Origin of the sequence: Pararhodonellum marinum (assembly GCF_015354735.1) — a bacterium.
Lineage (GTDB): Bacteria > Bacteroidota > Bacteroidia > Cytophagales > Cyclobacteriaceae > Pararhodonellum > Pararhodonellum marinum.
This window is the reverse complement of sequence record NZ_JACEFJ010000014.1, coordinates 57,672-115,342: the sequence shown is the minus strand read 5'-3', so window position 1 is coordinate 115,342 and position 57,671 is coordinate 57,672. Positions and strand designations below refer to the sequence as shown.

52 protein-coding genes (2 of these 52 cut by a window edge) are annotated in these 57,671 nt (G+C 41.6%); 25 read left to right on the top strand and 27 right to left on the bottom strand.

Going from position 1 to position 57,671, the window contains the following annotated elements; genetic code table 11:
• From H1A14_RS19960 to trxA, 8 genes are all read right to left on the bottom strand, one after another.
• A protein-coding gene (locus tag H1A14_RS19960) for a DUF4304 domain-containing protein (protein ID WP_194778072.1) crosses the window boundary here: on the bottom strand, positions 1–330 show its 5' portion. 363 nt of this gene lie to the left of the window's left edge; only the first 330 of its 693 coding nucleotides appear in the window; the start codon lies at positions 328–330; its stop codon lies off the left edge, out of view.
• 296 nt (positions 331–626) lie between these two features.
• Positions 627–1,376 (bottom strand): DUF2490 domain-containing protein, encoded by a 750-nt coding sequence (locus tag H1A14_RS19955; RefSeq protein WP_194778071.1) that lies wholly within the window; start codon positions 1,374–1,376, stop codon positions 627–629.
• 129 nt (positions 1,377–1,505) lie between these two features.
• A complete protein-coding gene (locus tag H1A14_RS19950; RefSeq protein ID WP_194778070.1) occupies positions 1,506–2,291 on the bottom strand; it encodes a hypothetical protein in 786 nt (261 codons plus the stop codon).
• Between the two features lie 382 nt (positions 2,292–2,673).
• The gene (locus H1A14_RS19945) at positions 2,674–3,168 is read right to left on the bottom strand and encodes a DUF6691 family protein (RefSeq protein WP_194778069.1); all 495 of its coding nucleotides are present in this window, start codon (positions 3,166–3,168) and stop codon (positions 2,674–2,676) included.
• 22 nt (positions 3,169–3,190) lie between these two features.
• A complete protein-coding gene (locus H1A14_RS19940; RefSeq protein WP_194778068.1) occupies positions 3,191–3,772 on the bottom strand; it encodes a YeeE/YedE family protein in 582 nt (193 codons plus the stop codon).
• Between the two features lie 30 nt (positions 3,773–3,802).
• Entirely contained in the window at positions 3,803–5,170 is a 1,368-nt protein-coding gene (locus H1A14_RS19935) for an OprD family outer membrane porin (protein ID WP_228527890.1), read from the bottom strand.
• Positions 5,171–5,315: 145 nt separating this feature from the next.
• Positions 5,316–6,734 (bottom strand): MBL fold metallo-hydrolase, encoded by a 1,419-nt coding sequence (locus H1A14_RS19930; protein ID WP_194778066.1) that lies wholly within the window; start codon positions 6,732–6,734, stop codon positions 5,316–5,318.
• A gap of 83 nt (positions 6,735–6,817) precedes the next feature.
• On the bottom strand, positions 6,818–7,138 hold the full coding sequence (gene trxA, locus H1A14_RS19925; RefSeq protein WP_194778065.1) for a thioredoxin: 321 nt from the start codon (positions 7,136–7,138) through the stop codon (positions 6,818–6,820).
• Positions 7,139–7,995: 857 nt separating this feature from the next.
• Between trxA and H1A14_RS19920 the strand changes: the two genes are divergently transcribed.
• From H1A14_RS19920 to H1A14_RS19910, 3 genes are all read left to right on the top strand, one after another.
• Positions 7,996–8,757 carry a hypothetical protein gene (locus tag H1A14_RS19920; RefSeq protein WP_194778064.1) on the top strand — a complete coding sequence of 254 codons (762 nt, stop codon included), beginning with the start codon at positions 7,996–7,998 and terminating at the stop codon, positions 8,755–8,757.
• Between the two features lie 180 nt (positions 8,758–8,937).
• Positions 8,938–10,002: a hypothetical protein gene (locus tag H1A14_RS19915; RefSeq protein ID WP_194778063.1), complete on the top strand. Its 1,065-nt coding sequence runs from the start codon at positions 8,938–8,940 to the stop codon at positions 10,000–10,002.
• A gap of 157 nt (positions 10,003–10,159) precedes the next feature.
• On the top strand, positions 10,160–12,148 hold the full coding sequence (locus tag H1A14_RS19910; protein WP_194778062.1) for a WD40/YVTN/BNR-like repeat-containing protein: 1,989 nt from the start codon (positions 10,160–10,162) through the stop codon (positions 12,146–12,148).
• A 180-nt stretch (positions 12,149–12,328) separates the two neighbouring features.
• On the opposite strand, the gene H1A14_RS19905 is transcribed toward H1A14_RS19910, so the two are convergent.
• From H1A14_RS19905 to H1A14_RS19875, 7 genes are all read right to left on the bottom strand, one after another.
• Entirely contained in the window at positions 12,329–12,520 is a 192-nt protein-coding gene (locus tag H1A14_RS19905) for a group II intron maturase-specific domain-containing protein (RefSeq protein WP_228527889.1), read from the bottom strand.
• Positions 12,463–12,627, bottom strand: a complete 165-nt coding sequence (locus H1A14_RS19900; protein ID WP_194778075.1) for a hypothetical protein — start codon at positions 12,625–12,627, stop codon at positions 12,463–12,465. Before H1A14_RS19900 ends, H1A14_RS19905 begins: the two co-directional genes overlap by 58 nt.
• A 340-nt stretch (positions 12,628–12,967) precedes the next feature.
• The gene (locus H1A14_RS19895) at positions 12,968–13,303 is read right to left on the bottom strand and encodes a rhodanese-like domain-containing protein (RefSeq protein ID WP_194778061.1); all 336 of its coding nucleotides are present in this window, start codon (positions 13,301–13,303) and stop codon (positions 12,968–12,970) included.
• A 187-nt stretch (positions 13,304–13,490) separates the two neighbouring features.
• Positions 13,491–13,760 (bottom strand): hypothetical protein, encoded by a 270-nt coding sequence (locus H1A14_RS19890; RefSeq protein WP_194778060.1) that lies wholly within the window; start codon positions 13,758–13,760, stop codon positions 13,491–13,493.
• The gene (locus tag H1A14_RS19885) at positions 13,757–14,632 is read right to left on the bottom strand and encodes a sterol desaturase family protein (RefSeq protein ID WP_194778059.1); all 876 of its coding nucleotides are present in this window, start codon (positions 14,630–14,632) and stop codon (positions 13,757–13,759) included. Before H1A14_RS19885 ends, H1A14_RS19890 begins: the two co-directional genes overlap by 4 nt.
• Positions 14,633–14,720: 88 nt before the next feature.
• On the bottom strand, positions 14,721–16,064 hold the full coding sequence (locus H1A14_RS19880; protein ID WP_317174912.1) for an MBL fold metallo-hydrolase: 1,344 nt from the start codon (positions 16,062–16,064) through the stop codon (positions 14,721–14,723).
• Positions 16,036–16,251, bottom strand: a complete 216-nt coding sequence (locus H1A14_RS19875) for a hypothetical protein (RefSeq protein ID WP_194778058.1) — start codon at positions 16,249–16,251, stop codon at positions 16,036–16,038. The genes H1A14_RS19880 and H1A14_RS19875 overlap by 29 nt, the downstream gene beginning before the upstream one ends.
• A gap of 211 nt (positions 16,252–16,462) precedes the next feature.
• Here H1A14_RS19875 and H1A14_RS19870 point away from each other — a divergent pair, with 211 nt between their 5' ends.
• The 4 genes from H1A14_RS19870 to H1A14_RS19855 all read left to right on the top strand — a co-directional run bounded on the left by H1A14_RS19870 (position 16,463) and on the right by H1A14_RS19855 (position 21,425).
• On the top strand, positions 16,463–17,689 hold the full coding sequence (locus H1A14_RS19870; RefSeq protein ID WP_194778057.1) for a 50S ribosomal protein L11 methyltransferase: 1,227 nt from the start codon (positions 16,463–16,465) through the stop codon (positions 17,687–17,689).
• A 247-nt stretch (positions 17,690–17,936) separates the two neighbouring features.
• Positions 17,937–18,740: a universal stress protein gene (locus tag H1A14_RS19865; protein WP_194778056.1), complete on the top strand. Its 804-nt coding sequence runs from the start codon at positions 17,937–17,939 to the stop codon at positions 18,738–18,740.
• A gap of 25 nt (positions 18,741–18,765) precedes the next feature.
• On the top strand, positions 18,766–20,697 hold the full coding sequence (locus H1A14_RS19860; protein ID WP_194778055.1) for a fumarate reductase/succinate dehydrogenase flavoprotein subunit: 1,932 nt from the start codon (positions 18,766–18,768) through the stop codon (positions 20,695–20,697).
• On the top strand, positions 20,697–21,425 hold the full coding sequence (locus tag H1A14_RS19855; protein WP_194778054.1) for a succinate dehydrogenase/fumarate reductase iron-sulfur subunit: 729 nt from the start codon (positions 20,697–20,699) through the stop codon (positions 21,423–21,425). The genes H1A14_RS19860 and H1A14_RS19855 overlap by 1 nt, the downstream gene beginning before the upstream one ends.
• Before the next feature lie 65 nt (positions 21,426–21,490).
• On the opposite strand, the gene H1A14_RS19850 is transcribed toward H1A14_RS19855, so the two are convergent.
• Positions 21,491–24,241: a M16 family metallopeptidase gene (locus H1A14_RS19850; RefSeq protein WP_194778053.1), complete on the bottom strand. Its 2,751-nt coding sequence runs from the start codon at positions 24,239–24,241 to the stop codon at positions 21,491–21,493.
• Positions 24,242–24,525: 284 nt separating this feature from the next.
• Here H1A14_RS19850 and H1A14_RS19845 point away from each other — a divergent pair, with 284 nt between their 5' ends.
• Together H1A14_RS19845 and H1A14_RS19840 are read left to right on the top strand one after the other, a co-directional pair.
• Positions 24,526–26,271 carry a SulP family inorganic anion transporter gene (locus tag H1A14_RS19845; RefSeq protein WP_194778052.1) on the top strand — a complete coding sequence of 582 codons (1,746 nt, stop codon included), beginning with the start codon at positions 24,526–24,528 and terminating at the stop codon, positions 26,269–26,271.
• A gap of 122 nt (positions 26,272–26,393) precedes the next feature.
• On the top strand, positions 26,394–26,999 hold the full coding sequence (locus tag H1A14_RS19840; RefSeq protein WP_194778051.1) for a carbonic anhydrase: 606 nt from the start codon (positions 26,394–26,396) through the stop codon (positions 26,997–26,999).
• Between the two features lie 18 nt (positions 27,000–27,017).
• On the opposite strand, the gene H1A14_RS19835 is transcribed toward H1A14_RS19840, so the two are convergent.
• A complete protein-coding gene (locus H1A14_RS19835) occupies positions 27,018–27,674 on the bottom strand; it encodes a Crp/Fnr family transcriptional regulator (protein WP_194778050.1) in 657 nt (218 codons plus the stop codon).
• 642 nt (positions 27,675–28,316) lie between these two features.
• On the opposite strand from H1A14_RS19835, the gene H1A14_RS19830 reads away from it, so the two are divergent.
• Positions 28,317–29,384 carry a hypothetical protein gene (locus tag H1A14_RS19830; RefSeq protein ID WP_194778049.1) on the top strand — a complete coding sequence of 356 codons (1,068 nt, stop codon included), beginning with the start codon at positions 28,317–28,319 and terminating at the stop codon, positions 29,382–29,384.
• Between the two features lie 127 nt (positions 29,385–29,511).
• Here the strand turns inward: H1A14_RS19830 and H1A14_RS19825 are convergent, their stop codons facing one another.
• On the bottom strand, positions 29,512–30,276 hold the full coding sequence (locus H1A14_RS19825; protein ID WP_194778048.1) for an SDR family NAD(P)-dependent oxidoreductase: 765 nt from the start codon (positions 30,274–30,276) through the stop codon (positions 29,512–29,514).
• A 140-nt stretch (positions 30,277–30,416) separates the two neighbouring features.
• Here H1A14_RS19825 and H1A14_RS19820 point away from each other — a divergent pair, with 140 nt between their 5' ends.
• A complete protein-coding gene (locus tag H1A14_RS19820) occupies positions 30,417–31,247 on the top strand; it encodes a universal stress protein (protein WP_194778047.1) in 831 nt (276 codons plus the stop codon).
• Positions 31,248–31,307: 60 nt separating this feature from the next.
• On the opposite strand, the gene H1A14_RS19815 is transcribed toward H1A14_RS19820, so the two are convergent.
• Positions 31,308–32,978, bottom strand: coding sequence for a Na/Pi cotransporter family protein (locus H1A14_RS19815; protein WP_194778046.1), 1,671 nt, complete (start codon positions 32,976–32,978; stop codon positions 31,308–31,310).
• A 432-nt stretch (positions 32,979–33,410) separates the two neighbouring features.
• Between H1A14_RS19815 and H1A14_RS19810 the strand changes: the two genes are divergently transcribed.
• Entirely contained in the window at positions 33,411–34,310 is a 900-nt protein-coding gene (locus tag H1A14_RS19810) for a cation diffusion facilitator family transporter (RefSeq protein WP_194778045.1), read from the top strand.
• A 35-nt stretch (positions 34,311–34,345) separates the two neighbouring features.
• Here the strand turns inward: H1A14_RS19810 and H1A14_RS19805 are convergent, their stop codons facing one another.
• Both H1A14_RS19805 and H1A14_RS19800 read right to left on the bottom strand, forming a co-directional pair.
• The gene (locus tag H1A14_RS19805; protein WP_194778044.1) at positions 34,346–35,257 is read right to left on the bottom strand and encodes an AEC family transporter; all 912 of its coding nucleotides are present in this window, start codon (positions 35,255–35,257) and stop codon (positions 34,346–34,348) included.
• On the bottom strand, positions 35,241–36,752 hold the full coding sequence (locus H1A14_RS19800) for an FAD/NAD(P)-binding protein (RefSeq protein ID WP_194778043.1): 1,512 nt from the start codon (positions 36,750–36,752) through the stop codon (positions 35,241–35,243). Before H1A14_RS19800 ends, H1A14_RS19805 begins: the two co-directional genes overlap by 17 nt.
• Positions 36,753–37,106: 354 nt before the next feature.
• Between H1A14_RS19800 and H1A14_RS19795 the strand changes: the two genes are divergently transcribed.
• The 9 genes from H1A14_RS19795 to H1A14_RS19755 all read left to right on the top strand — a co-directional run bounded on the left by H1A14_RS19795 (position 37,107) and on the right by H1A14_RS19755 (position 44,654).
• On the top strand, positions 37,107–37,631 hold the full coding sequence (locus tag H1A14_RS19795; protein ID WP_194778042.1) for a GNAT family N-acetyltransferase: 525 nt from the start codon (positions 37,107–37,109) through the stop codon (positions 37,629–37,631).
• A gap of 75 nt (positions 37,632–37,706) precedes the next feature.
• Positions 37,707–39,032, top strand: coding sequence for a DEAD/DEAH box helicase (locus H1A14_RS19790; RefSeq protein ID WP_194778041.1), 1,326 nt, complete (start codon positions 37,707–37,709; stop codon positions 39,030–39,032).
• Between the two features lie 268 nt (positions 39,033–39,300).
• On the top strand, positions 39,301–39,885 hold the full coding sequence (locus tag H1A14_RS19785) for a helix-turn-helix domain-containing protein (RefSeq protein WP_194778040.1): 585 nt from the start codon (positions 39,301–39,303) through the stop codon (positions 39,883–39,885).
• A gap of 5 nt (positions 39,886–39,890) precedes the next feature.
• The gene (locus tag H1A14_RS19780) at positions 39,891–40,337 is read left to right on the top strand and encodes a response regulator (RefSeq protein ID WP_194778039.1); all 447 of its coding nucleotides are present in this window, start codon (positions 39,891–39,893) and stop codon (positions 40,335–40,337) included.
• Positions 40,338–40,356: 19 nt separating this feature from the next.
• A complete protein-coding gene (locus H1A14_RS19775) occupies positions 40,357–41,184 on the top strand; it encodes a sensor histidine kinase (RefSeq protein ID WP_194778038.1) in 828 nt (275 codons plus the stop codon).
• Positions 41,185–41,931: 747 nt separating this feature from the next.
• Positions 41,932–42,396: a hypothetical protein gene (locus H1A14_RS19770; protein WP_194778037.1), complete on the top strand. Its 465-nt coding sequence runs from the start codon at positions 41,932–41,934 to the stop codon at positions 42,394–42,396.
• A gap of 90 nt (positions 42,397–42,486) precedes the next feature.
• On the top strand, positions 42,487–42,633 hold the full coding sequence (locus tag H1A14_RS19765; RefSeq protein WP_194778036.1) for a lmo0937 family membrane protein: 147 nt from the start codon (positions 42,487–42,489) through the stop codon (positions 42,631–42,633).
• 200 nt (positions 42,634–42,833) lie between these two features.
• Complete coding sequence (locus H1A14_RS19760; RefSeq protein WP_194778035.1) at positions 42,834–43,412, top strand: O-methyltransferase; 579 nt, start codon at positions 42,834–42,836, stop codon at positions 43,410–43,412.
• Positions 43,413–43,586: 174 nt separating this feature from the next.
• Positions 43,587–44,654, top strand: coding sequence for a zinc-binding metallopeptidase family protein (locus tag H1A14_RS19755; RefSeq protein WP_194778034.1), 1,068 nt, complete (start codon positions 43,587–43,589; stop codon positions 44,652–44,654).
• A gap of 435 nt (positions 44,655–45,089) precedes the next feature.
• Here the strand turns inward: H1A14_RS19755 and H1A14_RS19750 are convergent, their stop codons facing one another.
• The 3 genes from H1A14_RS19750 to H1A14_RS19740 all read right to left on the bottom strand — a co-directional run bounded on the left by H1A14_RS19750 (position 45,090) and on the right by H1A14_RS19740 (position 50,187).
• A complete protein-coding gene (locus tag H1A14_RS19750; RefSeq protein ID WP_194778033.1) occupies positions 45,090–46,223 on the bottom strand; it encodes a DEAD/DEAH box helicase in 1,134 nt (377 codons plus the stop codon).
• Between the two features lie 124 nt (positions 46,224–46,347).
• Complete coding sequence (locus H1A14_RS19745) at positions 46,348–49,404, bottom strand: PVC-type heme-binding CxxCH protein (RefSeq protein WP_194778032.1); 3,057 nt, start codon at positions 49,402–49,404, stop codon at positions 46,348–46,350.
• Positions 49,405–49,545: 141 nt separating this feature from the next.
• On the bottom strand, positions 49,546–50,187 hold the full coding sequence (locus H1A14_RS19740) for a 3-keto-disaccharide hydrolase (RefSeq protein ID WP_194778031.1): 642 nt from the start codon (positions 50,185–50,187) through the stop codon (positions 49,546–49,548).
• A gap of 240 nt (positions 50,188–50,427) precedes the next feature.
• Between H1A14_RS19740 and H1A14_RS19735 the strand changes: the two genes are divergently transcribed.
• Positions 50,428–51,348 carry a class I SAM-dependent methyltransferase gene (locus H1A14_RS19735; protein ID WP_194778030.1) on the top strand — a complete coding sequence of 307 codons (921 nt, stop codon included), beginning with the start codon at positions 50,428–50,430 and terminating at the stop codon, positions 51,346–51,348.
• 182 nt (positions 51,349–51,530) lie between these two features.
• Positions 51,531–52,613, top strand: a complete 1,083-nt coding sequence (locus H1A14_RS19730) for a 3-oxoacyl-ACP synthase III family protein (protein ID WP_194778029.1) — start codon at positions 51,531–51,533, stop codon at positions 52,611–52,613.
• 22 nt (positions 52,614–52,635) lie between these two features.
• On the opposite strand, the gene H1A14_RS19725 is transcribed toward H1A14_RS19730, so the two are convergent.
• Together H1A14_RS19725 and H1A14_RS19720 are read right to left on the bottom strand one after the other, a co-directional pair.
• Complete coding sequence (locus H1A14_RS19725) at positions 52,636–53,634, bottom strand: zinc-binding dehydrogenase (RefSeq protein WP_194778028.1); 999 nt, start codon at positions 53,632–53,634, stop codon at positions 52,636–52,638.
• A gap of 225 nt (positions 53,635–53,859) precedes the next feature.
• The gene (locus H1A14_RS19720; RefSeq protein ID WP_194778027.1) at positions 53,860–54,237 is read right to left on the bottom strand and encodes a VOC family protein; all 378 of its coding nucleotides are present in this window, start codon (positions 54,235–54,237) and stop codon (positions 53,860–53,862) included.
• A gap of 644 nt (positions 54,238–54,881) precedes the next feature.
• On the opposite strand from H1A14_RS19720, the gene H1A14_RS19715 reads away from it, so the two are divergent.
• Together H1A14_RS19715 and H1A14_RS19710 are read left to right on the top strand one after the other, a co-directional pair.
• Entirely contained in the window at positions 54,882–55,709 is an 828-nt protein-coding gene (locus H1A14_RS19715; protein ID WP_194778026.1) for a ZIP family metal transporter, read from the top strand.
• Between the two features lie 57 nt (positions 55,710–55,766).
• Positions 55,767–57,545 (top strand): SLC13 family permease, encoded by a 1,779-nt coding sequence (locus H1A14_RS19710; protein WP_194778025.1) that lies wholly within the window; start codon positions 55,767–55,769, stop codon positions 57,543–57,545.
• A 21-nt stretch (positions 57,546–57,566) separates the two neighbouring features.
• Here H1A14_RS19710 and H1A14_RS19705 read toward each other — a convergent pair whose 3' ends face one another.
• A protein-coding gene (locus H1A14_RS19705) for an HdeD family acid-resistance protein (protein WP_194778024.1) crosses the window boundary here: on the bottom strand, positions 57,567–57,671 show its end. It continues 504 nt past the right edge of the window; the window shows 105 of its 609 coding nt (coding positions 505–609); its start codon lies beyond the right edge, outside the window; the stop codon is at positions 57,567–57,569.

Here is a 57,671-nt window from a genome sequence, read left to right as displayed (position 1 = left end):
TAGTTCATACCAGTTATCATGTTTATGAGAATAGGTTCCAAGTCTGTCTTGTATGAAGCAGTCAGTAGTTTTGGGAAAGTCAGTTGGTATTTCTTGTCCCCAGGAAAGAGTTCTGATTGCTTCATTATAAAAACCCAGATTAAATGTAAAACTCAAACTGTCGTGGTATGAGTTCCACTGACTTTTCTGAACATTACAACACTGAGTAATGTCGTTTGTCTGTCGAGCAAAGTGTTGTGTCTTACGTTTAAAACCTAATTCCTTAAAGAAGGGAATGATTACTCCTTTAAATATTTCGTCAAAGTCAGTCTTTAAGTTTTCTGGTGTCATTTTTAGTCTGTGTCGTTATGCTTGCCGGTAACTTGTTTATACCCCTGACCTGGTCAGGCTTATCACCCCAAATTGAGAGGGATAAGCCTGATAAGTGGGGATTTTTATCAGGGTTTAATTATACCGATTTTTTCTTTAAAGATCATCAAATGGGGATTTGATCTCTTTGATCTTTTCTTCACTCGCAAAGGTGTATATCTCCGTAGTCTTGCTGGAGTGGTGTCCAAGTAATTCCTGAATGTACCTCTGATCAGTTTAAATTTCCAAACAACCCGGGTATAAGGTCAATCTCCCCATCAAATATGGTCTCCTGGAAACTCTTTGAGTGTGTGTCTTTTGAAATTTTTGAATTGGTAATTTATGGTGACCCAAAGAAAAAAACCATGGTTGATCCTCAGGACTTCCGGATTGGGAGTAGCCATACGGATATGGTATCCCGGTGATACAGTGACAGTCCTTTTTTGAAAACTGAACAACATGAAAATCCTGTGTTCAAAGGGGTTATCCACTGCTGAGGGCCCTATGGTTACCAAGGATTCATTGAAAAGGGTATTGGAAAAATTGAAATGCGGACTCAGCGCATTTTTCCAGTTGTACCGTAGGCTGTTGTTGAACCGCATGCGGTGGTTGAGGGAAAAACTATCCATCACTTCACTTACACCCAAGTCCGCTCTGTAACGCATGTCATGACGGTATCGAAAACTTACTGAAAAATCGGATTTGCTGGGCAATCGGTAAACCAACTGACCCCAAGGCCTGTGCTCCGGCCTCACCAAGCTTCCATCAGAAAATGGGGCAGTCAAATCCAATTGGGCATAGCCAAGGGTTATGGCCAGCTTTTGGTCTTCGGTATGAAAAGTCAATCCCGATCGGAAAATCAAAAAAAGTTCGGGTACATGGTGCGCATCCAACCACAGGGACCAATTCGGGGCAATCTGACCAGAAGTCATGAGACCATACCATACCTCTGTATTGAGATCGGTTTGCCGCTGAGCCCGAAGGGATATACATGTACAAAAAACCAAAAAAAATAGAATTGCTTTCATATTGAGGTATTTTGCCTAAACGGAAATGCTACCTGCAATTTATCTGAAAAATAAGGTTAAGCCTAGAATTCGGTCATTTTTAAGGCTCAAATAGGGAAGGCTAAAACAACGAAAACTGCGTATTCAAGCTTATTGGTTCTGCATATAGCGTTTGGAAATCAGTATGTGGATTCCAATTGAAAAAAAATCCTGTTGCACAGTTCCATTTTCTAGATTTTTTGGTTGGAAAGTGGTGTAGGCGTATTGAAGCTGTAATTTGAGGTTTTCATACCCTGCCCTTATGGTTATTCCAGGTTCAAAAACTACCGAATTATTGCTTTGGTCAAAAAAACGCCTGGCACTTAAACTGTAACTTTCATCCTGAAACAAAAAGGATTGTTCACGGAGACTCAACATGGCCAATCTCGGGGTAAACAAAATATCAAAATACCTTGAGAGAAAACCGACCGAGGGCTGTACAAAAGGCTTAATGAAGGTCAAATCCATGTGTTCCTTGTTGTCCAGTTTGTTTTTGATTGAACCCGTGCCCATGCCACCATAAATTTCATATCCAAACTTCTTGGAAGGTCCAGTTCCATATAGGCCAAACCCAATCTCACCATAATTGCCTTGACTTGACCATTCGTCTTTATCCCTTGTTCCTGTGTTGCCCATCGAGTAAAAACTTCCGATTGCCGCCAACTTGTTACTTATGGAATAGGCCGCTTGCAAGGCAATCCCCTTTCCAGTATCACCACCGCCTGAAATCGCCGGGCCAACGTCAACTGAAGCATGGCTAGCATTGAAAACCACCTCACCTTTTTCGGTAAACATAGGAGAATTATGGCCAACGGATGAATATATAGTAGGACTACAGGCTGAAAACATCGAAAGCACCACCAAAGAGGAAAGCAAAACATTCATGGACTTTTTCATAGGGTAAACGGGTTTGTTATACCCAAATTTACCTCATTCCTACCTTCAAAGGTGTTTTATAACCTATTGATTTTAAGGCTTTTCAATTATTAAAAGTACCAAAATTTGCATGGATCAATAATCCGTGAATCCATCTATCCGTTAAAATGAAAATACAGAAAAACAAGGAACGGCTTTAGTTCTGAATACATTTTCAGCGTCCAGTCAGGATCCTTTCATCCTCATTGGAATCTGATTTCTAAAACAAAAAACAGAGGCAGATCGATTTGCGAACCACCTCTATTTTTCTGGTAAAATCTATAGCTTTAAAAACTACCATCCTTTTTAAAGCAGGTTGATGCTTTTTGCCTTACATAAATTCCATATTGTTTTTTAAAACAAATCAATTGGGAAGCTTATCCATAAATCGGCCATAAACCCAGGTTCCGGCTACCGCACTCAGCAGTGTTACCGCCACGACGGTAAATCCACTACCTATCTGTGCAAACAAAGGTCCGGGACATGCACCGGTCAATGCCCAGCCCAATCCAAAGATAAAACCACCTATGATCTGGCCTTTCCGGAATTCTTTCTTCGGAATATGGATAGCCTCACCATTGATGGTTTTTAGGTTGAAACGCTTGATTAACTGTATTGAAACCAATCCTACCAGAATGGCTGAACCGATCACTCCATACATGTAGAAGGATTGCAACCGAAACATTTCCTGAATCCTAAACCAAGAGATGATCTCGGCTTTGACAAAAACGATTCCGAATAGAATACCCACGACAAGGTACTTCAACAAAGCTAGGCCCTGTTCCCCTTTTGCCTGCATGTTGGGTGCTTCACAATCGATGGGTTGCTGATTTTTTGTATTTTTTTCTACTAATTCCATAGCTAAAATTGAGTTTAATTGCTTAAAGGCCTACCCATGTAATGAGCAAAGGCAAAATAAGATGGGTCATCACAAATCCTCCTACCATAAAGAATATGGTGGCAACCAAAGAAGGCCACTGAAGGTTGCTGATACCCATGATGGCATGTCCTGAGGTACATCCTCCGGCATATCGGGTTCCAAAGCCAACCATAAATCCACCCAACACAAAAAAGACCAGCCCCTTTAGCGTAAATAGGTTTTCCCAATTGAAAATATCAACGGGTAACAAATTGTGAAAATCAGTGATTCCCAAAGCTTTCAAGTCCTCTTGGGTACGCTCTGCTACTACGATACTGTCAGGATTGGACAGCAATACTGCCGCTACAAATCCTCCGATCATGATACCAAGTACAAATACAAGGTTCCAGTTTTCTTTTTTCCAATTGTAGGTGAAGAAGGGGATTTTAGCTGGGAAACAGGCTGCACACATGTGTCTTAAAGAAGAGGAGATTCCAAAACTTTTGTTTCCCAAAAGCAATAAGGCAGGTACCGTCAAGCCGATAATTGGCCCGGCTACGTACCATGGCCAGGGTTGTTTGATCCAAATGAGTAATTGTTCCATAGAAATGGTTAATTGTAAAGTTTATTTTATTTAAAATCGATAATCCAGAATTAAGTTCAAATTCCACATGTCTACCCGATTGATCCTGAAGGCATCGGGAATGGTTTCAGCATGTCTGGCAGTTTTGTTCACCACCAGAAATTTTAGGTCCAAGCCCTCCAGTTCACCGGTTAATGGATAATCCACCATCCCGACGAAGTGATAGTAAGAAGGCACCCCGTATTTGTTGAGTCCAAAGTCGTTGATATCTGGATTTTTGACCGAGCTTGCCGCCAAGGTGCCATTCAATCCTTTGGAGACCAGCCTCCAGTCATATTTTGCTGAAATGGCCATCACACCTCCATTGCCTTCAAAACGCTCTCTGGGAAGACTGGCATAAAATCCCTCTCGGCCCCATTCTCTGGGAAAGAGAAATCTACCACTATCCGAAATGCCCAAAACATTGAGTGAAAATGCCTGTTTGTCATCATGAAGCCCTATTTTAGCCCCAAAACCATAGGATTTTTCTCCAGGCATGATGTAGGATTTGAGTGGATCAGGGTTTCCTCCAGTCCTTATGGTAGTTTGGTAAAATCCCTGCGTACCGAAATCCCAACTGATTTTGGGCCCATCGATCACCCAGTCTCCCTGTAACCAGGTCATGTTGAAAACATTTTCTGCCAGATAATTCCATGCCTGTATGCGTCGATTGGAATCCTTTTGCCACTTCAAACCAATTAAGCCTATTCCTTTGCTGTTAATGTTTCCTTTGTACTGGGATGAAGTCCCAAATACATTTCTACCAAATGGATACACCCCAAATGATTCTGAAATGCTATACCAATCCACTGTACCCCTCATGCTGACATGTTGGTACCAAGCGGTCAATAGTTCCCAATTTTTCCATTTTTGCTGCCAGGTAATCCCGCTGAATATATTGGGTCGCATCCTGTTGTCCTGCTCATTGAGCAAAGGGGTGTTGATCCGCTGCCTGCCAAAGGTGATTTTGGTGCCCTCCTTTTTGTAGGCGAGAAACAGGTTGTCCAACCGATCCAAATCACGGCTATTCGAAAGGTCGTTCATGTCATATAGCAGAATTTCATAACGATTGGTACTTCCGGTAATGGGGTCTGGTATCCTGAGATTGTTTTCAAAGAGTTGAAATACAAAGAAACCACTGAATCCACCATAAAAACCCTTGTAGGATGGGCTGGTATATCCTATTCCTGCCCCAACCCCCAACGTACTGTAATTCAGAAGCTCACCCTTGTTGGAAGTAGCCATGTAAAAGCTCCTGAAATGAAAATCCAACTCCCCCTCCCTCATCACCTCTGCAAAAGTCTTTTTTTTGTCGGCCATCCCAAGACTGTCCTGAGGCACCAAAGCTGCCTGTGCAGAAAAGCCTGCAATCCCCAACATTACCAAAAGGACTTTTACACACCTGAACATACCTACAAAGGAACCAGAAATTGGATTGGGAGACAGTGATGAAAATCACACAGGATGTAAAACAAAAAAGGCAAGAACTGCGTCTTGCCTTTTTTTGTATTTGATGATTGGCATGCTACAACATGGTGGTAGGACAAACATATTCAGAAATCCTGAATTTTTCGGAATCTTTGATGTCCTTGAAGCCCCCTGCTACATCAACCAGGTTATCGTATCCTCTAGCCCGAAGAATCGAGTTGAAAATCATGGATCGGTAACCTCCCGCACAGTGGACATAATATTGCTTTTCTTTGTTGATCTTCAACATGCTTTCATTGATAAAATCCAACGGGGCATTTTCTGCACCGATGACATGCTCGCTTTTGAATTCACTTTCCTTTCTGACATCCAAAATATTGACTTCTTGCATACCCTGCAGAAAGGCAAGTTCTTCAGCCTTGATGGAAATAATGGAATCCGTTTCTTTGCCGGCTTTTACCCAAGCTTGAAATCCGCCCTTCAGATAGCCTATGGCATGGTCATACCCTACCCTTGCGAGTCTGGTAATGACTTCTTCTTCCCGGCCAGGTTCGGCAACGATCAACATTTCCTGTTTCAAATCCGGCACTAAAGTTCCTACCCAAACCGCAAAACTGCCGTCAATTCCTACATTGATTGAGTTGGGGATAAAACCCTGGGCAAAAACCTGTGGCCCTCTGGTATCCAGAATAAGCGCACCGGTTTCATTGGCAGCGACTTCAAATTCCAGCGGAGAAAGTGCTCTGGTCCCTCTTTCCAAAACTTCGTCAATGCTGTCATAACCCTGGATGTTTAGCATCACATTTTCCGGAAAATAAGCCGGAGGAGGTGTCAAACCGCTTGTTACTTCTTTAATAAACGCTTCTTTGGTCATTTCCTGCAGCGCATAGTTGGTTCGCTTCTGATTGCCAAGGGTATCACTGGTTTCTTTGCTCATGTTTTTGCCACAGGCACTTCCTGCGCCATGGGCGGGATAGACCACAAGATCATCTGCAAGTGGCATGATTTTATTCCTCAATGAATCATAAAGGTGAGCGGCAAGTTTGTCTTGGGTCAATTCCTTGATCACCTTTTGCGCCAAATCAGGTCTACCGACATCTCCAATAAATAAGGTGTCTCCAGTGAAAATAGCTTCTTCCTTGCCTTTCTCATTGATCAGCAGAAAGCAAGAACTTTCCATGGTATGCCCTGGTGTATGGAGCACTTTGATTTTTGCCTTTCCAATCTCAAATTCTTGTCCGTCTTTGGCAATGACCGCATCAAAACCAAGCTTCATTTCTGTAGGTCCAAAGACAATTTCTGCACCGGTTTTCTCGGCGAGGTCTTTGTGTCCGGAGACAAAGTCTGCATGAAAATGGGTTTCGAAAACATATTTTATCTTGGCTCCCCTTCTTTCCGCTTTTTCTATGTACGGTTGTACTTCTCTGAGCGGGTCAATGATTGCCGCCTCTCCATTGGATTCGATGTAATAAGCCCCTTGGGCCAAACATCCGGTGTAGATTTGTTCTATGATCATAATTATCGTGCGTTTGGGTTTAGTTTCTGAAATAAATTTACTGATTTTGAGTGAAAATAAATATGACAAAAGTCACCATGGGCTTACACTTTCTGACTCAAATGCTCCTGAATCACTTTGACCAGCTGATGGGTAGGTACCACCCCCGACTGTCTCCAAAGCGGTTTCCCGTTTTGAAACAAAATTAGCGTGGGCACTCCCCTTACCTGAAACTTGCTGGCGGCAAGAGGATTTTTGTCTACATCTACTTTGATGATCTTCACTTTATCGCCCACTTGGGAGGCAGTATCCTGAAGAATGGGTTGCATCATCTGACAGGGACCACACCAGGTGGCAAAGAAATCCACCAAGACGGGTTGTTCACCGTTGATCAGGTCGTTAAATGATTTTGGTTTGCTTTCCATAAGATTGTTTTTGCTTGAATCTTGAAACAAAGGTAAGGGGTTAAAGAAAACTTAACGGTAATTTTTGTCACATTGAAGGAGTTAATTCTTGCTTGACTCCTCGACAGTTAGTGATGAAATCCGTTTTTCTTTACCAACAAAAGCCAGCAGGGTCTTGGTTTCAGCTAAAACAAAAAAACAACCCTGTTTATGGTTGCTTTTCTATTAAGGGGTAAAAAGTTGATCCTCTGCAAATCGGGGCAGCTCAACCTGTTCATTGTGTTGAGTCAATTAATGGTTCCAACATTGCCATTCAAACAAACCGCACTTTTAGGGCCGGAGATGGTAAACAAACCGAGGTCATGATGAAGATGATGGAAAGGATGATGCAGATGAATGAGGCGATCAAGCGGATTTTGGAGCGTAAGTTATATTGAAAATGTATTGGATTTTGATTGGTTTTTGATTTAAGCCCCTTGGTTGGGGCTTTTTTATTGGGGGAAAATACCGTGATCGGAAATATGATGCTTGGTGGGGAATGGGTAGGTTAAAAACATAAAGAGGCCAAAGGTTTGTATCTAAGCAAATTAGTCGAAATCCAAAATCAAGACCCAATTTTACAGCATAGCTTCAGATTTTGGGGTTTTTAGGCCCTATTTTAGTGAAAATACTATGAAATGGGTATTTTTTGCTAAATAAATAAGCGTTTATTTTAGGGGGGTGTTCCTCGGAATCAGAAATCTGGCCCTTATTTATACCGTCCCAGATAATATCAAATATTAATATTGCCTTATTCGCAGTTTTGATAAATATGAGGTATTTATGTAAGCGATATAACCTCAATGGGTTGGGGTTAGTTGCTAGTTAGCAGCTAAATAATGAAAGAAAGCGACCGTAATAAAATTCAATTTGACCCATTTATGAAATTTGTTATTGAATTTCATAATGCTTCCCTTTCTTATAATCAACTTCTTAATAAGGTTTCAGAAAATCCGAAATTGTTTAGCGAAAATGATATTTGTTTACTTGAAGAAGCTTTTTTGGTTAAACACATAGCGGAATGGGAAACGTTTATTCAAAATATTTTGGTGTATTGTGTCGCAATAGATACAAGTCAAATATCTAAATTTCTTGACTTAGAATTGCCAAATAAAATTAGTTTTGATAATTCTGCAGCTATTATTAACGGACTTAGTTATTTATCTATTACAAGTTCATCAGAATTGAAGGGGATAGCAAAAAAGACTATTTCTGAAAAGAATAATCCTTTTGACCAGTTTCAAATGAAACTATTAAATCAAATTGATGAAGCCTATGCACTACGAAATTATGTAGCTCATAAAAGTAGAAAGTCAAAGAGTGGTCTTTTGAAGATGTATTCTAATAGATATAGTATAGATAAATTTGTCTCCCCTGGTAAATTTTTGTCAGAAAGAATTAAAGATGAAGTTGGAGAGTATCCAAGGTCTCATTTGTATTATGGAAAATTCATGACTATGGCTACATTAATATGGAGACATTTAGACCGTAAATCATATAATTTTGTTTTTGAAGATGAAATGTCTACTGATGGATGGTTAAAAGGAATGGTCAAAATGAATAAAGTGTTTGAAGTTATGACCAAAGAGTATAATTTATGAAATTCAGTTGCTAACACTATATAAAAAAGAGCAGCAGGTTCAGTGGTAGCGGAGCCCTCAGTTCTTTTCACTGGTTTCGGTTTCGGGGGATAGTTTACTGGCTTTTAAATCCGCTGCCCTCTTTTATATTAACGTTTCATACTGCGGAAACCATAAACATCTTTCAAAACAAAAAACCGAGTGAGTAAAGAACAACACATTTCTGAAAGTCAGTTTTCTGAAATTCTGAATAAAAGAATGGATGAATATTTCATCGCAATAACTGGCAATACTGGGTCTGGTGCAAGAGCAATGCATATTAAAACAGCTCAAAGAATAAATATTCAAACTGTTCAAACCCAGTGCAAAAAATCAAAGCTTTTTGCCGGGGACTTTTGGGGTTATGGAATAAATAGTATTTGTGACGGTACTGAAATTCATTCAAGCACAGATGTTGAAAATTTTAAAAGACTTGAAGAATTAAACAAGCATCATAATGAAAATAGATTTTTATGGCTCTTAACATTTAAAGTTGAGGGAGAAAATCTTTTTGTTAGTATTTTTTGCATCGATTCTGCAACATTTGGTGTCAATTCCAATCTAAATACGAAATACGACTTAAAAGATTTGAAAAATGCACGTATAAGGACAAGAGGTAACATAACTTACGTAGATTTTATTTTTGAAAATTTAGAAAAACCTATTCATTTTCAAATTGATAATTATGCTCAAGGAGGTAAACTTAACGGAGAACGATTGGCTGAATATTATATTGAGCAAATAACTAAAAAAGCGGAAGAAATTAAAGGGAATCATCAAGTCGCTAAAAGTGTCGTGTCCGAAAGAAAACTAATTGAAAATGAAGTTGATGTTATTGAGCATAAATTGAGAAATTTTTTCGTTGACACTCTAGTAAAGAAAACTGGAAAAGAAAATTATGAGGACATAATCACAGGGAGTCCAAAAAATGACATACGAAGAAGAATTAAACAACACGTTGACCAACATCCACGTGAAAATATTGATGATTACAAATCATTAAAAAATGCGATTGAATTTGCAGATATTGAACATTTAAAGTTGGTTATTTTAAAAGATTCAAATTGGCGACATTTTGAACAAATTTTTAAAACTAAAGATGCAACTGAAAAATATTTTAACCAATTAAGTCAAATACGTCATCCATTAAAACATTCAAGAAAATTGACTGAATTAGTAAAATTAGAAGGAATGGTATCAATTGAATGGTTCAACCAAGTTCTTTAGGAACAAAAAGTACGAAAACACAACACCGTGTATAAGCCATTGCTTGGTCTGTGCTTCTTTGGAAAATCCTCGGGGATTTTCCATCGGAGTTTTATACTTTTAATGGTTCGTGACGAGACACGCAACGGCTCATACACGAGAAATGTTACCCACAATTTTGAGAAAGATACTGCCCATATTGACAATTTTCATTCTGCCATTGACAGTTTTTGGACAAGAAGAATATTTATCAAGATTATCAATTTCAGGAGGAGTATCAGAGCTTGGGGTTTCACCAACCGAAGAAATTTGGGTAGCGACCAAAGCGGGAAACATTTACTACACCAAACAAATCGGAGAATTATGGCACATCGGACCTTATGGTTCGTTAGACCCATATAATTTTAGTTCAGGAAAGACTTTTGAGAGAGTAAATTTCTTTTCTGAAGATACTCTGATGATTTCAGGGTTTATTCAAGAAGGTGGAAAGCAAGACTTTGTTTTTTGGTCAGGGAATCACGGAAAGAATTGGGAAAAGGTAAAATTTGGGAAAAGCAGTTGGATTGATGCGGCATACATCAACAACAACGGAAAAGCTTGGATGAGCGGAAATTCGCAACTCATTTATTACTCCGAAAATAGTGGGATAAATTGGAAATCGTTTGATAAGGCAGGAAATGAAAATGCATTAAGATTTTCAACTATTCATTTTGCAAAAGATGAACAAACAGGATTGTTTGGCTCTTTTTGGAACGTACTTTACAAAACAACTGATAACTGCCAAAGTTGGGAAAAACTACCAACACCTTTAAGTCAAGGAAAGTATGAAAGACTTTCGAAAGAAGACCGACCTGACATTAGGAAAATAAGAATTTTTGGAAGCTACTATATCATCAATCAGCAAGGTAGAGTGTTTATTACTAAATCAAATTCTATTGATTGGACTTACTTGCCAGAAGTAATTGATTTTGAAGTTTCTGAAAATGAAAACCTTTTCACAATCAATCAAGATTTGAGTACAAGCCTTTATAATATCAATTTTATTAAAACTTGGCAATCAAGTAAATCGCTTGAGAATAATCCAAGAGCAATCGGTATAAGAAACAACAATCTTTTCGTATTGACTTTTGAAAGTATTTATAAGATTAATCGTGATGAATTTATAGTTTCTCAGTTATTTACAGATGAAATTCCAATTCAAGAACCCTACTTCAAATTAAGCTTTGAAGGTGAAGAATATGGATTTGAGAATAAAGATATTTTACGTTTTGACAAGAAGAAAAAGCAATGGTATCGATTTATGACTGTGGATTTCTCTATTGCCAATGCTACTTTATTTGACGACAAAATGATATTGGCTGACAGAAGCTTAAATAAATACTACGCCTTAGACTATATACAAAAGTCAGTGAATCAATATAACCTACCCAAAAGCCTCTTTTCTGACCTCGATGTAAAAGAATTTCATTTTGAAAATGGCAGTCAAGGTTGTTTCCATTCTGACAATTCATTAAGAACTTACATTAAAAAGGGAGATAAATATGAAGTAGATAAAAAAACAAAGTCTTCAAAATATCTTTCCCGTGCAGACAATGAAATCGAAGTAGCTAAAATAGAACGGATTATTAATGTAATAGACAAATCACGATTCTCAAATGTTTCCTTGACTGATTTGAACATTACAGAAAATGACATTAACGAGTTTAAAAAGTTTATTGATAAAGAAGAGCAACGCATAAATAAATCAGGCATAGACCGTTTTGACTTTGAGAACTTGTACACATTTCCAGGAGAAAAAACAGATTTCAATTTTTACAAGTCAGTCGCAGACTCGTTATTCACTTTGAGTGATGAAGAAATCAATAATGCTTTTTGGCAATCTTATGGAAATTGGAGTACAACAACGGATTGGAGAAGAATCATCATTGTATTTCAAAACGGTAACAAATTAATAGTTGAAAATTCGGATGACAAGCCTAACTATCTATATACACCTTGGATAGTGGACTTTGAAGGATTGAAGTTCCGTACAAACTCAATTCTTTTTGGACAACAAATTGATGAAATAACAAATGGACAATTCTTCAACGAAGTTGCCCGAGATAAGAATTATGCAATCTTCAAAATTGCTGACTATTTGTATAAAAAGAAACTGAATGAAAAATAACTGTAGGTATTCGAGTAGGTAAATGGGAATCCCACCCCTATACCTCTCACACCTGCCCGTCCGATCAGGCGGGGAACGGTACGTGAACCTCTCGATTCCTACGGCTCTTCTTATGCAGTCGGATAGTCCATTTTGTTAGACTAATTTGTATCCCAGTTCCCAATGATAAAACAGGTTTGGCTAAGAAACCGTCACTTGCCTAAGCCATTTATTTGCTTTGACCTTGCTTCCTTTGAAGCTTTTGTACTTATTCAGAATCCATCTGATCATTCGGTGGTGCAGGTAATAAAACACAGGTTTTAAACTTCTGCGGCTTATCTTCCCATCATATTGAATCCACCCGCGTATCTTTGGATTGAGCAATATTGCCATCGGACGCGGAGCCACTGCCCATCCCCCTTTTCTTCCTCCCCTACTGCCAGGCCCTCAGCTAAAAACTTCCCTCGGAAGTTTTCTTTACGCTGAGTCCTTCCATGCATAGGCAAGGTCTTGGTCTACCCCCAATCTGATCAGGTTTTTACGTTTGCGTTCAGGTTGCTTCTCCCGATTGAGGATCGACTCAAGTCCTCATTACACTTGAAATAGTAATACAGTTTCTTAGAATTTAGCCAAAACCTAACGTATCCTATACTAGACCCTTACGAGGCCCTAACGTATCTATGCCGGAACCCCTAGGCAATTGGGGTGCAAAAAGCGCATAAAGGTACTTTTTACGCAAAAAACGCAGAGAGGCCATTGTCTTTTCAGGCATGCACGTCATACAAGCAAAAAAGCAACCCTATTTCGGGTTGCTTTTCATTAAAGGAATTAAATCCTAGTCTAAACCAACTCGTAAGGCCATCCCATCAATCCTGAATTGAGATTTTTCAATTGGGTAAAACCAGCCTCAGCCATAATGGCACAGGCTTGCCCGCTTCTGTTGCCGCTTCGGCAATACAACAGATAGGTTTTGTCTTTATCCAAATGCTGGATCTGCTTGTTAAAATCGGATCTCATCACATCCAGGTTTCTGGCTCCCTTGATTTTACCTGAACCGAATTCTCCTGCTGATCTCACATCGATCAAAACAGTGCCTTTGTTACCCATTTCTTTGTGAAAATCCTCAGCCGACACGTTTTGATATGCCTTGGGTTTGCTTTTAAATATGTTGAACATGTGCTTTTTTTTTTAGCGTTTATGTACACAAATTTAACGGCTCCTCAGGTCAAAAAAGGTAATCAATGTCACACAAGGTTTTGTTGTTGTCCTGTTGTCCAGTTATTTTGAAGTCCCCTTCACTGTGGTGTAGTTATACCGTTTGACGGATTGCGATTTACGAGTGGGGCGTTATGAATGAGGAATGTTAAAAGTTACCCAACCTAGTGCCTTTCACCTTCAAATGCTCACCTTTTTTGTTTGACTTCCTGAAAGAAACCACAATCAACCTTACCAATAGCACCCAAGGCAGCCCATGAAAAAAGAAATCAAGCCAATCTATCACCGCCATCCCATTGGCACCTCCAGCTATCCATTTGAGTTTGCCCCAAACATGAGGTTCCGGACTGAAAGGCGCCAAACCCAGTGTAAGACAGAGGATGACCACCAAAGGCCAACTGTTCAGTGTTTTTTTCATTTCCTTTTTATTAAAAAGGGATAGCTCACCTGCTTCCAGAAAGTCTGGGGAAATTCTTCCATCCCTTCAAAACCGAGAGGTTCATCCCTGCCCTCATGGGGAATATAAGCCGTACCAAACAGGTAATCCCATACGCTTAAGGTAAGTCCATAATTTACCCCATAGCTGCCTCTCGGTATTTTTTTGGCATGGTGCCAAATGTGCATCTGTGGATTGTTCAACACATATTTCAATGGCCCATAACTGATTTTCAGGTTGGAGTGGTTGAGGTGGCCTATGGCAGTGGCAAAGATGTGAACGATGAAGAAATCCTCAAGTCCGAATCCAATCATAGCAAGAGGCACATATTGGATAGATTTGTAAATGATGGTTTCCATCCAGTGAAAGCGAAGGTGAGCTGCAAAACCCATTTGTTCCACTGAATGATGGACCTTGTGGTATTCCCAAAGTGCAGGAACCCTATGCAGCATGCGGTGCACATTCCACTGAATGAAGTCAGCTACCACAAACAAAAGCAGCAATTGTCCCCATCTCGGCCAGGAATTGACTTCTATGGCAACCAGGTTGGTGATGCCGAATAGCCCAAGGAAATCATTGAATGCTTCCACAGCCACGTTGGAAATGGCATTGTATGCAATCAATGAAAAAAGGAAAAAATTAAAGAACATGTAAAAGCCATCCAGCCAAAAATCCTTTCTGAATACTGCCTGATGCTTCCGCCATGGAAAAACGATTTCCATAAGCCAGACTGTCAAAGAAAGGCCAACCAGCCACCAGAAATAGTTGTGCCATGTGGGATGAAAAAGCTCATTGACCAGATAATTCCAATATCCGGTATAGCCATTCCATATTATTTCCAGATACTTATTCATGGTTTAAGAAAGGGATTGGTAGGTAAGCAGAATTTCCTTTTTCCTCAAAAAAAGGCCTCTACAAAACAAGAGGCCTTCAACTCAGCAATCAATCAGTATATTCTTTGATCTTTTCGCTCATATCAAGGACCTTTCGATCGTCAAGGAGTTTTTTGATGATGCTGCTCCCCGCAGCGGATCGGTAGCCACCTGCACAGTGGACCACGATGGGCTTTTCTCCCTTGATTTCATGGATCCGTTCTCTCAATTCATGCAAGGGAATGTTAACGGTTTCTTCAAAGGTTTTACCCTTTACCTCACTTTTGTTCCTCACATCCACTACCCTGAATTGTGCTTTGTTTTGATCAAAAGCTTTTTGGTCAAAGGCTTCAAATGCCTCGTCTTCTTCTAAATCGTAAATAAACGCGCCTTTAATATGGCCTTCATACCCGATTTTTGCTGCTTTTTTGATCAGGGTATAGAGGCTGATCCTGTTTTCGGCCAACAAGTAAAAGGTTTCTTCCGGGCCTATGATGCTTCCCAACCAGGTTTCAAATTTTTCTCCATCCTGAAGGTTGATCGCTCCTTTTCGGTGGGATTTTTTAAACTGATCTGCAGGGCGGCCATCAATCAAAAGATCCCCTGTTTCAGTGTGAAAATTAGTTTCCAACAGAGGGACATTTTCTACGCCGGTAGCATATGCCGGAGCCCCTTTTCTATTGAGCTCAACATCAAATGGAAAGTACTTTGGAACAAAAGGCTGATCGGCGAGGATCAATTTGACAAAGGCTTGCTCATCCATGTCCTGCAAGGCATAATTGTTTCTTTTCTCAGCGCCTATGGTGCTGCTCTGGGCATCACTCAGGGATTTGCCACACAATGAACCCGCTCCGTGTGCTGGATAGACCAACACCTCGTCTGGCAAAGTCATCAGTTTCTCACGGGTACTCTTGTACATTGCCCGGGCAAGTGATTCTCGTTTTTCCTGTAACTTCCCGGCCTTTTCCCTAAGGTCTGGTCTGCCCACATCTCCTATAAAAAGAGTATCTCCAGTAAATACCGCCACAGGATGACCATCTGCTTCCAGCACCACCGAAATACTATCTGGAGAATGTCCAGGGGTATGGAGGGCCTTAAAGCTCACTTTATCTCCAAGCATGATTTCATCCCCTTCATCAAATGCCTGATGGGGATAATCCACGCCCGACAAGCTACTTGTATACAAGGTGGCATCGGTCTGATGGTGGATTTCAAGATGGGAACTGACAAAATCAGCATGGGGATGCGTTTCAATCACTCCAATGATCTTTGCACCAGTTTCGGATGCAAAGTCATAATAATCCTTGGGATCTCTTCCCGGATCCACCAGTATCATATGATCCTCATTCCATACAGCATAAGAAAAATGAGCCAATCCTTTATCTTCAAATTGTTTTATATTCCAGTTGTTCACGTTGATTTGTTTTTATTGATTCTCCAAAAGCAAGAAATTGCCATTGGGTATTTAAACAAAAATACGGCATTTCTCCTTGATGTTTGGTGATCAATGTTACACCAAGCATGTTGATTTTTTTAAAAAACCCTCTCTTTCCATCTAAAGTTTCTGATTTTGATTTTTCTGAGTATCCTCCATTCTGCACGTAGGACAAATCATTGTTAGGTACAACTTTCCGAATAGGCCGGTGGATTTCTCAGATAAAATATCCTATTGGGTTTTAGGTGCGGTTTATTTAGGCCCAGCCCAATCCCAGATCATTTACTATTAAAATGCCTATGCTCTTGGTAAAATCGATAGAATAATCCAGTGACCTAACCTCGATTTTTGTTACCTTAACCTTAAAATCAATTCCCTTGTCAACCCACGTGCCTTTATCCAGCAACCATAAGCTACAAACCGTCTCTGGCATTAAGATCAGCTATGTGTCAAGTTCAAAGGTAGTGTTGGAAAAAGGGGAACGCGATTTTCCCACTGATGCCAGTGTTTTGGCGGTTCTTTTTATTTTTCAAAACCCAAAATCTTTGGCAGAGGGCATCGAAGCCCTGAACGGATGGACCAAAAACAAGATTGAATGGATCCAACTGACCCAAAAAATCCAAGAGCTCTATGATCGGGGATTTCTGGTGGACCCGGAATATGCGGGAGCACTTTTGACCCAAGTCGCTCCGGGAAGTTTTGAAGGACCTGAGGTGCATCTCAGGATGTTGAATGACAAAATGCGTTGCCAGGTATTTCAAAAAGCCATTCAAGAAACTGTCCAATCCGGGGATCTGGTATTGGACATCGGAACCGGTACCGGTATTTTGGCTGCCATGGCTGCCCAGGCAGGGGCTAATAGGGTCATAGCCATTGAGCGGGTTTCGGCCATGGCGAAAAAAGCTGAAATGGTGTTTGGTAAAAATAAGCTGGACTCAACCATTGAAGTTTTTGAGGGCAATGCCAGCCAGCTGGAATTGAAGGAAAAAGCAGATGTGATCCTTGCAGAAATCATCGGCAATGACCCCTTGGAAGAAAATATCCTGACCACGGTGATGGACGCGGTGAATCGGCTGCTTAAACCGGAGGGCAAAATAATCCCCCATACCCTTAAGCTATTTGCCCTGCCACTTACCATACCCTCAGAGGTTCTGGAAAGGCATTTTTTTACTGAAAATCACATCCAAAACTGGAAAAATTGGTACCAATTGGACTTTTCTTCCCTATCAGAACCGTTGGACCATCCATCCCATATCCTCCACAATCCAGCCAGTACCCAAAACTGGAATTTTCTTAGCGAGCCCATTTTGTTGGCCGAACTCCTCTTGAAAAAGACAAAAGGAAGTGACTTGGAAGTCAAAACACAGTTTGAAGTGAAAAAAACGGGGCTTCTAAACGGACTGATGATCTGTTTTGAGGCGGTACTCAGCCCTTCGGTGACCCTCTCTACCCTGCCCGAAAAAGTAAGTCCTGGCAACCATTGGATCAGCAAAATTTGTTTACCCAATACATCCCTAAAAGTAAATCAGGGAGATACATTTGACTTGACATACAGGTATGATGCTGATCAGGGTTCTCGAATAGAGGTTCATTCCACGAAATAAAGCAGGTCAAATAAAAAATCAATCACCTTTTGACCGGGATTCAAAAGACTCAGGCCAGCTTAATTCAACATATCCACCTCTGAATTCGGCAGAGCGTCAATTCCCAAAAGAATGCCCATCTTTCGCCAAACTGACTTTAATCATGTTATTTTCATCATGGATTGGTTAAATTGGGCTAATGTTACCTTGAAAACCTAAATGATCGATTTTCAAGACAGCAACCCTAAAAACCCAAAAATTAAAACATATGAAAATATTAGTTCCAACGGATTTTTCAGACAATGCTGACAAAGCACTTGACTTTGCCTTGAAAATCTCCAAAATCAATGGCGCATCCATCACGTTGCTTTATGCTTATTACGGCGTATATGACTTCGCGGCCCAAGCTGCGGTCATTTTGGACCAATTGGAAAAAGATGCCAATGAATCAATGGAAAAACTCTTGGCAAGTCCCGAGTTTCAAGGTGTCAAGGTAGATTCCAAGATCATCCACGGAACAGTGGCCACTGCGGTCACCTCCACCGCCTACCGGGAAGATTATGATCTGATTGTCATGGGAACTCAGGGAGCTTCCGGCATCAAAAAAGTGTTGATCGGTTCCAATACCGCCCATGTCATCAAAGACAGTCAGGTACCGGTTCTTGCGGTGCCGACCAACAGCAGTTATTCAGACCTCAGGGAGATCACCGTGGCCGTAGAACTCCACCATGAAGACGAGAAATTTTTTCACAAAATGTTTAAATTGACCCAAAAAACAGCCCTTCCTTATGAAATCCTTCATGTAGATACCGATGAAGGTTTTGAAAAGTCGCTGACCCTCAAAGGTTTGATGTCTTATCTAGGAGAGAAATATCCAGATGAAAAATTCACCCATTTAAATTTAAAAGCAGATAACCTTCAAAAAGGGTTGGAAAAATACCTTAAGGATATTCCTCATTGCCTGCTGGTCATGTTTTCCAAACAAAAATCTTTTTTTGAATACATCTTCAACAAAAGCGCCAGCATGCAGATGGCCTACCATACCCATGTGCCGCTCTTGGTCATCAAATGATTACTATTCCCAGATGTAAATTACCATGATTGATCCTTCCACCTCATTTGTTCCAGATCCCAAAGTACCACCTGGACCCTTGGAAAACAAATGGTCCAATTTTAAAAAAACAGCCCGTTTGGTCAGCCCAAACAACCGTAAAAAATTCAAAATCATTGTGGTGGGTACCGGTTTGGCCGGGGCTTCAGCAGCTGCATCTTTGGCAGAATTGGGCTATGAAGTGAGTACTTTTTGCTTTCAGGATTCTCCCCGCAGGGCCCATTCGGTAGCCGCACAGGGAGGCGTGAATGCGGCAAAAAATTACCGAAACGATGGTGACAGTGTCTACCGGATGTTTTTTGACACCCTCAAGGGGGGAGATTTCCGTGCACGTGAAGCCAATGTGTACCGGCTGGCCGAATGTTCCGCACACCTGATCGATCAGGCTGTTGCACAAGGGGTACCTTTTGCCCGTGAATATGGCGGTTATCTGAACAACCGCTCATTTGGCGGAGTGCAGGTAAGCAGGACATTTTATGCACGGGGCCAAACCGGACAGCAGTTGCTCTTGGGCGCCTACCAAGCCATGATGCGTCAGGTCGGATTAGGCAATGTAAAAAGCCATACCCGACATGAGATGCTCGACTTGGTGGTGGAAGGTGGCCAAGCGCGTGGCATTCTGGTCAGAGACCTGGACAATGGAAAGATCAGCAGACATGCCGCCCATGCCGTTTTACTGGCTACTGGGGGTTTTGGCAAAATCTATTATCTCTCCACTTTAGCCATGGGCTGCAATGGTACCGCCATTTGGAGATCCCACAAGAAAGGTGCCTTGACAGCTTGCCCGAGTTGGACACAGATCCACCCTACCTGCCTTCCTCAGTCGGGAGATTACCAATCCAAGCTTACTTTGATGTCGGAATCGCTAAGAAATGACGGAAGGATCTGGGTGCCCAAGAAAAAAGACGAATCAAGACCAGCTCATCAAATTCCGGAACAAGAAAGAGATTACTACCTGGAGCGCCGCTATCCATCATTTGGCAACCTGGCACCTAGGGACATTTCCTCCAGAGCGGCCAAGGAGCGGATTGATGCGGGATTTGGTGTGGGGAAAATGAAAAATGCCGTTTACTTGGATTTTGAAGAAGCCATCAGGGAACAGGGAAAGGCTACCATCAAAAGAAAATATGGCAACCTGTTTGACCTCTATGAAAAAATAACCGGCATCAACGCCTACCAATCCCCCATGCTCATTTCTCCTGCAGCACATTTTTCCATGGGGGGACTTTGGGTGGACTATGAGCTGAGTACCAATATCAAGGGTTTATATGCCTTGGGTGAAGCCAATTTCTCTGACCATGGTGCCAATCGGCTTGGAGCCAACTCCCTCCTGCAGGCTTGTGTGGATGGATACTACGTCATTCCTTATACACTGCCCCATTTTCTGGCCAGCTTGCCTAAGGAAAATGTACCAAGTACCGATACACCAGCTTTTGAGCGTGCGGAAAATCAATTAAAGGCCAGCTTAGATAAGCTTTTGGCTATCAAGGGAACAAAAAGTGTGGACCACTATCACAAGGCATTGGGGAAACTGCTTTATGACCACTGTGGACTTTCCCGAAGTGCCGAAGGACTCCAAAAAGCCATTGCCCTAATCAAAGAACTGCGGGAGGATTTTAACCAAAACGTCATGATCCCCGGTCATTCCCAAGAAATGAACGACGAACTTGAAAAAGCCGGACGGGTGGCTGATTATCTGGAGATCGGTGAGCAGATGTGTTTAGATGCCCTCACCAGGGAGGAATCATGCGGGGCGCATTTTAGAGAGGAGTACCAAACTGCGGATGGGGAAGCCTTACGGCGGGACAAGGACTTTTCTTTTGTTTCCTGCTGGCATAGGGTGGAAGGCAAATCGGTTCTTGTAAAGGAACCGCTAACCTTTGAATTTATACAACCAACAGAAAGGAGTTACAAGTAATGCATTTTAAGCTGAAAATCTGGCGTCAGCCCAATAGACATACCAAAGGTAACCTGGTGGATTATGAGCTTTCGGGTGTGGAGCCTGACATGTCATTTTTGGAAATGCTGGACATGCTCAATGAAAAGCTCATCGTAAATGGGGAAGCGCCTGTAGCTTTTGACCATGATTGTCGGGAAGGTATCTGTGGCCAATGCGGCCTGTTTATAAACGGCCGGGCCCATGGTCCTCATGATCAGATTACCACTTGCCATGTACACATGCGGGCCTTTAAGGACGGGGATACCATTTTCATAGAACCCTTCAGGGCTTCCGGTTTTCCTGTTCAAAAAGACCTGAAAGTGGACCGGTCTGCCTTTGATGAGATCATTGCCGCCGGAGGCTTTATTTCTGTCAACACCGGGCAATCTCCCGAAGCGAACAGCATTCTGATATCACAAGATACTGCAGAAGCTGCTTTTGACGCTGCAGCCTGTATCGGTTGCGGGGCCTGTGTGGCCTCCTGTAAAAACGCAAGCGCAGCCCTCTTTACCGCTGCCAAAATCAGTCACCTTGCCCAACTGCCTCAAGGTAAACTGGAAAGAAAAAAACGTGTGCTGAGTATGGTGAAAAAAATGGATGAACTGGGTTTTGGGGCTTGTTCCAGTACTGGTGCCTGCGAGGTGGAGTGTCCGCAGGGTATCTCCATCAGCCATATCGCTACCATGAACAGGGAGTATTTTAAATGATCAGGCAAAAAAAAGACCTATCAGGTTTTTAAATCCTGACAGGTCTAAATCATTAGAAAGATAGTTTAATCTTCATTTTCCTTTGCAAAATCTCCCGCTTTTACCATGGACATGTTCTCCAACTTTAGGTGTTTTTTCATGGCCTCATGAATCTGTGCAGCTGTCAGGGCAGCAACTTTATCTTCAAGCTCTTGCTCCCATTGGATATTTCTATCCAAAAACAGGTTGCCATTTAGTGTAGAAGCGAGGTAATTGTCCTGTGCCCTGTTTACAGACCTACTTTGTAGCCATCCGCTTTTGGCAGCAGTTATTTCTTCTTCGGTAAATCCTTCCTTGAGCACTTTTTCAATCTCCTCTTTAAAGGCAGCCTCTAGTTTTTCCACGTTTTCAGGTGCATAGATGGCATATCCTTGGAAGGTACCGATAGGATCAATGGATCCGGCATAGAAGCCTGATCCCACACCGTAACTTAAACCTTCTTTTTGACGGATCCGGGTTGCAAGTCTGGAGTTCAGAAAACCTCCGCCCAACATAAAGTTGCCCAATACCAATGCAGGGTAATCAGGATGGGCATCGCTCAATTCGATTTGCTGCTGGGCCAGGAAAAAGGCATTGGCTTTGTCAGGCGTTTCTATGTTTTCATTCAAGGCAGGAACTTGCTTGATTTTACCAGCCAAGCGGGTGTAAGCCGCCGGACTGTTCCAGTCTTCAAACAAATCCTTGATGATCGGTTTCATCTCTTCTGCGTCAAAATCACCCACCATACCCATGGTCCCCTGATCGGCTCCATAGAAATCCGCATGGAATCTTTTGACTTCCTCCAGTTTGAGGGCTTTTAGAGAAGCTAAATTTTCCTCAAATGTTTCGGCATACCTAGGATCTTCTTTTGGATAAGGATTGAGGTATTTGGAAAGTTTGTTGTAGGCGATAGAAGTAGGCTCGCTCATTTGGGATTCAATTCCCGTGATATTTTCAGCGATGGCCTTATCAAATTCCTCTTGGGGGAAAATGGATTCCCGTAACATTTCTTTTAGCAAGTTCATCACTTGAGGCAGATTTTCGCGGGTAGTCATGGCATAAACTGAAACCGAACTGGCTCCGCCAAAGATGTTTACATTGGCTTTTAATTTATCGAGTTCATCTTTGATCTGCTCTCTGGTTTTTGTCTTGGTTCCCTTGTTGAGCATACTGGCAGCAAAATTCCCTGCTTTGCCTTGGTTCTTCAGGTTATCTTCATTTCCAAATCTGAGTGTCGCCATAAAATTGACCGATTCTCCTCTTGTCTTTTTGGGAAGCAAGGCTACCTTCATGCCGTTGGCTAACTCATATTTTTCAGTTCGGCTATCGATATTGGATGGAGTAGGATCAAATTCCTCTCCCAAAGCGATACTTTCACCGCCGGTATAACCCTCCACCAAAGCAGCGATATCCACTTCGCCCGGTATTTTGGTACGATCAGGTTTTTCTACCGGCTTGAACATACCGATAGTTCGGTTGTCTGGTTTCAAATAGGTCTCGGCAACCCTTTGAACATCCGCTTGGTTGACTTCTTTGATCCTATCCCTCATAATAAAGAGGAGTCGCCAATCTCCGGCACCTATGTATTCGCTCAACTGAAGGCCGATATTTTCTGAAGAATTGAAAGACAACTCTATTTGCTTGATCAGCGTGTTTTTGGCTCGCTCCACCTCTGCTTCCGTGATGGGGTTTGTAATGACATCATCAAAGGTTTCCAACATAGAGATACGTGCCTCGTCCAGAATTTTGTCTTTTGGTAATTCTGCAAAAGCGAGGAAAATCCCCGGATCTTTCCACTGAAAATTATAGGTAAAAGTAGAAGTTGCTTTCTTGGTATCAATCAGTGCCTTGTACAGCCTGCCAGAAGGAGAACTGCCCATCACTTCACTCAGGACTTCTATTGGGGCAGCATCTGCATGGGAAGCAGCAGCGGTTTTGTAGCCGGCACCAACCCACTGGGTATCTCCTACCCTCCTCACCGTTACGGTACGTTCTCCATCTTGGTCGGGGTCACGGGTATAGAACTTAGGCAATTCCCTTTCCGGTCTTGGAATAGGCCCAAAAAACTCATTGACCATTTGGATGGTTTTCTCTTCATCTATCTTTCCAGCCACTACGAGCACCGCATTGTCTGGTTGATAATACATGCGATAAAATGCCTGAAGCCGCTCAATGGGTACATTTTCAATGTCAGAACGTGCCCCAATGGTCGATTTGCCATAGTTGTGCCACTCAAAAGCAGTGGCCATCATCCTTTGCCAGAGCACCCGCCATGGATTGTTTTCCCCTGATTCAAATTCATTTCGCACTACGGTCATTTCACTGTCGAGGTCTTTTTGAGCAATGAAGGAGTTGACCATCCGATCGGACTCAAGATCTAAAGCCCATCGCAGATTGTCCTCTGATGCGGTGAAGGTTTCAAAATAATTGGTCCGGTCTGTCCAAGTGGTCCCGTTGGGCCTTGCACCTCTTTCAGTGAGTTCTTTTGGAATGTCTGGGTGTCTTGGAGTCCCTTTGAAAACCAGATGTTCCAGCAAGTGCGCCATGCCGGTTTCCCCATAATTCTCATGCTTTGAACCTACCAAGTAGGTGATGTTGACTGTGATGGTCTGCTTGGTTTGATCGGGAAAAAGCAGAACCCTCAAGCCATTGTCTAGAACATACTCCGTGATCCCCTCTACAGTGGTCACTTTTACTGGATCCGGTAATTGGTTCTGTTGAGCCTCAGCAACTTGGGCAACAGACAACAAACCAAGAAACCAAATAAATCCTGTACACCTGTATATTAGTTTTTTCATATTTAATTGGTTTAGGATTAGAAATCCTATGAAACTAATGATTTAATCTTTAATTTCCATAGAATTTAACTGTTAAAAAATCTTAAACGGTTTTATGGAATGAGTAGATACTGTTTTTAAACGCTGATTAGAAGAAGGTTATGTGAATTTATGATGTAAAATTTCGCGTGATATTTGTCACTGATTGAATGTTAAAATACCATCATTTTTGTAATTCAATTCAAGATGTTCTGAATATTGTTAATAACTTGAAGAGGCATTCAGACTCCATTTACATTAGTAGGATGAAACAACAAATCGCAAGGATTTTTCCCATTTTAGAAAGCTTGAAGGTTTACAAGCAAAAAGATTTGCAGGGGGATTTGTCTGCCGGTCTGACCGTGGGCATCATGTTGATTCCCCAGGGCATGGCTTATGCGATGCTGGCCGGACTGGAGCCCATTCATGGATTATATGCCGTCACGGTTCCCTTATTGCTTTACGCCATTTTCGGTACTTCCAGGCAACTGGCGGTAGGTCCTGTGGCCATGGTTTCTTTGCTTACCGCAGCTGGCATTGCCACTTTGGGGGCAGAAAGTCCGGAATCTTACCTGGTTTATGCCTTGACCCTGGCCTTTATGGTTGGGTTGATTCAATTTGGTATGGGGATTATGAGATTGGGTTTTGTAGTCAATTTTCTTTCCCACCCTGTCATCAATGGCTTCACTTCTGCAGCGGCCATTATCATAGGACTAAGCCAAGTAAAGCACCTTTTCCGCATCAATTTGCCCAATTCGGAGCATTTTCAGGAAATGATCCTGGCCATTTTCCAAAACATCTCAGACATTCATTGGCTGACTTTTGGAATCGGTATTCTGGGTATTTTCATTATAAAGTATGGAAAAAAAATCCATTCCGCTTTTCCTGCGCCTCTTGTGGCGGTAATTGCCGGGATAAGCTTGGTCTGGGCATTTGATCTTTCCGGTCAAGGGGTTAGGATTGTTGGTTCTGTCCCCAGCGGACTGCCGGGATTTTCTATGCCCTCCTTTGACTGGGACAGCTGGAAGGCCTTGTTGCCTATTGCCATGACCATCTCATTGGTAGGTTTTGCGGAGAGTTTTGCTGTGGCCAAGACCATTCAATCCAAGCACAAAAACTACAGGCTGGACGCCAACCAAGAATTGGTGGCTTTGGGAATGGCAAATTTCGGAGCCGCTTTTTTCAAGGGTTATCCGGTCACAGGGGGTTTTTCCAGGACAGCTGTCAATAATCAGGCAGGCGCCAAAACCACCTTGTCTTCTGTTTTCAGTGCCCTTTTGGTGATTATGACTTTATTGTTTTTTACGGAACTGTTTTATAACCTGCCCAATGCGATTCTTGCAGCGGTAGTTTTGGTGGCAGTATCCGGATTGATCGATCTCAAAGAACCCATCTTGCTGTGGAAAAAAGACAAAACTGACTTTACCATGCTTTTGGCCACTTTTCTGATCACCCTTACCTTGGGCATCGAAACTGGCATCATTGCAGGCATGTTGCTCTCGCTGCTTTTGGTGATTTATAGGGCTTCCACCCCCCATATGGCTCAGTTAGGAAGGATCCCAGGCACCAATGTCTTCAGAAACATCCAACGGTTTGATAACTTGGAAGTAAGACCGGATTTATTAATGGTCCGGATTGATGGCCCTATTTATTTTGCCAACATCGCCTTTATCAAAAACAAAATGGACAAATGGCTCATGGAGAGAAAGAATCAAGTGAAAATGATTGTTTTCAACATGGAGAGCATCACCCATATAGACAGTAGTGGAGCGCATGAACTTAATGAATGGATACAGGATTGGCGGAAAGAAGGCATCGATGTATGTGTCAGCAGCATCAAAGGCCCAGTCAGAGATATCCTCAACCGATGGGGATTGATGCAACAGGTGGGTCCTGACCACATATTTGTAGATGACAATACGGCGTTGGATTCATTTGATGACAACTTGGATCCAGATACGCTAGAGCGGTATTCACCCTATGCTTTACAAAGCAACCTCAAAAAAAATTGAATATTCACCAACTTTTAGGTAGTAGTGGCTTGACCATACGCTGAAAAGGCTTAAAAGTCGCTTATTGCCTTGAACCTTCCAGTTTGATTTTCCATTTTCCATCACTTAAAATCAGCCTCTTCATGTGTAAACTCAAAGTCAGTGATTTTCTGGAGCATAACCGCAATTGGGTAGGGCGGATCCTGCTTGATCAAAAACCTGATTATTTCAATCAGTTATGCGAAGGACAACAGCCCAGTGCCCTGTTGTTGGGTTGTTCAGACAGTAGGGTCTCCCCTTCCAAGGTTTTCGGTGTAGAGTTGGGAGACTTGTTTATCCACAGAAATATTGCCAATGTAGTCAATCCCACCGACCTCAATTTTTTATCGGTTTTGCAGTATGCTGTAGAAGTTTTAAAAATCAGAGACATCATCATCTATGGTCACTACGGTTGCGGGGGAATTCGCGCTGCTTATGAAAACAAAGGATTAGGCTTAATTGACAATTGGCTGGCACCGATCAAAGTGGTGGCAAATCAACATCAAAAAGAACTCGACCTGATCCAAGATGAAAACCGCAGATTGGATCGATTGGTCGAGTTGAATGTCTTGGCCCAAGTGGAAAATATCAAACAGACTTCCATTTACCGGGCTGCTGCTCACGCTGGAATTTCACTTCGCCTGCATCCATGGGTATTTGACATGCATACCGGATTGGTTAAAGAATTGCAAATTCCCATTCAAACCTGAATCGCTTAAAATGCGTGATCATTTGTTGATCAATTCCTCAAAATCATCCCTGATATAGATCACATTTCTTCCCAATTCAATCCATTTCTTTTTTTCCAACTGTTTGAGCAACCTGGAAATAACTTCCCTTGAAGTGCCGAGTTCATTGGCGATTTCTTGATGCGTGACATGAAGTTCATTGGCCTTTTGCTGCTTCATCTTCATTAGGATGTAGCGCATCAATCGCTCGTCCATCCTTTTAAAAGCTACAGCGTCCAGGGCTACCAACATTTCTTGAAACCTTTGTTGGTAAGTACTGGCCACAAATTCTTTCCATTGCTTGAACTGATCCATCCATAGTTCATGCATTTGAACGGGAATAGCTATCAAAGTCGTCTGATTCTCGGAAATCGCTCGGATTTCACTGGGTTTTGAGGCACTGCAACACGTTAAGGAAAGCGCACAGGTTTCTCCAGGTTCAAGATAATACAGAAAAAGTTCTTTGCCATCCTCATCTACCCTGATCACTTTAAGGGCTCCCTCAAGAACAATGGGTACCATTTTGATGAACTGCCCAGGTTCCATAATGGCCTTGTCTGGCTCCAAAGTCATAATCTGCCCGAATTCCAGGATTTTTCCCAATAACACAGGATCGGTGATGGTAGGCAAAATGGATTTCAATGCTTCAATCTGCATATACGGCTATTTTTTGTTTAAATTATCCCGGTAGCGGTTCAATATAAGTGTTAAGAGCCTAAAAAGAAACAGGTTATTCTCGTACATTTTGTTTAGGCAAGTTAAAAAGGAAATTAAAGACAGCTTGGTTCCCACTGATTCAATTCACCGCATTTGGAATATCCTTTATTTGCCGCTAAATCATTTCATTAGGAAGGATCTCCTCCGGGATACTTATCGGAATCGCGCCCTGGGTTCTTTTACTTTATGGTGAGGGGTTTGGGAGAAATGAGACAAACCGCATTTCTCCCAAACCCCAATCATATCAAAACAAGCTTTCCTGTCAACAAGCTAGCTTTCGGTAGACAGGCTTGCCGAGGAGAGCACCACGAAATTTTACCTCTAATGCCAATTCGGATATACACAAACCAGATTAACCCTCATATACTTGCTTGATTCATTTTGATTGAGTTGATTGATTTTCTAAGTATCCTATTTGTTTTGTTTAAGGGCTACAGCTTTTTACCTTTAAATACTTACCAGTATAATTACTGTACTTTATTCCCATACCTTATCCTAATTTCTAAACTTACAGCTATGAGTGAATCGTCTTCAAAAAACAGTACACCCGACCTTTCAAATGGCATCCTTTTTCCATTCTGCATGGAAATTGACCCAATGGAGATGCTGCTTCTTATAACTTTTGAGAAAGATCCGGACTCTATCTATGTAGGGCTAGAGCCTCAGGTATTTAATGATGAAATCAACGGTATGGGACATTTAGTGATCGGATGGAGAAAAGATAAAAAAATTGATGTTTACCACGAACATGCTTTGAATCTCGATGAGGCAAAATATAGCATAGCAGGGGCGGGATTAAATAAGATGGTTCCCGTTCACATGGATAAAGCATACAATCAAGTGAATGACTGTGGCGTGCAGGTCCATTATAAGTTTAAGGATATCTTAGGCAGAGATATTGAAATTGCGATCTGGGAAAAGCATCCGAAAAAAAGAGAAACATTCGGACTGCTGGCACCAATGGGCGATGCCGCAACTCATCCTACATCTTTGCCTATGGTATTCCTTCATGATTTCTATTTTGTGAGAAAAAACCAAACCGATATTTTGGTTTCAATTGGCAATCAACTTCGTAAAGTTGACCCCTTTCCAATACCTATGGATTTTCAGAAAATGACCTTTGTGCGCTACAGCCCTAAGCCATTGATTGCCACTTTAAATCCGTCATACCAAGGAGAGTGGCAAACCTTAAACATTAAACCGGGGCAGCTTACTTTTGAAAAAGGAAACCACATCTATGAAATCGAATGGAACAAACAATCAGCATCAATTAAATCAATGTGTGTAAAGAATAACATTCATTTGCTTACAATGCAATTTACTCCTTCATTCCCTTCGTTGAATACTTTCCCGCCGAATACCAGTTATAAAGGCAAATTTGTGATTTCCGGTCATGATTCCATTGGACTCATCTCGGGAGAATATTACATTCAATCTGAAAAAGAAGTTGTTGCCCTTAAAGTAATCCCTTCAAAGGGATGGAAGCCTAAAACAACCAAATTATCCACCTGGTTTTTATTTAGTATTGTCAAAGTTTTTAAAAAATGGCCAACCACCTACCAATGGAATGCTAAATTGTACAAAAATATGGAAGGCTTATGGCACATGCAGTCAAAGTGGGTTCGTACTGGGAAAATTTTAAAAGATTAAATGCCTAAATGTAAAAACTTTGTTCGATAAAATGTGTGTAAGTAGAACTTTTCGAATTGAAAAAGGTATAGATTCAATGGTCAGATCAAGCCTTTCCGCTTACAGTTTTGACAACATTTACTAATCATTAAGCGGTGAACCCACCGTCTATGACATAAGAAGCTCCTGTGATGAACCGACTTTTATCTGAAGCCAGAAAAAGTGCCAAATTAGCCATGTCCTCATTGGTGCCATACCTGCCTAAAGGAATCATTTTTGTAAAGTTTTCTTTGACAAGTTCCCCCGCTCCGGGAGCAAATCCCTCTTCCAGAGAACGCATCATTCTGTTGTCTACCGGAGAAGGATGAATTGAATTGACCCTGATTTGGTCAGGAGCACCTTCAAGTGCACCCACACGCATCAGGCCAATGGTCGCATGCTTGCTAGCCACATAAGCACTGACCTGGGCTGTTCCCCTTAGGCCGGCTACCGAGGAGGTGATCATGACACTCCCTCCGCCATTGGCTTTGAGATGGGGAAATGCATGTTTCATGCCTAACCAAACTCCTTTCACGTTGACCCCGATTACCTGATCAAAAACTGCTTCTGGATAGTCAACAATGGGTTTTACTACGCCCTCTATGCCTGCATTTAAAAACAAGACATCAATCCGGCCGAATTCAGAAATGGTTTTCTCCATATAGGCTTTGACCTCCTCAGAAAGGGATACATCACATTTCATAAACCTTACTAAATCGGATTTCAAAACATTTTTGGCCTCATTCAAGGCTTCCTGATTGTTGTCCACCAGCATGATACCACTAGCACCCTCAGACAAAAAAAGTTTGGCTGTTGATAGTCCTATTCCTCCTGCTCCTCCTGTAATGATGGCTACTTTTCCTTTTAATTCCATGCTGTTTTGGATTGGTTAACTCAAAATTAAGGAAGATTATTTTCGTTCAATGGGCTAATAATCAGGTATTAAGATGATTTTTGTCATGTTAAATCAGCCAAAAATTGAAGAAATTTGATCTAATCAAAAGCCCAAAAACCATGAAACGAATCATAGTTCCCATCGATTTCTCATCCTATGCAAACCATGCTTTCGATACAGCTGTCAAAATAGCCAGTAAAAAAGAGGCTTCTATAACCTGCCTCAATGTAATCAGCTCCGGATTGGATTGGAAAAACATGAGTAAAGCTGAAAAATCCAAACACCAAGATATTCTGGATCAGGAAGCGGAAGCAACTGATAAATTGAAAGCATTTGTTCTGGACAAAAAAATAAAAAACGTACCCATAGAAACCTTGGTGGACATAGGCGTTCCTTCAGATAAGATACTGGAAACAGCAGCCAGACAAAAAGCTGAACTGATTGTCATTGGGGCTTATGGCCGAGGCCATCAGGAAGGGAAATTCATAGGATCCAACCTTCAAAAAGTAATGAGAGGAGCAGATTGTGCGATATTGGCAGTTAAAAAGACCATGATGGCGAAAGATTTTAGAAAAATGGCCTTTGCTTCTCTCTTTACAGAGTCCAGCAAACCAGCCTTTACCCGCATGCTCCCCATTATCCATGATTTGGGCACTTCGGTTCATTTTGTTTACATCAATTCCCCATCCCACTTCCAAAATTCCGCTAAAATCAGAACGATGATGAAGGACTTTTCCAAAGGACTTAAAGATTTGGTCATCCATCAGCATGTGTACAATCATGATGATGCAGAAAATGGAATCATTCAATTCTGTGAGGAAAATAAAATCGGTTATGTGGGTATTGCCTCTGGAAACCGGAAGAAATCCAGCAGCTACCAGATTGGCGTAACTGAAACCGTATTATTCAAGTCAGACCTTCCTGTTCTAAGCGTGAAATCTGAAATATAGGAGAATCATTGCATGGTTTTCTGAAGAAATTGTTTGTGCAAACTAAGGTAGAAAATACCATCAGTGACCAAAATTCAATTCTTCTTCAATGACCATGTCTTTCCTGTGTTTCCAATGGATGATGGCATGTCCGAGGTTATCCAAACCAGAAATGGTCTGCCGATTGACATTGGTCAATGTAGACATAGAAATGTCCAATGGTTTGTTGCTTTTCAGTTCATCATACAACCCTGAAATGGTTTCTTTGTAAAACTGGTTATTTTGCTCCCCCCAATTAGGAATGGGTTCGGTGGAAGCATCATCATTTTTTACATATTCCTGCATGATGCTGATGCTGTTTTTAACATATTCTCTCAGCCTAAAAAGTAGGTCTAAAATTATTTTCTCATCTGATTCTTCCATTTCCTGAAGATTGTGCAGGATGTCTTTGATGTCTTTGGCACTGTAGACCATCAGCCGCAGACCCAACATCAGAGACGTCAACTGCATGGCTTCCTCTTCGGAGAGATGCTCTTCCTGGAGCGCTATGTGGTAGCTGGTCAATTCATCTTCGATGCTTTTGATCCGCTTGTATTGGACCATGGGGTCTTTTTCTTCTGCCATCAGTTTTTTCCAGGTACCTGTTTTGGGTACATGCAGTTCCATGATCCCAAATGCCTCAAAAATGAAAGAAACTGTCTTCTGGAAAGTGGCGGAAACTTCTTTCTCAACGGCTGATATGGCCACTTGTGGAATTTGGGTGCTTACATTTTTTATGTATTCTGTATTCCCTTCAGGTACATCCGAAATAAACCTTTTCATAAGCCATTTCTCCAAAAGTCCGAGAAAAGGAAAAAACAGCAGAATTCCTATAAAATTGATGACGGTATTGAATAGTACCAGTTCAATGAGCGGTTCGTCAATGAGGAAAATCCGCATCGTAAACTCGATCAATTCCTCTATAAACAAAAAGATGATTAGACCTGTGATGACATTGAACAAAAAATGAGCCAAGGCGAGCCGTTTTTTATCCGCTACTCCATGAAGCGCTCCCAAAGCAACGGTGATTGTGGTACCAATATTGGCTCCTACTACCATGGTGGCTGCTTGGGTGAGGGTGACTACATCGGCATGTATGCCACTTAAGATGATGACCATCATTGCCGAACTGGATTGGATCAAAGCAGTGACAACAATGCCAATCAAGAGAAAAATCCAAAGTCCATAGGTTTGGTATTGTTTAAAATCTATCTGAGTCGCCACTTCTTCTATGGCAGTTTTCATGAAATCAAGCCCCAGAAACAATAAGCCGAAGCCGATACAGAAATAGCCGATGTTTTTCAAAAATGGACGTTGACTGAAAAAAATCACTGCCAAGCTGCCCAATCCCAAAAAGGGCAGAGAAAAATCCGCCACACTGAGCTTGAATCCAAGGGTAGCTACGATCCATGCCGTGATGGTAGTACCGAGATTAGCTCCCAAAATCACACCAATGGAAGATCTCAGGTTGAGAATTTTGGCACCAAGAAAGGCCAAAACCATCAAAGTCACCAAAGAACTGCTTTGGAGAACTGCCGTAATCAAAGCACCAACCAAAATTCCCTTCCAAGGTTTATCCGTAAAACGTTGCAACATTTCCCGAAAGGATTTGCCGGCTAAGGATTTGAGAGCCGTTTCGAGTTGGCCCATTCCGTAAAGGAATATCCCGATACCTGCAAGAAATTTCCAAAAATCAAAGGAGGGTTGATCCATAAGTCAAATGTACAGCAACTCAAATATAATTAAACAGAAGGAATTGTATGAATATCAACCTTGAAGAGAATTTGATTTATCCTATATTTATAACATTTATTTTCGGTTTCATTGAAAATGATTCTAACTTCTTCTGAAAACTTCAAAGGTACAGAAGTAAAAAGATGGAATACCCAGGTTAGTGTTGCCTGAAAATGGAAAGATCAAACAGATTATTGTCGGCATCAAGCGCTTTTATAAATATTTATAATGGTGATCCGCTTCTTTGACAGTGACCTAATATTCTTCTTCAAACGGGTCGGAAGTCCGAAGTCGGAAGTAAGGAACATTTCAGTTTATTGGCTAGAATTATATTTAATTCCATTTTACTGGCATCATCGCGTACATACAGGATATTAATTGACAAAGTTTTCCCTCCTAACAAAAATTGACATGGATGAAAGAAAAATTTTAAAAATTTCAATTTGGATGGCATTGGCTTTGGCCTTACTAGCTATCATTTGGGGTGTATTTGCCAATTCCCAAGTCATTCTATTTGATGGAATATACACCTTGATTACGGTGGGGCTCTCTATCAGTTCTTTAATTTCGGCCTCTTATATGGAAAAGCCGGATTTTCTTAGATTCCCTTATGGAAAAGAGATGCTCGAACCCTTGGTCATTTTGGTAAAGTTTGTAGTGATTACCATCTTGTGTTTGTTTGCGTTTTTTTCAGGTTTCAAAAGCCTCATTGCAGGCGGTCAGGAGGTTGATCCACAATCCAGTATTTTGTATGCAATCATTGCCTCTATCAGTAGCCTGCTGGTCTACCTTTATTTCAGAAAAAAACAAAAAACCAATGCCTCTGGATTTGTTAAAGCCGAGACAGAGCAATGGCTAATGGACAGTTTCCTTAGCCTTGCTGTTATGGTCGGATTTGTAATTGCATTGGGTATGGGTTATTTTGGCTACGCCCACCTGATGCCCTATGTAGACCCCGTCATGGTCATGTTGATTTCCGCATATGTTTTGAAGGTTCCTCTTATCAACATCAGTAAAAAAATCAAGGAAATCCTTGAAATGTCAGCGGACGACGAATACCTAGGGATTTGTGAAAATGTCGTAGAAAACACAGAAAAACAGCATCATTTTCAGGAATCCTTTCTTCGGGTGTCTAAATCAGGCCCGAAACTGTTTATTGAAATGGATTTTGTGGTCCACCCTTCCGGCAGACAACCTACCCTTTCGGAACAGGACCAAATTAGAGAGGAAATTTCCAGACAATTATCTGTCATTTCCCTTCAAAAATGGTTGGTCATATGTTTTACTCTCGACAGAAAATGGGCCGTTTAAAGTTCTCTATCGAAAACGACGAAATAAGCTTGAAGCTAAAAAAAAGAGGCCAACAGGGGCACAAGCAACAAAGAAACCACCAGGGTGACTAAAACCAACAGGGCCGAATTTTCCTCTTCCGATCCAAAAAAGGATGCAAAAACTGTTACATTGGCTGCTACTGGAAAGAGGGCAACCACTGCCAACATTTTCCGGTCCTCTAATTCCAATACATCCAGAAAATGATATTCGGCAAGCATCAAAACAGCCATAAAGCCGATTGCCGAAAACAATCTCAAGACCGTCAGCTTGCTGATAAATGGCCAATCCAGTCCTTTAAATTTAATGTTGCTGAGATTACTCCCTATGATCATCATCCCTGCAAAAGAAACTACCACACCAAAAACATCCGCAATAGAGCTGACAAAATCAGGTTTCTCAAAGGAAATCAACTTTAAAAACACCGCCAATACAAAAGCATAAATAAAAGGTACCTGAAAGATTTTAGCTATAGAAGCCTTTCTGGAGTTGGTAGACCTAGCCATTTGATAGTAACCCACAATGTCTCCATACAAGGCCGTGCCTATATAAATACAGATCAGTACCGTAATGCTTTCCTTTCCGAAAAGTACAGCTACAATAGGGATTCCAAAAAATGCCACATTAAAGAAAGAAAAGGAACTTTTGAGCAGATTGACATCATATTTTTGAGCAAAAGTCTTGGAAGCCAAGAGGGCTGGAAGCACCATGGCCAAAGCAAGGGCAAAAGCCATAACAGGTAAAACCGTAACCTTGACTGGATCGGCTTCCAAAACATGGTGGATGACCAAAACGGGCATCAGTACATATATCAGTGGATTCGTTAGCCATGATTTTGGAAAAATTCCTTTTCTCTGAATCCAATAGCCAAAAGGTATCGCTAGCAGGTAAGGGAAAATTTGGGTATAAAACTCAATAAAAATCCCCATTCCTGATTTTTAAAATGATGTCATGACTCATTGATTCGATTGTTTTGACATTGTACCAGACTGCGTTGACATCCATCAACACTCCATTGACCAGGTGTCCTATGGCGTAGATACCATTTCCTGCCTTTTCGGCCTGTACTTCCATGGTTCTGGCGTTGATGATGGCACCACCCATTGGATAAGGTGTCAGCAATTTGTTTTTTACCATGGTTTCAACCAAAGGACTGTGCATGTCCTTTAATTGGGATGCTGCTCCTGTAGCATTGATCAGTTTGCTCACTTGGTATGTGTGGGAATCCTTGGTTTGTAGCGAAAATACGCTCGTTTCTTCATCAAAATTTACTTTTTCAAGAAAAGGGATTACCTCCAATTTACCTTTGCCAAATAATTTTTTTAGCCGGCGTGCATTGGGCAAAGGCATGCCATGTCTATTGATAGCCCAGTGGGGTCCCAACCACTTTTTGAAACGCAGCTTCTCTTCCATGCTCATCCAATTCCAAATTGTAGCCGTGTCATGGCGGAGAGAGTAAGCTACCTGCATCATGGCATCTCCCCCATTTTCAGCAATTTGGATGTCCTTTTCCAATAATTTTGCGGGATCTTTTCCCATTCGGTTTTGCTTTTTCCAATTGATGGTTTGCTTCTCCAGTTTTTCCACTTCTTTTCGATACAGCCTGAAGAGGTCCTTTGTTTTAGGCCTTTCTAAGGTTTTACGCTGCAGCTGATGTATGGCCTCTATGGTCAATTTCTTTCTGATCACGGATTTGGGTTTGATAGGCTGAACCCTTGGTAGAAGCCCATCTGGTGAAAATAGGCTGATCTTGCCGTTGTGTCCGTTGTCTACCAAGGTCATGATAGTATCTATCGCACTCAGACTGCTTCCAAGTATTCCTACATGGTCTTTGGAACCTATCTCCTCTAAAATATGGTCTGCTGGATAGGGAAAATCCACAAAACCCAATTTCCCATACAATTCAGGATAGTTGTTTGGCTTAGGCGTTCCCAAAGCCATCACAACGAAATCCGATTCCAATGATAGATTTTCTCCTTTTATTTGGTATTTAGTTCCTTTTTTTAAGATGGAATTCACCTCAGCTTCCAAAAGATCAAGTTGAAGGCCAACCGCTTTGGCCCTTTTACAAAAAATCTCGAATTGGGATGCAATGTAATCCCCGTACAATTCCCGGGTGGTATAAGACCTGTCCGTCTTGCCCTTTCCCTTGACATCCTTTCTTTTCTTACCCCCGTTTTTTTTGAGCCATTGGGAAAAATGACCCGGTTCAGATGCGAAGATCCCCATCAGTTCAGCCTGCGTATTTAGCAAGTGACCTTTTTGGTCGGTTCCAAATGCCAAACCATATCCAAAGGGCTTTGACTTTTCAATGAGCGTTATCTTGACTTGGTCTGTGATTTTTTGTGAGGTAATCTGGATGAATAATTCCAAAAATGCCGCCACACCACAGGCGCCACCTCCTATGATGGTGATGTTTTTCATGTTAAATATTGGATTATAAAGCTTGGTGAAAGATTTTCTGATTTAATATCAAAAATACATATAATTTAATACTTAAATATTTCTAAAGTTATTTTGTTTAAGCCACATGAATGATACCAAATAATTTATTATTTACATTTTTGGTGAGAATTGATAATGATTTGGTATTAAAAGGTCAAAGAGTCGGGAAAGTTTGTAGGCGAAAAGTATGAAGGGTTACAGGATATCAGAATAATAGAGAAAAGCATGAAGCTCTGAAGTGAATGCACCCTAAAGCTGCTGAACTGGAAAAATTGAAAGTTCTGGTAAATTGGATGATATTTGTTGTATGCATTGGATAGTAGTCCATACGAAATGAAAAGTAAGCCAAAGGTAATCCTAGAGACCGAACGTCTTAGACTGCAGGAATTCACTTTGGATGACTGCAATTTCATTGTTCAGCTCCTCAATAGCCCAGGCTGGCTTAGAAACATTGGAGACAAGGGGGTTTACTCGCATGAGGCGGCAACAACCTATTTAAAGGAAGGACCGATTTCAGGTTACGCTACCTTTGGATCTGATTTGTATATGGTTTGGTGTAAGGCAAATGCTCTCCCAATAGGAATGTGTGGTCTAAAAAAAAGGGGAGGATTAGAAAACCATAACCTGGGATTCGCATTTTTGCCGGACTTTCAGGGCATGGGTTATGCTTTTGAAATTACAGATGCTTTGCTTAATCATGCCCATAAAGTCTGGATGCTGGAAAAGGTAGATGCAATTACTTTACCTACCAACCAAAGATCCATCCATTTGTTGCAAAAGTTGAACATGCAATTTATAAGCAATTTAAAGTTAAAAGGACAGGATGAGGTCCTATCGCTATACCGGAGAACCTGGTAGATCAAATCCTGCGGTCTCCCCTTCCTCTACAATCACTCAATCCTTTTAAACCATTTAATTGATTACCTTTGTGTTATGGCAAACAATCCTCCACTTCCAACGGAAGAATTCATCAAAAACCTTTCAATATCTGCTCTCAATGAGATGCAATTGACATTTATAAAATTGATCAAAACAAGTCAAAATGCCATGCTCCTTGCCCCTACTGGAACTGGTAAAACTTTGGCTTTTTTATTGCCTTTGGTGGAAATGCTGAAACCTGAAAACCATCAGGTGCAGGCCCTAATCATTGTGCCATCGCGGGAACTGGCCTTGCAGATCGAGCAGGTTTTCAAAGCCATGAAAACCTCCTTCAAGGTAAGCTGTGTCTACGGAGGCCACCCTTTCAAAATAGAGCAAAATTCAATGGTGGATCCACCAGCTGTCATCATCGGTACGCCTGGAAGACTCTCAGACCACCTGAAAAGAGATTCTTTTGATCCCAAAGACATTGAGATCGTTGTCTTGGATGAGTTTGACAAAGCGCTGCAATTGGGATTTCATGCGCAGTTGAGGTCCATATTCGAAGCGCTGACCGGAAATCAGAGACATTTGATGACTTCTGCTACCAAACTGCACAAGTTACCGGATTTTCTTCCTTTCTCACATCCCGAAGTACTGAATTTTCTTCAGGATGAAAAGGAATCCAAGTTAGAACTTATGCTGGTCAACACCTCAAGCAAAGAAAAAGCCCATATTCTGATGCGCCTTGTGGCAGAGTTTGACCAAGAGGCATGTCTCGTCTTTTGCAATCACCGGGAGGCTGTAGACAGAATCAGCTTATTGCTGAACGAACATGGGATTGCCCATGGTTTGCTGCATGGAGGGATGGAGCAAATAGATAGGGAAAAGAACCTGATCAAATTCAGAGGTGGTGCCACCAATTTGCTGATTGCTACAGACTTGGCCTCAAGAGGACTTGACATACCGGAAATCCGGCATGTGGTACATTACCAATTGCCTCCTAAAAAAGAGGCTTTCATTCACCGCAATGGGCGGACCGCACGGATGCATGCCGATGGCATTGCCTACCTGATTCTTGCTCAAGACGAAATATTGCCAGAGTATATTCCAGAGGAGTTGCCTGAAAAAGAAGTTTCGGAGTCATTGAAAGTTTCTGCCCCCCCCTTGTATGACAATGTGTACATCAGTGCCGGGAAAAAAGCAAAAATCAGCAAAGGAGATATTGTGGGATTTTTGACCCAAAAAGGAGGACTTCAAAATGAAGATATCGGTCTGATCACAATTCTTGATTTTGCCTCCTATGTATCCATTAAAAAGCCCGTTTTTGAAAAAGTACTATCGAAGCTCCAAGGTGAAAAAATCAAGAAAACAAAAGTCAAAATTGAATTGGCCAGTTGATGCCGAAATTTGGTTTTATTGGAAAAAATTTATGTATTTTTTTGTTAAAGTGAGCCAAATTAAGATTAACTTAAATCAAAGATCTACTTAAATTATTGGCCTTTTGAAAATTTTACCTTAGTTTTAAATTTCAAATCAACTGTAACGGAAAATACCAATTTGAACCTTTGAAATTTATGTTCACGTATATTTCAAAGGTACCCGTAAAAAAATTCTTGTTAAAATGATTTTTTTGGAGAATATTTGAATTCGTTGTTAAGCCTAGATTATGAATTTAAAATTTCGTTATGACATCCATTTAGCATGTAAAAGAATTATACAGATGGAATTGGATCACTTAGGGATTGATTATGCTTTCTTGGGTGGTAATGAGGTGGAATTGAAGTCATCCATCCCTGCTGGGCTGTTTTGCCAACTCAAAGAAAACCTGGCTTCTTTTGGCATTAGCATCGTGGACAACCAAAAAGATCTCCTCGTACAGAAAATAAAGGATGCCATCCTTGAAATGATTTACTCTGAAGAAAATCCCCCAGTTTCCAAAACTTCGGTCTATCTGTCTGAAAAATTGAATTTAAGTTATGGGCATCTTACCAATTTATTTTCAGAGGAAACCCTGACAACGCTGGAGAATTACATCATTCTTCAAAAAATCGAAAGGGCTAAAGACTTGATCATCCACGGTGAATATAACCTTACCGAAATCGCAGACAAACTCAATTACAGTAGTGTGGCCCATCTTTCCAATCAGTTCAAAAAAACTACCGGCCTCACTCCTTCCGCTTTCCAGCGAATTGTCAACAAAAGAAAACAGGCCAAACAGATTAGCTCCAAACAAGAATTGACTTCCAACTAAATTAAATGAACAAAAAACCGATAAAAATCCTATTAGCGGACGATGACGAAGATGATAGGTTATTCTTCAAGGAGGCCATTGATGAATTGAATTTGAATACTGAGTTGACGATAGTAGAGGATGGTGAAAAGCTGATGAATAATCTTTTGGACCCCACCATAGAAATGCCCCATGTTATTTTTTTAGATTTAAACATGCCCTGTAAAAGTGGCATGGAATGCCTTTCGGAAATCCGGGATAGTGAGTTACTTGCTTCACTTACAGTGGCTATTTACTCCACTTCTTCCTCTGAAGAGGACATAGAGCAATCATTCGTTAAAGGAGCCAACATTTATATCAAAAAGCCTAACGACTTTGAGTCTTTAAAAAAAGTCTTAAATAGGGTGATCACGACCAACTGGCAGTATTTCAGTTCTGGAATGAACAAAGAGAATTTTCTGCTCAGCATATAGATGCTACCGAAACATTACCATGGCAGATACAAACGAACAGAAGGAAGTTATTCAGGATTTAAGGGAAAAGGCAGCAATCATAAAGCTACTTGAAGCCAGCAATGCAGAATTAACCAAGAGAAATGAGGAGCTGGATTCCTTCAACCATTTTATAAGCCATGATTTGCAGGAACCGCTCAGAAAAATACAGCTCTTTATTTCCCGTCTGGAAAAAGCAGAAGATTTGAAGCTTCAAGCTGAAGCACTCACTTATTTTGAAAAGATCAAAAACAGTGCGCATAGGATGCAGCAATTAATCCATGACCTGCTTGTGTTATCTCACACTTCCGGAGCGGAAAGCAAATTTGAAAAAGTTAATTTAGGGGAGATGTTAGAGATCGCTTTGCAGGAACTGGGAGAGGAAATTGCAGAAAAAGATGCCATCATTCACAGATCTCACTTGCCGGAAATTAATGGGATTCCCTTTCAATTGGTACAGCTGTTTAAAAATCTATTGGGCAATTCACTTAAATATGTCTCCAAAGATTCAGTGCCTGAAATCAAAATAGGGACTGAACCCATTTCACCCTCAGATGTCAAAATGTTTCGGGATTATAATGAGATTGACCTTGTCAAAATTACTGTCCAGGACAATGGGATCGGCTTTGATCAAAAACATGCCGAAAAGATTTTTGAGATGTTCAAAAGGTTACATGGGAAAAATGAATATTCTGGTACAGGAATAGGTTTGTCTATATGCAAAAAAATCATGGAAAACCATAAAGGCTTCATTTTTGCCAAAGGCATCCCTAATCAAGGGGCGCTATTTACTATACTGTTGCCCAAAAACCTTCCCTCCTTGGTTTAAATTAATTTTTTTTTTCATGATGGATTTTATTTTTAGTCAATAAATTGTATAAATAATGCAATTTATAACAACCTTGTAACAATTATAGAAAGTTTTGTAACCGAAAAACCCTAAACACCCCCTACATTTGTAGCATATCAAAATTCAATGTTTCAACTGCTGCAGATCTGTTGTTCATTAACTTTTGATTTTTGCCTCAACTGGCAGAAAATTTAAAGGAAAGACGAAAGAAATTACTTGATATGTTACTCCACCTTTCGGAAAGCACCAACAATTAACAGTTGAATTGAACTTAGATCCAAATTACCCTATAGGTGTTTGGTGGGCATCTAAGTTTATATGATTCTCTTTGTTTAATGGACTTAATGGTTGGTGGAGTACATATCGCCAATGTTAAAAAAGTACAATAAAATCATTAAGATAGCGTATTCCGCTTTCTGAGCAAGTCTGGGAAATAATATATCAGTGAATGTTAGCGCTTGCGGTTTCGTGACAAATTTCGGACGATATCATTTGGATAGTTTCAGGGAACAGGTTTTGTTTTTCAAGTCGATCAATTTATGAGAACTTAACCAACCACTACAACCCGGCACGAGAAGCCCTCCTGTGCTCTGAAACAGTAATCTTGCAAATGCTGGTGCCGTATTAAACACGGAACCAAGTAGGCTCATATGGCATGAATTGATGACTTGTAAAGAAAGCGGGTGCCTTATCTTCATCATTTCCACTAACTAAACCAATACAACCATGAAAAAAATAATTTATTTATGCGCAGGATTGTTGTTCACCATGAGTGCTTGCGACTCGCCCAACCGACAAACGGAAGACAGGGACGGGACATTAAGTGACCGAGACGGAACTACTGATATGGACCGTAGGACTGGTGATACAGACCGAAGTAATACTGGAGTCGAAACATTGTTTACCACCACCTATGAGGATTTGGTAGAAGACAAGCAGAGTCTTGAAAAAGACTTCATGGAATTGAAGCAGGAACGTACTGCCAGAGCCGGTCAAGCCTCTTCAGCCTACGATAGCTTAATGAAAAATGTGGAAGAAAAAATCCAAGCCTTGGATAAGAAAGCAACAGAATTCAGAGCAGCTACCAGTGATGATCAAAAAGACAGAATCAAAAAAGAATTTGACATGATCGAGGACGAAGCGGATGAAAGAATTCGCCACATCAAGAATAATTATAAAGACAATAATTAATTAAACTTTATCTAAAACCCACCATTTCCCCCAGGGCATTTGGCCTTGGGGGATTTTTTATCTAATCTTTCAATTGTAAATAACAAAACCATGAGATCATTATTGTATTTGATTGCAGTTATCGTCATCATAGGCTGGATTTTAGGCTTCTTTGTATACAGTGCAGGAGCCATCATCCATATCCTATTGGTCATTGCCGTAATTTCCATCATCCTGGCCGTCATCAGAAGGGCCTAGCGCGGAATTAAGAAAAGAACATGCAGAGAGAAAAGCCCCAATTGGGGCTTTTTTGTTTGGATACTTCCGTAAAGGTGGAAGGGTTTATATGTTAGGGACTAGCTTAGGGTTTGAACAAAACCTAGGTAAAGGATACAAAATTTGTTTTAAGCTGGCAAATCGACTTACCCTTCATTAAATTTCAGTTTAAATTCCTTGTTATGAACAATCCCAACTCTTCAGATTTCCCAAAAGCACTCCATTCCATCCTTGCAGATACGGATTCTGCAGGGTTTACAATGGCCTCAGAACCCCTAACAGGATCTCTCTTAAAAACCCTGGCAGCCAGCAAGCGAGGAAGCAGATTCTTGGAATTGGGTACGGGTACGGGGATCTCAACCGCTTGGATCCTAGCTGGAATGGATCAGAAATCCTCATTGATCTCTGTAGATCATGACATGAAATTCCTAGATATCGCCCAAAAACACTTGGGTAATGATACTCGGTTGACTTCGGTCTGTGAGGATGGTGGCCAATGGCTAAAACGGAACAAAGGGGATATGTTCGATTTTATATTTGCGGATACCTGGCATGGGAAATTTCTTATGCTGGATGAGACACTCGACATGTTACACAAGGGTGGCTTTTATATCATTGATGACTTGCTTCCACAAAGCAACTGGCCTGAGGGACATCAGGATAAAGTCCACCAATTGATCGATACTTTGGAAGCTAGGAAAGATTTGGTCATTGCCAAAATGAATTGGGCCACCGGCCTAATAGTGGCGACAAAAATTTAGCAAGGATACAAAATTTTTCTAAGCACGCTATTCCTTAGCCTATCATTCTTTGGGTTTAATAGAGACCATTTTCATTAAAAAAAGACATTCAATTCACTTGAAAATTTCAGCATTAAAATGGAAAATTCGTGGTAAATTTAGTGCTATTCCTCCTCAAACAAAACCTTTTCTACCATGCAGCTTTTTACCTGTGACCATTGCAGTCAACCTGTTTATTTTGACAATACCCTTTGCCTGAATTGCCAAAACCAGTTGGGATTTGACGGTTTGAAACTTAAAATGGTTTCCCTTCAACCTCAGCCTGATGGGCGCTTGATATCCGCAGCCGATGGCAAAGCCTATCACTTCTGTTCCAATAGCCAATACCATGTGTGTAATTGGGTGATTCCTGACGATGACCCGGCTATTTTTTGTATGGCTTGCTCTCTCAACAGAACCATACCTGATTTGTCGCAACCTGAGTATCTGGAACGTTGGAGGGTCATAGAAACAGCCAAACATTGGCTGATTTATGCCCTGTTGCGATGGAAATTACCGGTTATCAGCAAAGTAACCGATCCTGAGATCGGCTTGGCGTTTAATTTCAAATCAGATTCAGGGATGCCTCCCGGGCAAAGGGTGCTTACAGGACATGCAGACGGCCTGATCACCATGAACATTGCCGAAGCGGATGATGTGGAAAGGGAAATGGCAAGGAACAGCATGGATGAGGTCTATAGAACAGTCTTGGGACATTTCAGGCATGAAATCGGCCATTATTATTGGGATAGACTGATTGCAGACTCAGCACATCTGGAAACTTTTAGAGAGCTGTATGGAGATGAAAGTACCAGTTATCAAGATGCCCTTCAGAAACATTATCAAAATGGTGCACCTGAAAACTGGCAGGAAAATTACATCAGTGCCTATGCCACCATGCATCCCTGGGAAAGCTGGGCCGAAACTTGGGCCCATTACCTCCATATCGTGGATACTTTGGAAACTGCTTATGCTTTTGGGATTACAATACAGCCTAAAAATGACAACCATTATCAGGTTCTTTCCACCAAAATGGAAGATAATGCCTATGATTGTGCGGATTTTGAAAAAATATTTGAGGAATGGCTACCGCTATCCATCATGATGAACAGCCTGAACCGTAGCATGGGTGCCAAGGACCTGTATCCCTTTGTGATCAATGCCACTGTAAAAGGAAAACTTAAATTTATTCATGAAGTCATTCATCAAGCTGCTCTGAAGTGATGTGCATTGGTGATTTATGTCAAGTTGTAAAAATTGTAAGTAGTAGAACAGAACTCCTCTTACGGTGAAGGTAAAATGCCTTTGAAATATCTCATTTTCGAAAAAAATTAGTCGCCTTTTATTTTTGAACAGGTCTTTCGTAAACGTCATGCTGAGCCTGTCGAAGTCCGCCTGTATTTTCGGTCAGGCCCGCCTAAAGGCTGGGCAGGCCCGCCTAAAGGCTGGGCAGGCATCTCTCCGAAAATATGAAGACTCCTTTGGCGGCCAGGATTCGCACCACTCAGAGTGACGGTAAAAAGGGAGGTTATTTTCTAAGTTTCGAAGATAATTTGACAAGCTTTTACCACAGGTTGACAAACTTAGCTCAGATTGACCATGAAAATGTGAATTTTGATCCAAAGGTCTAATCATCCCTTAAAGTGCGATTCCAACCAACTAAAAACCAAGATTCTGGGCATCTACCATCTCCACCCATCGGCCCATTTTTTTCTGGATTACTTTGAAATGGTGTTGATCTTCGGGAGTGATCAAAGAGACGGCCTCCCCTTCCGACCCTGCTCTTCCGGTCCTTCCGATTCTATGGACATAGTCCTTGGGAGATCTGGGTAATTCAAAATTGACCACATGGGGAAGAAATTTGATGTCAATTCCTCTGGCAGCAAGATCAGTGGCTACCAAGACCCTTATATGGCCGGCCTTGAATTTGGTCAATGCATCTGTTCTGGCCCCCTGACTTTTGTCCCCATGAAATGCGGTAGCCTGAATGCCGTTTTTGTTGAGCTTAGTTGCCAAATTATCGGCAGCCCGAATAGATGAAGTAAAAACCAATACCTGTTGCCAATCCCCTTTTTCAATCAAATGCCTCAGCAAAGGTCCTTTTTTTTCTTTGGCCACCAGATAGGCCGTCTGGGCGATAAGTTCTGGAGCTATAGGATCCTGGTTGACTTCAATTTTGATAGGTTGATGTAACGTTTGCGCTATCAAATCCTCAACCTCAGCTTCCATGGTAGCTGAAAAAAGGATGTTTTGTCGCTTTTTGGGAAGTCTGGAAAGGATCTCATCTACCTCTAGTTTGAATCCCAGGTTGAGGACTTTGTCTGCTTCATCCAACACTAGAATCTTTAGTTTATCCAATTGGATGGCATTTTTGGAAACAAGATCCAGCAATCGACCTGGAGTAGCTACCAATAAGTCAGTGCCGTGCAGGTGAATCATTTGGGGATTGATGGAAACCCCTCCAAAAACCGCTGCACATTTCACTTTTCGGGGCAGGTGTTGGGAAAACATTTTGACCGTTTCTTCTACCTGGGCTGCAAGTTCCCGTGTAGGTACCAAAACCAAAACAGTGATTTCACGACTTTGGTTGGTAGGCTTTGATTGGAGCTGCTGAAGTATCGGCAGTACATAAGCTGCTGTTTTTCCTGAACCCGTGGGTGCTATGCCCAATACATCTTTACGTTGAAGAATGGGCGGAATGGCAGCCAACTGAATGGGATATGGACTTTCGTACTGGGCTTTTTGAATCGCCTCCAATATGGAAGGAGATAATCCTAAAGAAGAAAAGGTCATGGAAGAAGATTTCCAATAAAGGTAAGGCTAAAGCTTTTGGTATGAAAAGATGGTCCAATAAATTCCTACAAAATGGTTTTAAAGTAACGCAAGATTGACAAAGCAATCATTTGAACTTTTGGTATCAAGCACTTTTTTTCAGACTCATCAGGTATTCCACCAAATCGACCAATTCCTGGGTGCTCATGGTTTTTTCCATACCTGAGGGCATCATGGAGTTGTCCATCTGTTCTATTGAGGCAATGTCACTGGTCTTCAGCCTGGTGACCGCACCCCCCGGCATTTTCAATTCCAAATCGGTTTCGGTACGGCTGGCAATCACCCCGCCGTAGGTGCTCCCGTCTTTGGTTTTGATGATGTGGCCTTCGTAGCCAAAGCTGATTCCGGCATCTGGATGGATGATGGCAATGTATTGGGCTTCTTTTGACAGTTTACTGCCGATTTCGGTCAGCTTGGGACCAAAATCATTTCCTACTTCATTTACCTGATGACATATGGCGCAATTACTTTGGAATACAAGGGCACCATTGGCCACCTCTCCTGACATGGCCAACAAGTCTTGCAAAGGAGGGAGATCACTTTCACCTTCAGTTCCAGGCAAATAAGCAGCCGCCTCTGTCCTTACGCTTTTCCTCCATGCCCAGCTTACGCCATCCACGGCTGAAGCTTTGAGGTTTTCGGGAAGGGCATCCTCTTTCAATAGCGCCAGCACCCTGTCCTCCCCGGAGTAGCTACCCCCCAAGGCCTGTGTGGCTGCCCTTCTTACATTCATGGACTGCCCTTCATCAAATACCATGGATTCCAACATGTCCAGTGCTTGTTTAGAGCCAATTCCTCTGAGAGCGGTCATCATGTCAAATACCTGCTTTTCTTCTCCCCTTTGCAAGACTTCCTTGATCAACTGGGCTCCATCTTGTTTTAAAAGGACGTCTGCAGCCAATCTACCAGTAGATTGATCAAATTGATCCAACGCCAGTTGCAACAGCCTTGGATTTTCCTCTTTCATTTCATATTTACGGACCATCTCGGCAAATTCATAGGTGCCTTCCATGTCATCCAATACCTCCTTAAGGGCAGCCATGGCTATGGGAGAACCCCTGACAAATTTGGGGTCCAAGTGATTGATTACCAATTTTTTGATTTCCTTTTCTTCCTCAGTTTCACTATCCAGCATTTGGATCAGGGCTTTGGATTTGCTTTCTGCATCTGGGTTGAAATCAAATGCTCGGAAATAACGCAACCTATTTGGTAAAGAATCTTGGTTGGAAGCGGCCAAGTTAGCCAAATAAGGGATCGATTTGCCTGTCCTTGCCCTCCACACGATGTCCTGATGTGACTTTTGGCTCAAATCAACTGAGCCCACTTCCTTGGTCCAAGCCGCAAAAAAAGCATCCCATTGTTGCTCCGCCCCTATTCCCAAAGCTTCAAGATACCATCGATCGTCACCGTCATGTTGAGCTGCCAATTTAGCCCATAATTGGGGGGCTTCCTGGGCTTTATTCAGCCTAAGTGCTATGGCACACTCCCTCCTTACTTGAGGATCTTTACTCTCGACAAGAGTATGAAGTAAGGGTATCAAATCTAATTTCAATTGTCTCGCTGCCCTTAACCCAGCGATCTGAATGTCTGGATTGACGTCTTTGATCGCTTTATCAACATACTGCTCTCCTTTACCCTCCATTTTTACCAATACCCAAAAAGCCCTCGCCCTCATCCTTGGATTTTCATGTGATTCAAACATCGCTGAAAGACCTGCCTCGGCTTGGGACCCCATTTTTTGGAGACTCTGCCAAGCTTGGTAGCGCCAGGAAAGGTTTGGGTTTTGTAAAGCCTGCAAAGCACCTTCAATTTGATTGACATCATATTCGGGTACTTTATAAGGGGTATTGGGAGGTGCAATCCTAAAAATCCTGCCTCTGTCCAAATCTCCCGCTTGGTGACCTCCAACCCCAGGGTCATACCAATCTGCCACAAACAGTGACCCATCAGGCGCTACACAAACATCTGAAGGTCGGAACCACTGATCATTGTCACCCTCCAGGATATCCACTATCGTGGCGGTATAACCTGCGCCATCCTTTTCCACAGGATAGGCTCTGATGATGTTGGGACCTGCATCTGCATGGATCATCTGATCCCAATAGATCTCTGGCAACAAACGGCCTTCATAAACCAAAATACCCGTTGGGGAACCTGCACCTGTTTGCAAAAGGTTTGGCACGACACCCGGATCATTGAGGTGCCAGTGCTGAAGGGGAATTTCTTTTTCTTTGTTGGTGCGGTTGGCGGTCCAACTCGCATTGGTCATTTCGTCTTTGTACCCATAGTTGCCATACTCCATCACAAAATTGATCCGCACCCCTTGGTTGCCATCATCGTCATTGTCGGATTGCCAAAGTGTTCCATAAGAATCTACCGCTACTTCGTAGTTGTTTCTGAAATTTTGACCCAAAACCTCGATGTTGGTAAAATCCGGATCGCACCTAAAGACCAGACCTTGCTTAAAATTAGCCGTTGAAATCTCAACTCCATGGATGTCTTTGATGATATTATTGTTTTTATCTTTGAGTTGTGCCCCTGAATTTCCAAAATTGAAGTAAAATTTGCCATCTGGGCCAAAAACAAAAGCATGCATGCCATGGTCATGCTGTTCGCCTGAAATACCTTGGAAAATAATCTCTTTTTGGTCAGCCTTATCGTCTCCATTGGTATCCTTAAAAAGCCAGACATAAGGACTTTGAGAAACAATGGCTTGGTTGCCCATCACCCAAATCCCCAAAGGAGCATTGATTTCAGGACCCTGATAAAAAACAGTTTGCTTATCCTGAACACCATCTCCATTGGTATCTTCCAAAATCAGGATTCTATCCCCTGCCTCTTCAATGTCGTTTCCAGTGATGGCAGGTCGGTAATTATAGGCTTCAAGTACCCATATCCTACCCTTATGGTCGATGTCAATATTGGTTGGGTTGGTGAGGGCAGGTTCTGATGCGAAAAGCGTAGCCTCAAGACCTTCAGCCACTTTTAATCCTAGTAAAGCGTTTTCTGGCAAACGTTTTTCTTCTTCGGTCAATTTATCATATGAAGAAATTTGAGCATTGTTTTTGGTTTCACAAGCAAGGAATGTAACCAAAACACAGCACATAAGCACCGTGGAAAAGCGATTCAAATTAGAGGTCATAGAAGGTTTTATTCTTACTTAATGCTTATTTAGAATATACAATTGGATAAATATATGTTAAGGTCCAACAAACTGTATCCTTTACTTTCGGGTAGAATCCGGGGAATCAAATTGTAAGTGAACAAAAAGGAAAATGTCCATTTAGTCCGGAAGCGGTTTTACCATGATGTTTTTGAAATAGACAATGCTTTCTGGGTCATGGGCCTGAAGGGCGAAAGTACCGCGATCGAGTTTTTTGCTGCCCAGGTCACCAGTACGGTTGGTATCCTCAGATTCTTTGTATTCCATGACTGTCTTGCCGTTGATTTTTACGGTTACATGGTCCCCCTGCACGATGATGTGTTGGTTATACCATTTTCCATCCTTGACGTGCACCTCCCGCACATCGTTGAAAGAATACAGACTACCGGTTTTTCTCCAATCGCTGTGGGTTTGGTTCACCTGTACCTCATATCCTTTTTCCGGCCATCCATCATCCTGAAATTCAGTATGGAAAAAAATTCCTGAATTGGCCCCTTCCATCGTTTTTACATCAGCCTTAAATTCAAAATTCTTAAAATCATGGTTTTCTACCTCACCCACATAAAAGAGGTGGGCTCTATCTCCCTGTACTTTCAAAACGCCATCCTCTAAGGAGAAGGACTCTGGATTTTCACTGATGGTCCATCCTTCTAAGGACTTTCCGTCAAACAGTGATATCCAACCATCTTTGTCGGATTTTTTTTGGGCAAGTACCACAGTGGAGAATAAGAGCATCAAGCCTATCGATAGGTATGTTTTCATTTTGGGTTACAATTGGTCTACTTCTCAAGTTAAGTGATTTACTGTTCAAATTCAACAACATACAGATTTAGTAATTCCTAGAAGGTCAAGGATAAGGATAAATGAAAAATTTAGTCCCTTTCTGAATAGTTGAGGTTGAAGATTGGATCTGATGCCCAAATAAAAAAACCATCCAATATACACTTTGAATGACCAAATTTTATAGTAAATTAAATGCAGACTTAAAATAATCAACAACCTATGGCTGTAAAAAAAGATCTTGATTTCACTTACACGACGATTGACAAAATATTTAGATTAAGCATTGGAGAAACAGGAGACTTCAGTGGAGCAAAATACGACGGTGATTTCAGCATGTCACTTGAAGAAGCCCAAAGGGCCAAGCACAAGTTCATTGCGGATAGTTTGGGAATCAAAGCAGGTAGCAAGGTCTTAGACATGGGGTGTGGATGGGGTCCTTTCACAAAATATGTTACGGAAGAGAGAGGCGCCATTTGCATTGGCCTTACCTTATCAGAAGGACAGGCCAAAGCTTGTCAAAAGAACGGATTAGATGTACGGATTAAGGATTGCCGTTATGTAAAGCCAGAGGATTTTGGTTTGTTTGATGCCATTGTATGTATCGGAGGTATGGAACATTTTTGCTCCATAGAAGAATGGCAGGCTGGCAAACAGGAGGCGATTTACCATGATTTTTTCAAACATTTGAATGACTTATTGCATACAGGGGGACGATTTTACATGCAAACCATGGTTTTCAGCAAAAACATGATTCCTTTTGAGGATATGAGCTTAGATGCTCCAAAAGGGTCATCGGCTCATATCATGGCGCTTATGGTGGAGGAGTTTCCAGGTTCTTGGTTGCCTTATGGACCCGAAATGGTCATCAACAATGCCAAGCCCTACTTTAAGTTGATATCAAAAAGTTCAGGAAGGCTAGATTACATAGAAACCATAGGGCAATGGCGGAAAAAATTCCGAAAGTTTGGACTGAGAAAATACGGACTCTACCTATCGCTACTTCCCAAATACTTCACAGACAAGGCCTTTAAACATCAGGTTGACATTTTTCAGCTCAGCCCCAACAGGGTCTGTTTTGAACGGGAAATCATGGACCATTACCGGTTGGTGTTTGAAAAAACCGGTGAGGAAATGAAATAACTTTCTTAGATAATCCTATTTCTATTCTATTTCATTCCTTTGATCAAATCAGTAGAAATTTATAATATATTAAAAAATTAACATCATTTACTTACCTTTATCCTAATAGATTCATCCTTTCATACAGATTTGAAAATAATCACCCCGTTGATTCGATATTATTGACCCAGATAAACCAGTTTATGAAAGTACCTATTTATAGTATCATCTCAGGAACCGGCCGATATATTCCGGAGCTTAAAATTAAAAACGAAGATTTCCTTTCGCATGAATTTTACGATAAGGGTGGTTCAAGAATAAATAAGGACAATCAAGAAATCATTGAAAAATTTCATGCTATTACGACCATTGAGGAAAGAAGGTATGTCGGTCCGGAATTAACAGCTTCCGACATTGGGTATTTTGCTGGAAGGGAAGCCTTGGAATCGTCCTCAACGGATCCTGAAACCCTCGATTACATCATTGTAGCACATAATTTTGGCGATGTAAGAGATGACAATAAACAATTGGACATCGTACCAAGCCTTGCAGCTCGAATCAAACATAAACTGGGCATAGAAAATCCCGAAACAGTGGCCTATGATTTACCCTTTGGATGTCCGGGTTGGCTACAGGGAATCATTCAGGCCGATTATTATATCAGATCCGGGGATGCCAAAAAAGTTTTGGTGATCGGAACCGAAACCCTTTCCAGGATATTTGATCCACATGATCGAGACGGTATGTTGTATGCCGACGGAGCCGGCGCAACCCTTTTAGAGGGCAAAGCAAGTGAAAAACCAATTGGCATTCTTTCTCACAAAACAAGGTCCGATACCATTTTGTATTCACAAATGCTCTTTATGGGGAAATCCTATAAATCAAATGGTATGTTGAAAGATAACCTTTACCTTAAAATGAATGGCCGGAGGCTTTACCAGTATGCTCTTGAAACCGTCCCCTCATCCATAAAAGCCTGTCTGGAAAAAGCCAATGTTCCAATTTCCGCTGTAAAAAAGGTCTTGATCCACCAAGCCAATGGGAAAATGGATGACGAAATTATCAAAAGATTGTTTCACCTCTATGGTTTGGAAGATGTTCCAAGAGACATCATGCCTATGACCATTTCATGGTTGGGCAATTCCTCTGTAGCCACAATTCCTACTTTGCTGGATCTGATTCTAAAAGGAGACCTCAAACCTCATGAAATCAATCCTGGGGATCTGATCGTATTTGCTTCAGTAGGGGCAGGTATGAACATCAATGCAGCGGTCTACCAAGCATAATCAAATTTTCCTAGCGAAGAGATTACGGTTTTAAAATGATTTTCCCTAATTGTTTGCCTTCTTTCATTCGGTCAAAGGCTTCTAAGGCATTTTCCAAAGAGAAAACCTGATCAATGAGTGGCTTGATTTTATGTTGGTTTACATGGGCTAACATCCCTTCAAAGTCCTGGTCAGAGCCCATCGTGGTACCCATAAGCTTGATTTGATTCCAAAAAATTTTTCTGGCCTCCACAGAAGGAGGATTGCCTAATGTTGCCCCAAAAAACACGATTTTCCCACCTGGTTTACAGACTTTTATCAGGCCTGTTAGGGTATCGCCCATGGCAGAGTCGATGATTACATCAAAACCGCCCACTTCCTCCAGAGCTTCATTGACCCAGTTCTTGTCTTTATAATTATAGACTCCTTTCATCCCCAACTGCAAGGCCTTATCCCTTTTGGCAGCGTCACCACTACTCACATACACCTCAGCTTCTAAAGAAAGTGCGAATTGAGCGGCAAACTGGGCCACCCCTCCCCCAAATCCAGTCACAAGGACTCTGTCACCTTTCTTTACCTCGGCTTGATAACTGACTGCCCTGAAGGCGGTCAACCCACCCAGTGGCAAAGCAGCTGCTTCTTCCCAACTTAAGTGATCTGGCTTATGGAATAGTCTATCCGCAGGTACCTGTACATATTCGGCAAAGGTACCATGATCTGGCATGCCTAAAATTTTGAATTCTTTGGATTGCACCCTTTGGTCGTTGCCCCAATTTAAAGCGGGGTTGATGATCACCTTTTGGCCAAGCCATTTGGAAGCTACATCTGAACCTATTTCCACCACCTCTCCTGCCCCATCAGAACCCAAAACTACGCCATCCTTGAGGTTTGGATACATACCTTTCCTACTCCATTCATCTCTATGGTTCAGTGCAGCAGCTTTTACAGAAACCTTTACTTGGTGGGATTCCAACGGGGGCAAATCGAAGGAGGTATAGGCGATTTTATCTTGGGTTTGTTGGTCTAGGATAATAGCTTTCATAGTAAATGGATGGTTTTGGCCGAATATCTTATCTCTAAAGACAATCATCAATTGAGACCCAAAGTTCGAATTTCAAAGAAAAAAAAACTGTAAAATGAGCGGAAACCATTGATGGGATACATTACCTCCCGAAAAAAAACATTCCCCACCGGTTCGTGGACCAGTGAGGAAAGCTTTGATATTTCAATGTAAGTGAAAAAGGAAGTAGATTTAATTCATAGGCTTTTATTTTTTTGAATGCAGCGCCAAACGGTTACCTTCTGAATCTATAAACACGGCCATATAGCCTATTTCCGGGGAAATTTGGGTTTTGGGAATGAGCACTCTTCCACCAGCACTTTCTACTCTCAGCAATTCCTTCGCCAGATTTTCAGAGGAAAAGTATACCAAGGTCCCAGAGGTACTGGGAGCATAAAAGTCATCGTGTTTGACCAAGGTACCCCCTGCGCCGCCAGAGGCATCATTGAAAGGAAACCAAGCCATATCTAATACGCCAAGTTTTTGATGTGATAGTTTGATACCAAAAACGCGTTCATAAAAGCTCATTGCTCTTTCCATGTCGCTCACGGGAATTTCGAACCATTCCACTGTTATTGCTTTCATCGTCTTCATCATTTAAAATATAAAAATTTTTTAATCAAACATTCAAACAGTTTATCATTCGAAAAAAACAAAATCGTCAAAATCAAAACCGTTACCTTTTTCAATAACCTTCTTTAAGGTCAGTGTGTTTGTGCTTTGGGTGAAAACACGAATTTAAATACAAGATACTCTTTTTTCAAAATATATTGCTTCAATAAAGATAACAGACGTTATTTTTATTGGAATGTTTTGAAAAAATCAAAGTGGAGAATTTCAGCTGTCATTGGAAATGGATACCAGATGATCATTGCTAAAAATTTTCCGCTGGATCAAGTCACATGAGTCAAAACAATCATGGAGCTTGATTTATCAAATGGCCTCACTGTTCTTCCTCTGCCAAAACAGGATCATTTAACTTTTTATCCAGCCAATCGTCACTTATCCTTTTTAACGAATGTAACAGGATAGAAGTATTAACATCTAAACAATCTTAATTCAGTTTGGCAAGATATATGAATTCTTTTGAAATTCAATGGCATAGGCTTAAAATGAGGGATTTTTGTCACCTGTTTGGAAATGGTAAAAAGGTAATATTTCATGGGCAATACAAAAGCATTCAAATTATTAAGTATTTTTGAAATTATGTCTTTACCCTATCATTGGTTATGATAAAATATCTTGAGACCTTGTTCCAAGAAATCGGACCCGTCAGAAGTGCATTGATTGCAACCCTTTTTACTTGGTTTCTGACAGCACTTGGGGCCTCTCTGGTATTTTTCTTCAAAAAAATCAACCGTGGTGTTTTTGACACCATGTTGGGTTTTACCGGAGGAGTCATGGTGGCTGCAAGTTTTTGGTCCCTATTGGCTCCAAGCATCAGTCATGCAGAGAAGGACTATCCACACATGCCCTGGTTTCCTGCAGCGGTAGGGTTTTTGTTTGGGGCCCTATTCATTTTTGGCCTTGACAAAATCATGCCCCACCTGCATATCAATTTTGCAACCAAAGAAACAGAAGGGGTAAAAACAGCTTGGCACAAAAGCACCTTGTTGCTCTTGGCCATAACCTTACACAACATCCCGGAAGGTTTAGCGGTGGGCATCCTTTTCGGAGCGGCTGCGAACGGTATGGAAGGGGCAAGTTTAACCGCAGCTATCGCTTTGGCAATCGGGATCGGGATTCAGAATTTCCCTGAGGGAATGGCTGTCTCCATTCCACTTCGCCGACAGGGAATTAGTCGAAGAAAAAGTTTTATGTATGGTCAGGCATCAGCATTAGTCGAGCCGATAGCAGGTGTATTGGGAGCGGTTGCTGTAGTCCATATGGAAGCTATTTTACCATTTGCGCTATCTTTTGCAGCGGGCGCCATGATTTTTGTGGTAGTGGAAGAAGTTATTCCTGAGACACAACGGGATAAATTTACAGATTTAGCTGTCCTTGGTTTTATTGGGGGATTTATCATTATGATGATTTTGGATGTGGCTTTGGGTTGATTATTTTTGATTGACTTCGCGATTTTATTCGTATTTTATCTACCAAAACTGCAATTCATGGAGCAAATCATCGTTTTTTCCACTTTACTTTTGGCATTGGTACTATTTATCTGGGGGAAGATACGGTATGATCTGGTTGCCATCATTTGTCTTTTGACTTTGGTTATTTTTGGCCTGGTTCCAGGTGAGGATGCTTTTTTGGGATTTGCGCATCCTGCCGTCGTGACCGTAGCCATGATCCTGGTGGTCAGTCACGGGCTTTCAAGATCGGGATTGATTGAGTTTCTAGCCCGGTGGGTGATGGAGAAAAACATGAGTTTTACGCTGCAGCTAGCGTTTCTTTGCACCATGGTTTGTTTTGCTTCGGCCTTTATGAACAATGTCGGCGCTTTGGCCATGACAATGCCTTTGGCAGTGCACATTGCCCAAAAAAGCGGACAATCTCCTTCAAGCTATCTCATGCCCATTGCTTTTGCTTCCCTTCTGGGAGGAATGATCACCCTAATCGGAACACCCCCGAATATCATCGTCTCCATGATCCGCGCAGAGCAATTCGGGAGTAGGTTCAAGATGTTTGACTTTGCACCTGTCGGAATTGTTTTGGCTGTGATCGGATTGGTTTTTATTGTGCTGGTAGGTTGGCGACTGGTGCCCAAAAGGGTTTCTAATGAAAATGGGAAAAATAAATTTAACATTGATGATTATATCACTGAAGTCAAAATCACGGAAGATTCTAAGCTCAAAGATGAGCCAAGGAGTGCTATCCATGAATTTACCAGAGGCAATATTCAGGTACTCAACATCATCCGGAATAGACAAATGACCTTTGCTCCTGGAAGAGATTTTGTCTTTAAAAAGGATGACATCATCACCATTCAAGGTGACCCGGAAGATATCAAAGAGTTTATCGAAGATTCCAAAACCAAACTTGAAGGAGAAGAAAAAGGATCAGAAAAATCTGAAAGAGAGGCGGTTAATATCTCATTGGTAGAAGCTGTAGTCATGGACAATGCCAGAATCATCAACCGATCTGCGGCCTCTATGCAGATGAGTTATAGGTTTGGTGTCAACCTGCTGGCCATTTCGCGCCAAAGTGAGAAAATAAGAAAAAGAATCGATCATGTGAAATTCCAAGTAGGAGATGTCATCCTGGTACAGGGCGAAAGTGACCGCATAGATGAAGCACTGGAGAGAATGGGCTGTTTGCCCTTAGCCGACCGGGGACTTAACTTAGGTCAGCCAAAGAACATCCTTTTGTCCTTGGGAATTTTTGGTTTGGCTTTAGGTCTAACCATTACTGGTTGGATGGAAGTACAGGTAGCTTTCACATTGGCTGCTTTGCTTATGGTTCTGACCAAGGTCATTCCACTTCGTGAGGTGTACAATGGGGTGGATTGGCCAGTCATTATTTTGTTGGGGGCGCTGCTACCATTGGGAACTGCTTTGGAAACCTCCGGGGGTGCCACTTCTATTGCAGAGCAGATTTTAATCCTAAAAGACTTCTTACCCGAATGGGCCATTCTTGGACTGGTCTTGGTAGTCACCATGCTGCTCTCGGCCATCATCAACAATGCTGCTACCGTAGTCTTGATGGCTCCGATCGCCATAAGTGTAGCTTCAGGCATGGGAGTCGCAGGTGATCCTTTTCTCATGGCCGTAGCTGTAGGTGCTTCCTGTGCGTTTTTGACACCCATAGGCCATCAAAGCAACGCCCTAGTCATGGGGCCTGGTGGCTACAAGTTTGCCGATTACCTGAGATTGGGCCTGCCTCTTGAGATCTTGATCACTGTCATCTCAATTCCTTTGATCCTATATTTCTGGCCTTTATCAGGTTAAATCAAAAAGCAAGAAATAGAATTAACCGGATGCCAGTTTTGCTTTAATGGTTTCTTTTACGGATGCTACGTTGTGTCTCACTTTTCTCAACTGCAGGGAAATAAAGATTTTGATAAGACCGATGAC

Coding starts and splice junctions, on each gene's coding strand:
- H1A14_RS19820 (WP_194778047.1), top strand. CDS start 30,417: ATGAAACGAATCATAGTTCCCATCGATTTCTCATCCTATGCAAACCAT.
- H1A14_RS19725 (WP_194778028.1), bottom strand. CDS start 53,634: ATGAAAGCTATTATCCTAGACCAACAAACCCAAGATAAAATCGCCTAT.
- H1A14_RS19805 (WP_194778044.1), bottom strand. CDS start 35,257: ATGGGGATTTTTATTGAGTTTTATACCCAAATTTTCCCTTACCTGCTA.
- H1A14_RS19770 (WP_194778037.1), top strand. CDS start 41,932: ATGAAAAAAATAATTTATTTATGCGCAGGATTGTTGTTCACCATGAGT.
- H1A14_RS19710 (WP_194778025.1), top strand. CDS start 55,767: ATGGAGCAAATCATCGTTTTTTCCACTTTACTTTTGGCATTGGTACTA.
- H1A14_RS19815 (WP_194778046.1), bottom strand. CDS start 32,978: ATGGATCAACCCTCCTTTGATTTTTGGAAATTTCTTGCAGGTATCGGG.
- H1A14_RS19750 (WP_194778033.1), bottom strand. CDS start 46,223: ATGACCTTTTCTTCTTTAGGATTATCTCCTTCCATATTGGAGGCGATT.
- H1A14_RS19775 (WP_194778038.1), top strand. CDS start 40,357: ATGGCAGATACAAACGAACAGAAGGAAGTTATTCAGGATTTAAGGGAA.
- H1A14_RS19900 (WP_194778075.1), bottom strand. CDS start 12,627: ATGCATGGAAGGACTCAGCGTAAAGAAAACTTCCGAGGGAAGTTTTTA.
- H1A14_RS19860 (WP_194778055.1), top strand. CDS start 18,766: ATGATTGATCCTTCCACCTCATTTGTTCCAGATCCCAAAGTACCACCT.
- H1A14_RS19795 (WP_194778042.1), top strand. CDS start 37,107: ATGAAAAGTAAGCCAAAGGTAATCCTAGAGACCGAACGTCTTAGACTG.
- H1A14_RS19855 (WP_194778054.1), top strand. CDS start 20,697: ATGCATTTTAAGCTGAAAATCTGGCGTCAGCCCAATAGACATACCAAA.
- H1A14_RS19920 (WP_194778064.1), top strand. CDS start 7,996: ATGAAAGAAAGCGACCGTAATAAAATTCAATTTGACCCATTTATGAAA.
- H1A14_RS19895 (WP_194778061.1), bottom strand. CDS start 13,303: ATGTTCAACATATTTAAAAGCAAACCCAAGGCATATCAAAACGTGTCG.
- H1A14_RS19930 (WP_194778066.1), bottom strand. CDS start 6,734: ATGATCATAGAACAAATCTACACCGGATGTTTGGCCCAAGGGGCTTAT.
- H1A14_RS19730 (WP_194778029.1), top strand. CDS start 51,531: ATGAAAGTACCTATTTATAGTATCATCTCAGGAACCGGCCGATATATT.
- H1A14_RS19765 (WP_194778036.1), top strand. CDS start 42,487: ATGAGATCATTATTGTATTTGATTGCAGTTATCGTCATCATAGGCTGG.
- H1A14_RS19825 (WP_194778048.1), bottom strand. CDS start 30,276: ATGGAATTAAAAGGAAAAGTAGCCATCATTACAGGAGGAGCAGGAGGA.
- H1A14_RS19745 (WP_194778032.1), bottom strand. CDS start 49,404: ATGACCTCTAATTTGAATCGCTTTTCCACGGTGCTTATGTGCTGTGTT.
- H1A14_RS19735 (WP_194778030.1), top strand. CDS start 50,428: ATGGCTGTAAAAAAAGATCTTGATTTCACTTACACGACGATTGACAAA.
- H1A14_RS19955 (WP_194778071.1), bottom strand. CDS start 1,376: ATGAAAGCAATTCTATTTTTTTTGGTTTTTTGTACATGTATATCCCTT.
- H1A14_RS19740 (WP_194778031.1), bottom strand. CDS start 50,187: ATGAAAACATACCTATCGATAGGCTTGATGCTCTTATTCTCCACTGTG.
- H1A14_RS19720 (WP_194778027.1), bottom strand. CDS start 54,237: ATGAAAGCAATAACAGTGGAATGGTTCGAAATTCCCGTGAGCGACATG.
- H1A14_RS19845 (WP_194778052.1), top strand. CDS start 24,526: ATGAAACAACAAATCGCAAGGATTTTTCCCATTTTAGAAAGCTTGAAG.
- H1A14_RS19755 (WP_194778034.1), top strand. CDS start 43,587: ATGCAGCTTTTTACCTGTGACCATTGCAGTCAACCTGTTTATTTTGAC.
- H1A14_RS19800 (WP_194778043.1), bottom strand. CDS start 36,752: ATGAAAAACATCACCATCATAGGAGGTGGCGCCTGTGGTGTGGCGGCA.
- H1A14_RS19760 (WP_194778035.1), top strand. CDS start 42,834: ATGAACAATCCCAACTCTTCAGATTTCCCAAAAGCACTCCATTCCATC.
- H1A14_RS19945 (WP_194778069.1), bottom strand. CDS start 3,168: ATGGAATTAGTAGAAAAAAATACAAAAAATCAGCAACCCATCGATTGT.
- H1A14_RS19780 (WP_194778039.1), top strand. CDS start 39,891: ATGAACAAAAAACCGATAAAAATCCTATTAGCGGACGATGACGAAGAT.
- H1A14_RS19865 (WP_194778056.1), top strand. CDS start 17,937: ATGAAAATATTAGTTCCAACGGATTTTTCAGACAATGCTGACAAAGCA.
- H1A14_RS19850 (WP_194778053.1), bottom strand. CDS start 24,241: ATGAAAAAACTAATATACAGGTGTACAGGATTTATTTGGTTTCTTGGT.
- H1A14_RS19715 (WP_194778026.1), top strand. CDS start 54,882: ATGATAAAATATCTTGAGACCTTGTTCCAAGAAATCGGACCCGTCAGA.
- trxA (WP_194778065.1), bottom strand. CDS start 7,138: ATGGAAAGCAAACCAAAATCATTTAACGACCTGATCAACGGTGAACAA.
- H1A14_RS19810 (WP_194778045.1), top strand. CDS start 33,411: ATGGATGAAAGAAAAATTTTAAAAATTTCAATTTGGATGGCATTGGCT.
- H1A14_RS19885 (WP_194778059.1), bottom strand. CDS start 14,632: ATGAATAAGTATCTGGAAATAATATGGAATGGCTATACCGGATATTGG.
- H1A14_RS19950 (WP_194778070.1), bottom strand. CDS start 2,291: ATGAAAAAGTCCATGAATGTTTTGCTTTCCTCTTTGGTGGTGCTTTCG.
- H1A14_RS19905 (WP_228527889.1), bottom strand. CDS start 12,520: ATGGCAATATTGCTCAATCCAAAGATACGCGGGTGGATTCAATATGAT.
- H1A14_RS19835 (WP_194778050.1), bottom strand. CDS start 27,674: ATGCAGATTGAAGCATTGAAATCCATTTTGCCTACCATCACCGATCCT.
- H1A14_RS19790 (WP_194778041.1), top strand. CDS start 37,707: ATGGCAAACAATCCTCCACTTCCAACGGAAGAATTCATCAAAAACCTT.
- H1A14_RS19935 (WP_228527890.1), bottom strand. CDS start 5,170: ATGTTGGGGATTGCAGGCTTTTCTGCACAGGCAGCTTTGGTGCCTCAG.
- H1A14_RS19940 (WP_194778068.1), bottom strand. CDS start 3,772: ATGGAACAATTACTCATTTGGATCAAACAACCCTGGCCATGGTACGTA.
- H1A14_RS19830 (WP_194778049.1), top strand. CDS start 28,317: ATGGAAATTGACCCAATGGAGATGCTGCTTCTTATAACTTTTGAGAAA.
- H1A14_RS19840 (WP_194778051.1), top strand. CDS start 26,394: ATGTGTAAACTCAAAGTCAGTGATTTTCTGGAGCATAACCGCAATTGG.
- H1A14_RS19785 (WP_194778040.1), top strand. CDS start 39,301: ATGAATTTAAAATTTCGTTATGACATCCATTTAGCATGTAAAAGAATT.
- H1A14_RS19890 (WP_194778060.1), bottom strand. CDS start 13,760: ATGAAAAAAACACTGAACAGTTGGCCTTTGGTGGTCATCCTCTGTCTT.